This window comes from Pseudanabaena sp. FACHB-2040, from assembly GCF_014696715.1.
In the GTDB taxonomy this organism is placed as follows: Bacteria; Cyanobacteriota; Cyanobacteriia; order Phormidesmidales; family Phormidesmidaceae; genus JACVSF01.
This window is the reverse complement of the sequence record NZ_JACJQO010000021.1, coordinates 57,672-106,841: the sequence shown is the minus strand read 5'-3', so window position 1 is coordinate 106,841 and position 49,170 is coordinate 57,672. Positions and strand designations below refer to the sequence as shown.

43 protein-coding genes and 1 other RNA gene (1 of these 44 cut by a window edge) are annotated in these 49,170 nt (G+C 54.9%); 20 read left to right on the top strand and 24 right to left on the bottom strand.

What is annotated here, in order from left to right:
• The coding region (locus H6G13_RS23025; protein ID WP_242028487.1) for a glycosyltransferase family 39 protein at positions 1 to 1,211 on the bottom strand (1,211 nt) is incomplete at its 3' end.
• Positions 1,212 to 1,268: 57 nt separating this feature from the next.
• Between H6G13_RS23025 and H6G13_RS23020 the strand changes: the two genes are divergently transcribed.
• From H6G13_RS23020 to H6G13_RS22975, 10 genes are all read left to right on the top strand, one after another.
• Positions 1,269 to 2,546, top strand: a complete 1,278-nt coding sequence (locus H6G13_RS23020) for a competence/damage-inducible protein A (RefSeq protein ID WP_242028486.1) — start codon at positions 1,269 to 1,271, stop codon at positions 2,544 to 2,546.
• Positions 2,547 to 2,716: 170 nt separating this feature from the next.
• A complete protein-coding gene (locus tag H6G13_RS23015; RefSeq protein ID WP_190487255.1) occupies positions 2,717 to 2,854 on the top strand; it encodes a hypothetical protein in 138 nt (45 codons plus the stop codon).
• A 25-nt stretch (positions 2,855 to 2,879) separates the two neighbouring features.
• Positions 2,880 to 3,320 (top strand): type II 3-dehydroquinate dehydratase, encoded by a 441-nt coding sequence (gene aroQ, locus H6G13_RS23010; RefSeq protein ID WP_190487253.1) that lies wholly within the window; start codon positions 2,880 to 2,882, stop codon positions 3,318 to 3,320.
• Between the two features lie 121 nt (positions 3,321 to 3,441).
• Positions 3,442 to 4,038, top strand: coding sequence for a tRNA isopentenyl-2-thiomethyl-A-37 hydroxylase MiaE (gene miaE, locus H6G13_RS23005; RefSeq protein WP_190487251.1), 597 nt, complete (start codon positions 3,442 to 3,444; stop codon positions 4,036 to 4,038).
• A 3-nt stretch (positions 4,039 to 4,041) separates the two neighbouring features.
• Positions 4,042 to 4,530, top strand: a complete 489-nt coding sequence (locus H6G13_RS23000) for a GNAT family N-acetyltransferase (protein WP_190487249.1) — start codon at positions 4,042 to 4,044, stop codon at positions 4,528 to 4,530.
• Positions 4,531 to 4,570: 40 nt separating this feature from the next.
• Positions 4,571 to 5,140, top strand: coding sequence for a pantetheine-phosphate adenylyltransferase (coaD, locus tag H6G13_RS22995; protein WP_190487284.1), 570 nt, complete (start codon positions 4,571 to 4,573; stop codon positions 5,138 to 5,140).
• On the top strand, positions 5,032 to 5,781 hold the full coding sequence (locus H6G13_RS22990; RefSeq protein ID WP_199306533.1) for a hypothetical protein: 750 nt from the start codon (positions 5,032 to 5,034) through the stop codon (positions 5,779 to 5,781). Before coaD ends, H6G13_RS22990 begins: the two co-directional genes overlap by 109 nt.
• Before the next feature lie 19 nt (positions 5,782 to 5,800).
• Positions 5,801 to 6,427, top strand: a complete 627-nt coding sequence (gene ruvA, locus H6G13_RS22985; RefSeq protein ID WP_190487247.1) for a Holliday junction branch migration protein RuvA — start codon at positions 5,801 to 5,803, stop codon at positions 6,425 to 6,427.
• Positions 6,428 to 6,520: 93 nt separating this feature from the next.
• A complete protein-coding gene (rpsO, locus tag H6G13_RS22980) occupies positions 6,521 to 6,790 on the top strand; it encodes a 30S ribosomal protein S15 (RefSeq protein ID WP_190487245.1) in 270 nt (89 codons plus the stop codon).
• 53 nt (positions 6,791 to 6,843) lie between these two features.
• Positions 6,844 to 7,356, top strand: a complete 513-nt coding sequence (locus H6G13_RS22975; RefSeq protein WP_190487243.1) for a PAM68 family protein — start codon at positions 6,844 to 6,846, stop codon at positions 7,354 to 7,356.
• Positions 7,357 to 7,359: 3 nt separating this feature from the next.
• Here H6G13_RS22975 and H6G13_RS22970 read toward each other — a convergent pair whose 3' ends face one another.
• Positions 7,360 to 8,622, bottom strand: a complete 1,263-nt coding sequence (locus H6G13_RS22970) for a hypothetical protein (protein WP_190487241.1) — start codon at positions 8,620 to 8,622, stop codon at positions 7,360 to 7,362.
• 101 nt (positions 8,623 to 8,723) lie between these two features.
• Positions 8,724 to 9,857 (bottom strand): HetZ-related protein 2, encoded by a 1,134-nt coding sequence (locus tag H6G13_RS22965; protein ID WP_190487239.1) that lies wholly within the window; start codon positions 9,855 to 9,857, stop codon positions 8,724 to 8,726.
• A 554-nt stretch (positions 9,858 to 10,411) separates the two neighbouring features.
• Here H6G13_RS22965 and H6G13_RS22960 point away from each other — a divergent pair.
• Entirely contained in the window at positions 10,412 to 11,071 is a 660-nt protein-coding gene (locus H6G13_RS22960; protein ID WP_190487237.1) for a sugar transferase, read from the top strand.
• On the opposite strand, the gene proB is transcribed toward H6G13_RS22960, so the two are convergent.
• The 7 genes from proB to H6G13_RS22925 form a co-directional block, all read right to left on the bottom strand.
• Positions 11,049 to 12,179, bottom strand: coding sequence for a glutamate 5-kinase (gene proB, locus H6G13_RS22955; RefSeq protein ID WP_190487280.1), 1,131 nt, complete (start codon positions 12,177 to 12,179; stop codon positions 11,049 to 11,051). The genes H6G13_RS22960 and proB overlap by 23 nt on opposite strands.
• 396 nt (positions 12,180 to 12,575) lie before the next feature.
• Positions 12,576 to 13,097 carry a YqeG family HAD IIIA-type phosphatase gene (locus tag H6G13_RS22950; RefSeq protein ID WP_190487235.1) on the bottom strand — a complete coding sequence of 174 codons (522 nt, stop codon included), beginning with the start codon at positions 13,095 to 13,097 and terminating at the stop codon, positions 12,576 to 12,578.
• 56 nt (positions 13,098 to 13,153) lie between these two features.
• Positions 13,154 to 14,239: an endolytic transglycosylase MltG gene (gene mltG / locus H6G13_RS22945; protein ID WP_190487233.1), complete on the bottom strand. Its 1,086-nt coding sequence runs from the start codon at positions 14,237 to 14,239 to the stop codon at positions 13,154 to 13,156.
• Between the two features lie 52 nt (positions 14,240 to 14,291).
• Entirely contained in the window at positions 14,292 to 14,861 is a 570-nt protein-coding gene (locus H6G13_RS22940; RefSeq protein ID WP_190487231.1) for a DUF3727 domain-containing protein, read from the bottom strand.
• Between the two features lie 19 nt (positions 14,862 to 14,880).
• Positions 14,881 to 15,354: a Holliday junction resolvase RuvX gene (ruvX, locus tag H6G13_RS22935; RefSeq protein ID WP_190487229.1), complete on the bottom strand. Its 474-nt coding sequence runs from the start codon at positions 15,352 to 15,354 to the stop codon at positions 14,881 to 14,883.
• A 47-nt stretch (positions 15,355 to 15,401) separates the two neighbouring features.
• On the bottom strand, positions 15,402 to 16,706 hold the full coding sequence (locus tag H6G13_RS22930) for a GNAT family N-acetyltransferase (protein WP_190487227.1): 1,305 nt from the start codon (positions 16,704 to 16,706) through the stop codon (positions 15,402 to 15,404).
• A 130-nt stretch (positions 16,707 to 16,836) separates the two neighbouring features.
• Positions 16,837 to 18,018, bottom strand: coding sequence for a F420-0:Gamma-glutamyl ligase (locus H6G13_RS22925; protein ID WP_347277519.1), 1,182 nt, complete (start codon positions 18,016 to 18,018; stop codon positions 16,837 to 16,839).
• A 248-nt stretch (positions 18,019 to 18,266) separates the two neighbouring features.
• Here H6G13_RS22925 and cruF point away from each other — a divergent pair, with 248 nt between their 5' ends.
• Together cruF and cruG are read left to right on the top strand one after the other, a co-directional pair.
• Positions 18,267 to 19,211, top strand: a complete 945-nt coding sequence (gene cruF, locus H6G13_RS22920; protein ID WP_190487225.1) for a gamma-carotene 1'-hydroxylase CruF — start codon at positions 18,267 to 18,269, stop codon at positions 19,209 to 19,211.
• Positions 19,212 to 19,258: 47 nt separating this feature from the next.
• A complete protein-coding gene (gene cruG, locus H6G13_RS22915) occupies positions 19,259 to 20,482 on the top strand; it encodes a 2'-O-glycosyltransferase CruG (protein WP_190487223.1) in 1,224 nt (407 codons plus the stop codon).
• 24 nt (positions 20,483 to 20,506) lie between these two features.
• Here cruG and H6G13_RS22910 read toward each other — a convergent pair whose 3' ends face one another.
• The 6 genes from H6G13_RS22910 to H6G13_RS22885 all read right to left on the bottom strand — a co-directional run bounded on the left by H6G13_RS22910 (position 20,507) and on the right by H6G13_RS22885 (position 27,308).
• Positions 20,507 to 20,977, bottom strand: a complete 471-nt coding sequence (locus H6G13_RS22910; protein WP_190487221.1) for a CYTH domain-containing protein — start codon at positions 20,975 to 20,977, stop codon at positions 20,507 to 20,509.
• Positions 20,978 to 21,079: 102 nt separating this feature from the next.
• Entirely contained in the window at positions 21,080 to 22,108 is a 1,029-nt protein-coding gene (locus H6G13_RS22905; RefSeq protein ID WP_190487219.1) for a carbohydrate kinase, read from the bottom strand.
• An 82-nt stretch (positions 22,109 to 22,190) separates the two neighbouring features.
• Positions 22,191 to 23,162, bottom strand: a complete 972-nt coding sequence (gene sds / locus H6G13_RS22900) for a solanesyl diphosphate synthase (RefSeq protein WP_190487217.1) — start codon at positions 23,160 to 23,162, stop codon at positions 22,191 to 22,193.
• A 754-nt stretch (positions 23,163 to 23,916) separates the two neighbouring features.
• Positions 23,917 to 24,795 carry a glutamate racemase gene (gene murI, locus H6G13_RS22895; RefSeq protein ID WP_190487215.1) on the bottom strand — a complete coding sequence of 293 codons (879 nt, stop codon included), beginning with the start codon at positions 24,793 to 24,795 and terminating at the stop codon, positions 23,917 to 23,919.
• 125 nt (positions 24,796 to 24,920) lie between these two features.
• Positions 24,921 to 26,411, bottom strand: coding sequence for a cation:proton antiporter (locus H6G13_RS22890; protein ID WP_190487213.1), 1,491 nt, complete (start codon positions 26,409 to 26,411; stop codon positions 24,921 to 24,923).
• A gap of 84 nt (positions 26,412 to 26,495) precedes the next feature.
• A complete protein-coding gene (locus H6G13_RS22885; RefSeq protein ID WP_190487211.1) occupies positions 26,496 to 27,308 on the bottom strand; it encodes a carbon-nitrogen hydrolase family protein in 813 nt (270 codons plus the stop codon).
• Positions 27,309 to 27,517: 209 nt separating this feature from the next.
• Between H6G13_RS22885 and H6G13_RS22880 the strand changes: the two genes are divergently transcribed.
• From H6G13_RS22880 to H6G13_RS22860, 5 genes are all read left to right on the top strand, one after another.
• Positions 27,518 to 28,390, top strand: coding sequence for an AraC family transcriptional regulator (locus H6G13_RS22880; protein ID WP_190487209.1), 873 nt, complete (start codon positions 27,518 to 27,520; stop codon positions 28,388 to 28,390).
• A 148-nt stretch (positions 28,391 to 28,538) separates the two neighbouring features.
• A complete protein-coding gene (locus H6G13_RS22875) occupies positions 28,539 to 29,891 on the top strand; it encodes a Na+/H+ antiporter NhaC family protein (RefSeq protein ID WP_190487207.1) in 1,353 nt (450 codons plus the stop codon).
• A gap of 77 nt (positions 29,892 to 29,968) precedes the next feature.
• Positions 29,969 to 30,715 carry an AzlC family ABC transporter permease gene (locus tag H6G13_RS22870; protein ID WP_190487205.1) on the top strand — a complete coding sequence of 249 codons (747 nt, stop codon included), beginning with the start codon at positions 29,969 to 29,971 and terminating at the stop codon, positions 30,713 to 30,715.
• Complete coding sequence (locus tag H6G13_RS22865; protein WP_190487203.1) at positions 30,708 to 31,028, top strand: AzlD domain-containing protein; 321 nt, start codon at positions 30,708 to 30,710, stop codon at positions 31,026 to 31,028. The genes H6G13_RS22870 and H6G13_RS22865 overlap by 8 nt, the downstream gene beginning before the upstream one ends.
• 81 nt (positions 31,029 to 31,109) lie before the next feature.
• Positions 31,110 to 31,577: a carboxypeptidase regulatory-like domain-containing protein gene (locus H6G13_RS22860; protein WP_190487201.1), complete on the top strand. Its 468-nt coding sequence runs from the start codon at positions 31,110 to 31,112 to the stop codon at positions 31,575 to 31,577.
• Here H6G13_RS22860 and H6G13_RS22855 read toward each other — a convergent pair.
• Entirely contained in the window at positions 31,574 to 31,828 is a 255-nt protein-coding gene (locus tag H6G13_RS22855; RefSeq protein WP_190487199.1) for a hypothetical protein, read from the bottom strand. The genes H6G13_RS22860 and H6G13_RS22855 overlap by 4 nt on opposite strands.
• A gap of 267 nt (positions 31,829 to 32,095) precedes the next feature.
• Positions 32,096 to 34,270, bottom strand: coding sequence for a prolyl oligopeptidase family serine peptidase (locus tag H6G13_RS22850; RefSeq protein ID WP_242028485.1), 2,175 nt, complete (start codon positions 34,268 to 34,270; stop codon positions 32,096 to 32,098).
• Between the two features lie 248 nt (positions 34,271 to 34,518).
• Between H6G13_RS22850 and H6G13_RS22845 the strand changes: the two genes are divergently transcribed.
• Positions 34,519 to 37,185: a CHAT domain-containing protein gene (locus H6G13_RS22845; protein WP_206756541.1), complete on the top strand. Its 2,667-nt coding sequence runs from the start codon at positions 34,519 to 34,521 to the stop codon at positions 37,183 to 37,185.
• 805 nt (positions 37,186 to 37,990) lie between these two features.
• Here H6G13_RS22845 and ssrA read toward each other — a convergent pair.
• Positions 37,991 to 38,376: a transfer-messenger RNA gene (gene ssrA, locus H6G13_RS22840) on the bottom strand.
• Positions 38,377 to 38,658: 282 nt separating this feature from the next.
• Between ssrA and H6G13_RS22835 the strand changes: the two genes are divergently transcribed.
• The gene (locus H6G13_RS22835) at positions 38,659 to 39,183 is read left to right on the top strand and encodes a hypothetical protein (RefSeq protein ID WP_206756540.1); all 525 of its coding nucleotides are present in this window, start codon (positions 38,659 to 38,661) and stop codon (positions 39,181 to 39,183) included.
• A gap of 66 nt (positions 39,184 to 39,249) precedes the next feature.
• On the opposite strand, the gene H6G13_RS22830 is transcribed toward H6G13_RS22835, so the two are convergent.
• The 5 genes from H6G13_RS22830 to H6G13_RS22810 all read right to left on the bottom strand — a co-directional run.
• The gene (locus H6G13_RS22830) at positions 39,250 to 40,401 is read right to left on the bottom strand and encodes a serine hydrolase (RefSeq protein ID WP_190487194.1); all 1,152 of its coding nucleotides are present in this window, start codon (positions 40,399 to 40,401) and stop codon (positions 39,250 to 39,252) included.
• A 116-nt stretch (positions 40,402 to 40,517) separates the two neighbouring features.
• Positions 40,518 to 40,892, bottom strand: a complete 375-nt coding sequence (locus H6G13_RS22825) for a response regulator (protein ID WP_190487192.1) — start codon at positions 40,890 to 40,892, stop codon at positions 40,518 to 40,520.
• Complete coding sequence (locus H6G13_RS22820; protein WP_190487190.1) at positions 40,889 to 42,433, bottom strand: ATP-binding protein; 1,545 nt, start codon at positions 42,431 to 42,433, stop codon at positions 40,889 to 40,891. Before H6G13_RS22820 ends, H6G13_RS22825 begins: the two co-directional genes overlap by 4 nt.
• A complete protein-coding gene (locus H6G13_RS22815) occupies positions 42,426 to 46,805 on the bottom strand; it encodes a PAS domain S-box protein (RefSeq protein ID WP_190487188.1) in 4,380 nt (1,459 codons plus the stop codon). Before H6G13_RS22815 ends, H6G13_RS22820 begins: the two co-directional genes overlap by 8 nt.
• A gap of 107 nt (positions 46,806 to 46,912) precedes the next feature.
• On the bottom strand, positions 46,913 to 49,170 hold the 3' portion of the coding sequence (locus H6G13_RS22810) for a response regulator (protein WP_190487186.1). Its footprint extends 49 nt past the window's final position; 2,258 of the gene's 2,307 nt are visible here — the last part of the coding sequence; its start codon lies off the right edge, out of view; it ends in the stop codon at positions 46,913 to 46,915.

Here is a 49,170-nt window from a genome sequence, read left to right as displayed (position 1 = left end):
AGCGTACCAGTCGTGATGTGAAGCAGCGCCACACTGGCTAGCGTAGCCAGAAAAATGCCCGACCCCCAAAGCCAGCGTCTGACCAAACGCGGTTTTTGCCGCTGCCACTCCACCGCGTAGCAGGCCAAGAGAATAGTCATGCCCCAGAAGCCAGGAGCAGGCCAGGCTGGAAGAATTTGCCGTGAGCCACCCAAGTAGGTAAACAGCAGCAGAATCGGCAGAGAAATCCACAGCACCAGCCGTTGCTTTTGCCGGAGCCAGTAGGCAGCCGCATCTGCAGGGGGCGTGAAGATCTGTTGGACTTGTGAAATTAGCTGGCGGCCGCTCACCCACCACAGCGGCAGCCCAAAGCCAGGAAACAGATAGGCGATGATGATGAGCCAGTAGCTCAGCAGCTGCAGCAGGCTAAAGCTTGGAGCTTCAGCCCCCTCAAAGCGCATAGAGAGCTGAAACCGAAAGGAAATCCAGTCATGCTGCAGGTTCCAAAACCAAAGGGGAAACAGCGTCAGCCCAAAAATTCCCAAGGCCAGCAGGGTCCAGGGCGACCAAAAGACCCGACGGTAGCGAGGCGTTGCTAAGCAAAAGCCCACGAGGCTCAGCGCCAGCACGAACCCGTGGTACTTACCGAGGCAGGCCAGCCCGACCCATAGGCCAAACAGGGCAATGCGCCAGGTCGGTTGGTAGGGCTTCTCGACTCCAGCAGCGTGATCAGTATCGGCTGCTGGGAAAAACTCAACTGCGGCCCAGTACAGGGTCACCGTCCAAAAGAGAATCAGGGTGTTATCAGGGGAGGTGAGAATGCCAAAGGCGATCGCAAACAGCGGCACCAGAGTTGCGATTGCTAGCGCCATCCGCCCGACCTCGGCCGAGAATAACCGCACTGCTGTTTGATAGAGCAACCACAGGTTGAGCGTATGCAACAGCAGCGCCCCGAGGCGAATCGTGAAAGGGGAAATGATACCGCTTAGCCACCAGCCAATGCCTGTCGTCAGCGCCACTAGGGGCGGATGGTCAAAGTAGCTCAAGTTCAGATAGCGGCTGTAGAGATAGTAATAGGCCTCATCAAACCCCGGAAACAGAAAGGCAGCAATCACTGCCCGCACCAGCAACCCTCCCCCTAGCAGCCACAAGACTGTTTTGAGATGTTCTTTGGGCGGCAGGGTCCAGAGATTCATGAACTGTTCTCGCAAAATACCGATTAAGACGCACATCGCGCTGTGCAATGTTAATAATGACACTATCCATCCACTGCCCTCACAACCCACACAATGAATGAGGATCGAATGCTTGGCGGTGCCGAGATTATCTGTGTCGGCACAGAGCTACTGCTGGGAGACATCTTAAATAGCAATGCTCAGTTCCTAGCTCAGCAGTTGGCTGACTTGGGCATTCCCCACTATTACCAAACAGTGGTTGGCGACAACCCGATTCGCATTAAGCGCGCCATCGCAATTGCCTGTAAGCGATCGCGGCTTTTAATTTTTACAGGCGGTCTGGGTCCTACCCCTGACGATCTGACCACAGAAACCCTGGCAGACTTTTTTGATGCGCCGCTGGAGGAGCGCCCAGAGGTGTGGACCGACATTCAGGAAAAATTTCTACGGCGGGGTCGCCCTTTGGCCGAGAGCAACCGCAAACAGGCACTGCTGCCGCAGGGAGCCGAGGTTCTGCCCAACCGCACAGGGAGCGCCCCTGGCCTGATCTGGCAGCCGCGTTCTGGGTTGACCCTACTAACGTTTCCGGGGGTGCCGAGCGAAATGCAGGCCATGTGGCTCGAAACTGCTGTTCCCTATCTCAAAGACCAAGGCTGGGGCCAGGCTGCCATTACCAGCCGAATGCTGCGATTTTGGGGCATTGGAGAGGCGGCCCTAGCGGAAAAAGTTGCGCCGTATCTGGAGCAGGAAAACCCCACCGTAGCTCCCTACGCTGGAGCCGGGGAGGCCCGCCTGAGAATCAGCGCCCGAGCCGCCAATCAGGCCGCCGCGCTGGCCCTGATCGAACCTGTAGAAGCGGCCCTGCTGGCGCTCACCGGGCTCGATTGCTATGGCCGAGACGACGATACTCTAGCTTCGGTAGTGGGGGAGTTGTTGCGATCGCAACAGCAAACCCTGGCCGTTGCCGAATCTTGCACCGGCGGTGGCTTGGGGCAGATGATCACACAGGTATCGGGCAGCTCTATCTATTTTCAAGGCGGCGTGATTGCCTACGAGAACGCAGTCAAGATCAAGCTGCTAGGGGTTGAACCCACCGTGCTAGAAGAGCATGGAGCCGTCAGCGCCCTCGTCGCCGAGCAGATGGCGCTAGGCGTCCAGCGGCAGCTCCAGACCGATTGGGGACTGAGTATTACCGGCATCGCTGGCCCCGGCGGTGGCAGCCCAGACAAGCCCGTAGGATTGGTGTACATCGGGCTAGCAACCCCACCCGGCACGGTCTACAGCTACGCTCACCAGTTCGGTCATTTCCGGGGTCGCGATTGGATTCGACAGCTCAGCGCCTGTTCAGCCCTAGATCACCTAAGGCGAATTCTGCTGCAGCCCCACTGCTAAATCAAAAATGTCAAGACTCCCCAAATAGCGCCCTTGATCATTTGCCCCAATTGGTTATTATAGTTACATGCTATCTAAAGCAGTCCCGTCTTATTAGAGGGGGGATGTGCTCTCAAATTTGGGCATCCTGTACCTCGGGAGATGGTAAGCCAAAAGGGAGTTTATCGCTGATGGATTACATTGAAAAAGCTCTGGAAAAGCTGCGGGAATGGATCGACAAGGTGATCGATGCCGTCCTAGGTCCTGAAGCCCAGCCTGAGCATGAGCCGATCCCTATTCCGGTCGACGACCGCGAATACTACCGTTAAAACTCCTGAGCAAGGTTTCTAGGCTTTGTTAACCATCCAGGTACTGCATGGTCCTAACCTAAATCTCTTAGGTAAACGAGAGCCAGAGATTTATGGACAGCAAACGCTAGACACCATTAACCAAATGCTTGCTGAAGAGGCTCGACGGCTGCAGATAGCCATCGAGTTTTTTCAGTCTAATCATGAGGGTGCTCTAGTTGACCAGATCCAGGCGGCAATGGGCCAGGTTCAGGGAATTTTGATCAACCCCGGAGCCTACACTCACACCAGCGTAGCTATTCGTGATGCCATAGCAGCAGTTGCCATTCCCACAGTCGAGGTTCATCTCAGCAACATTCATCGACGAGAACCTTTTCGGCACCATTCCTACATTGCCCCAGTTGCAGTGGGTCAGATCTCTGGGTTTGGCGCTGAGAGCTATCGGCTGGGGCTACACGCTCTGGTAAACCATTTACAGTCTAGCTAAACCAAGCTGTTGGGCTGTACCCTGCCTGCCCTTAATCAGTGCAACGATTAGGGCAAGTAGAATCGGTACAATCGATTTTGACTAATTCAAATGCCCTGTTTATGCGGATGGGAACCCTGAGGTGAATGCCACTCTGCCCACGATCAAACTGCTAGAAACGCCCACTGCCCCAGCCTGGCTGGAGCAGGCCCTAGGCAACCTCAACACGATCTTGCTGGATCATTCCCACTGCGAGCGAAAGGCTGCCGGTGTTGCCCTCAATCTGATGTTCCGCTATCCCTCCAGCGAAAAGCTAGTGCGGACGCTGACCGGCATTGCCCAGGAAGAACTCACCCATTTTGAGCAGGTCAATCAGTGGCTAGAGCGGCGGGGCATTGCCCTACGGGCACTCGCACCATCACCCTATGGAGCTGGGCTCAAGGCTCAAATTCGCCGTCATGAGCCAGAGCGAATGTTAGACGGGCTGCTGGTTTCAGCCCTGATTGAAGCTCGCAGCCATGAACGACTGGGGCTGCTGGCTCAGCACTGCCCAGAGCCTGAGCTGGCGCGATTTTACCGGGGGCTAATGGCGTCGGAGGCTCGCCATTACGGTGCTTACTGGGTGCTGGCGACTCACTATTTCGAGCGCTCCGAGGTAGAATCTCGCCTGACGGCCTTGGCCGTGGTTGAAAGCGAGCTGCTGTCCACGCTTCACCCCGAGCCTCGCATTCACAGCTAATCTATGCGTCAGGCATTTAAAACAGTTTGGCTGCGAGACTGGCAGCCCTCAGATCGAGACCAAGCTTTTCAAGTTATTGCAGCAGTTTTAGCGGAGTATGGGCTGACCTGTGAACCCACAGGCAGCGACCAGGATGCCTACGCAGTCGAGGTACACTACCTGGAGAGGGGCGGCGAGTTTTGGGTAGTGGAGCAGCAGGGGCAGATTGTCGGCACGGCAGGATATTACCCCATCGAACGGGGTGAGCGGGCGGTTGAGATTCGCAAAATGTATCTTTTGCCTTCAGTTCGAGGGCAGGGCTTGGGTCGCTACCTGCTGAACTTGCTGGAGCAGGCCATTGCCCAGCGTGGGTTTAAGCAAATCTGGATCGAGACGGCATCGGTGCTAAAAGAAGCGGTGGTGCTGTACGAAACGTCGGGCTATCAGCCAATCTCTGGAGTAGAAACAGCTCGGTGCGATCGCGCCTATATAAAGCATCTGCCGACTTCCTAAGTTCGCTATAATCGCTTCAGCGAGACTGGTGCAGGCTGTTTTGATTGCCATTTACCCCGGTAGCTTTGACCCCATCACCTTCGGGCATTTAGATATTATTACCCGAGGCAGTCGGCTGTTTGACCGGGTGATTGTGGTCGTTTCCAGCAATCCTAACAAAACGCCTCTATTCTCAACCGAAAAACGAATTGAGCAGATTAAGCTATCTGTGCGCCATCTGCCCAACATTGAGGTTGACTGCTACGACGGATTGACCGTAACCTACGCCAGGATGTGCAACGCGCAGGTTTTGCTGCGGGGGCTGCGGGTGCTGTCGGACTTTGAAAAAGAGCTACAAATGGCCCACACCAACAAAACTCTGTCCGACGATATTGAAACCCTATTTATGTCGACCTCCACTGAGTACGGGTTTCTCAGCAGCAGCCTGGTCAAGGAAATTGCCCGATTTGGCGGGCCTGTCGATCATTTTGTCCCCCACCATGTCGCGAGAGATATCTACCAATGTTACGCCCAGACCCCACCCGCCCCCACTCCCGGCAAAACGGAGCCGCTGATCCCGCTGCCGATGCCACTGGACAGGCAGCCTTCTTCTCCACTGCCGGAGGGGTAGACATTCAGCAGGAGCTAAACCGGCTGGAGGAGCTGATTCTGGGCAGCCCTCGCGTTCCTTTGAGTGGGCGCACCCTAGTAGACGAGGATCAGATGCTAGATCAGCTTGACCTAGTCCGGCTGAATCTGCCAACCGCTTTCCGCGAAGCCAGCCAGATTACGCAGCAGCGGGATATCATTTTGGCCGAGGCTCAGCGCTACGCTCAGGAGTTGGTAGCAGCAGCCGAGCAGCAGGCCGCCCAAATGCTCGATGAGCAGGGCATCGTCAGGCAGGCTGAACAGATGGCGCAGCAGATTAAGACGCAGGCGCAGCAGGACTGTGATGCTTTGCGATCGCAAGTCGTCGCCGAAATTGACCAGATGCGCCTGCAGGCCCAGCGCGAATGGGAATCAATGCGCCAGCAGGCCCTCGCTGAAAAAAATACCATTCAAGATGATGCCGACAGCTATGCTGGAGACGTGTTAGGCCAGCTGGAGCGGAATCTAACAGATATGCTGCGCGTGATTCAAAATGGCCGACAGCAGCTACAGCGCTCTCCCAGCGATGCCGGTAGCCCAGCGGCCCCTACCAAGCGCAGTGCCGAGCCCACCAGCCCTACCCGCAGCAACCAGCCCTCCCGCCCCGATCGGCCTCGCCGCTGACGACTGCCCTTTAACTATCATGATTAGCTACCTCAAAGGTGTCCTGAGCGATATTCAAAGACCGGGCGGCAATAAAATCATCCTTACCCTAGAGGTCAACCAAATTGGCTATGACCTGCAGGTAGTGGCGCGACTGCTGTCTAGCCTGCCGCCGCTAGGAGAACAAGTTCAGCTATTTACGCATCTCCAGGTTAGAGAAGACCAGATGGTGCTGCTAGGCTTTGGCAGCCGTGAGGAGCGCGATCTGTTTCGTCAGCTGGTCAGCGTCAGCGGTATTGGCCCCCAGATGGCGATGGCTTTGATTGACACCCTGGGTACAGAGGAGCTAGTTCAGGCCGTTGTATCAGGCAATACTCGACTAATATCTCGCACCCCAGGCGTCGGCGGCAAAACCGCAGAACGCATCATCCTAGAGCTTAAAACGAAGCTAATGGAGTGGCGACAGCAAACTGGCTTGGTGTTAATGCCAACTGGAGGGCCAGCCGTCTCGATTCAAGAAGACGTTGAGGTGACTCTATTAGCGCTGGGGTACAGCAGCAGCGAAATTCTAGAGGCACTGCAAGCCGTCGGTCAAAATACGACCCTCAGCAAATCTGCCGATCCTGAAGCTTGGGTGCGCGAAGCGATCTCCTGGCTCAGCCGCTAAGCGCCTGACTAGGGTAAGGTAGGAAGGTTGAGAGGGCTGTGTTATGATAGCTAACTCTGGACTATTTGTTGAATTTGAAGACGTTGTCCGCTGATGGCACTGCTGCAAGAACGAAAACAAGAACTCATCTCTGATTTTCAGGTTCACGAAACTGACACCGGGTCGGTTGATGTTCAAATTGCTATGCTCACCGAGCGTATCAATAAACTGAGTGAGCACCTGCAAAAGAACAAAAAAGACTATTCCTCTCGGCGAGGCCTTCTGAAAATGATTGGCCACCGCAAACGCCTACTGGCTTACCTGCTGAAGCAAGACTCAACCCGTTACCGGGCCCTGATTCAACGTCTGGGCATTCGGGGTTAATGGGGACACTCACCTCCCACAGCTAGCGGCGAAATGTTTTTCAGCTGAGACCTATGCCTTCTGATTCTCCGCGTAATTCTCTGCCCTTTGAACCAAACCGTAAGCGCAAAAAGGCAGCTGGCGCTTCTGAAGGAAAGTCAGTTCAGAATTTAAACAAGGATCAGCGCCAATCAGCTCAGGCCCAAGCAGTTCAGAAGTCGGCGAAAACATCATCGTCTACGCGGACTTCTCGCACTGCTCGCTCAGAAGCTTCTATTCCGGAGGGAGTCAGCCGCCGGATGTTTCGCCGGATGGTGATTTTCTCAGGAGTGCCGACTTTTTTGGGGGTCGGCGTCTTCTTCCTGAGCTACTTTCTGCTAATTAATCAGATTTTAGACGTTCCCAAGTACGCTGTCTTTCTAACGACCCTAGGCTGCTTTGGCTTAGGCGTTGTTGGCCTTAGCTATGGGGCACTTTCCGCCTCTTGGGATGAAGATCGTCTGGGCGGGTGGTTTGGAGCCAGCGAGTTCAAAGTTAACTTCGGTCGCTTAACCGAAGCCTGGCGTACATCACGCAAAAGCTCCTAGTCCTTAATCCTCTCTGCTAACCTCCCTAGGGCCGCCTTGGGAGGTTTCGTTTTCAGCCAGCCGAATCAGCTCTTGGATCTGCGCTTCCATCTGCTTCAACATCTGAATGATCGTAGGCAGTGCCTCCTGACGGGAGGTTGTAAAGTTGAGCGTTTGACGAGCTCGCTCTCGAATTTCATGGAGGCGCTGCTGCAGGGTCTGGGCAATGCCTAAGGCATCGCGGCCTAGGTTGTCGATTTGCTGCCGTTGGTAAAACCTCAATGCGGTTCCCCGCAAAACCTGTAGAGTCGCTTCTTCGCCCTGGACATTGGGCATCACTCGCAGCCTTAGCAGAACTCGATCTCCCTGGTATAGCCGCTCAATTTCAACCTGCTTCGACGCGCTAAAACGAAGCAGGGGCAAGTGAGTCATGCGTTTGAATTCGTTGATTACGCCCTGAAACACCTCAAGCTTGATCAGATCTAGGGCTGACTGCACCACACCGTCTTTGCTCCAGAGGATGCGGCCATAGTGCCCATGATTTTCGAAGTACAGCCGACCGATGCCATCTTCTAAAACCCGGCTGAGGAGGGCTTCCATCAGGGCTGGGGAGGAAAGCTGTCTAAGCCCTTCTATGGGCAAATCTCGGTAGCGACTCTGAATAATGAGTTCTAAGGGGTCTTGAGCACCCGCTTCGGCAGCAGGCGAGACAGCGATGCCGCTGGGTGGCTTCGGCTGCGGCTTTGCGATCGCAGCAGCTAAAGGTTTAGGCAATTGAGCCGCTCTCAGCGCCAAACTTTCTGCTGCTGAAAACTCTCGCTCTAATTCGTCAGGAGTGTCTACAACAAGAGTTGCCTGGTAGTTGATCGGGTTCTCGGCATTGGCCTCATGGTGATTTAGACGGGTGGCGCTTTCTTCTGTACTCGCGGCCCGGTGCCTAAGCTGCTTAACCTTAGCTGAGTGGCTGAGATACCGAGATAAGCTGTCTCGGTGCCAATCTGAGGAGATTTGTAGGGTTACAACGGAGTAGTTGATATAAGAGGTTTGCCGCCGTACATAGTCAGCCGCTGCATAGTCGCTAGGATTAACCATACCTAGATTCAAACGACTCCCCTCGATCGACAGCGGCAAAACCTGATAGTAAAGGCAGGCTTCGAAGGGCAGAATGCCGTCAATTAGGGTAAACATCTCGTCGGCATTGACGCGGTCTTCCACCAACAGAGATTCCCTAGGAGTTTCGTGGGAAGCAGAGTGTGCCGCTGAGGAATCTTTAGGTGGTTGCGACATGAACTGACATTAAGTACGGGTCACTTCTATCCTATGAGCGAACCCTAGGCCGCGTCATGGCTGTTCTTAAAATTGTTACTTGGTTTACGTTAAATTTACGGTTATTCCCCTTTAGTTCGTAGAGCTTGAGCGTCTAAATAAAGCTGGGCCCAGTGAGTCTGCACCTGCTTAGGCTTGAGTTTTAGAGTTTGGGCAATTTCATCTATGCCTTGGCCCGCTTTAAAGGCTTCCAGCAACCGCCTTTCTTGGGCCGATCTGCCTGCTAAAAACTGAGCCCACTGAGAAGGCGTAAGGCCAAAGTTGTGCTCTTGAAGGGACGTTTTTAACCAGCTAAAGACTAAATCCGGCTGTTCTCGCAAAGTGAAAACCCGAATTGCGTGGTAGCTCACTTTCTCCCGTAGGCGGTAGACCTGCTGCACCGGCAAGTTCAAGCGCTCAGCGATCGCCTCTTGGGAGTAGCCTTTGAGATGAAGCTCTAGCCACTGTACTGCGGTCTCATCGAGGGAACGAGATAGGTATCCTAAAAAGTTGCGTTTGACCTGCTCTCGTAGGGTTTGCTGCTCGACCAGGTTAGCTTCCTCCTGGTAGTTGCTGATGGCTTCGGTATCGAGCAGGCTTAGGGTTGTATCTGAATTATCTCCGGCAATTTCATCGGAGACTAGCCGCACCAACTCCTTTGTGGGAACTTGAGTCATGCCGCCCTTCTGAGAACGCCGCAGATGATTGACAAAGCGATAGATAATCAGCGGCTGGTTGCGGATAGGGCGCAGGCTGTACTCTTCCAGACTGGCCAGCATCAGCAGATTGCGGAGCCGAGGGTTGCGGGTGCAGCGGCCAATCCAGGCAACTTGCTGGGCCAAGTGGCGGTCGCTCTGCAGCATCTCCTGAATCACTTCCTGCAGCACATCCACAACCGTGCGGTGACGATCTCGGCTGAGGGCAATCCAGGTTCGCACCTTACTGCGAATTAGAAATAGACTGCTCAGCCGTTTAATCAGCTGCTGGTAGGCTTTTTCAGGGCCAACCCCCCAATAGCGCTGCTGCAGGATACGATAGCGATACTCGATAGCCTGGCAGGCGATCTGAAGATCGTCAGTCGACATCTCATCGAACCGATTGGTTTCTTCTCCCAGCAGCCATTGAATAATGCTGTTTTGGACAGACTGCTCCTGATCGGGATAGTCTGACTGGAGCCGCAAGCGCCAATTTTCAACAATTTTTTTTGAAACGGACATGAGTGTACAGTCCCTCTCACCCATCTGCATGCTGCCGTAGGCTTTATATTAGTATCCGGTCTTTCCAAAAAGAAAAGAATCTTTGACGATGCGATCTCTCTATCCTGTCAGCCTAGAAAGGCAGAAGAGCGGCCATTGCTAGAGATAGCGCCTTTTCAGGCCGTACCGAGTTTACCGTTCACAGGGATTGACGGGTACGCACAAAAGCCTTTCGAGCTTTCAGACGTTCCCTGACTTGCCGTGGTTAAGTACCAGTAGTCTAAACTACTTCATCAAAAATTCATAACAGCAGCAGTTAGTTCAAAGATTTTAGAAATCATCAATTTCCTTCCCCAAAAATTCTCTATTTAGTGGTTATTTTGAGATAAAAAAAGGCAGTCCTGTGCAATCTAGGGTGTTTGTTTAATCTCTGTACCTGCTGTCTTTCTAAGGTACTTGTAGGATAGCAGCGCTGCGTGAAGAGAGGGGTGGAGGAGAGAGGCGGTCAGACAGCTTGGTGGGTTAGCATCTGAGGCCTACTCAAAATACGCCCAGTTTATTAAGCAGGATTTTCTATGCCAGTCTCCCAGGGTTTTCGAAAAGAGAATGGGGGATGTAGCCAGGATGCTCATCCCTCTACTACCTGTTTGATCAAGCGAAGCATTGATGTGTTTGGAGCGCTAGTAGGGCTGATTGTATTGGCAATTATTTTTTTGCCGATTGCGATCGCAATTAAGCTCGACAATCCCGGCCCCGTTTTTTACAGCCAGGAGCGCTATGGGCTGCGGGGCAAACCCTTCAAAATCTGGAAGTTCCGCTCTATGGTGCAGAACGCCGACCAGCTCAAAGCTTCCGTTACCAATGAGGCCCAGGGGCTAATTTTCAAGAACGCCAGCGATCCCCGCATTACCCGAGTTGGTCGGCTGCTTCGCAAAACCAGCCTAGATGAGTTTCCTCAGTTTTGGAATGTACTGGTAGGCGACATGAGCCTGGTAGGTACGCGCCCACCGACTGGAGACGAAGTTTCTCAGTATAGTGAGCATCACTGGCAGCGGCTGAACGTCAGGCCGGGCATGACCGGACAGTGGCAGGTAAACGGGCGATCTGCCGTTAAAGACTTTGAGGAGATTGTCAGACTCGATCTCCTCTACCAGTCAATTTGGACCCCTGCCTACGATCTCCGGATCATCTTGTTGACCATTCTCGTACTGTTTAACCGGAAGGGAGCGTTCTAGCGGCCAGTACCAGATTATCTCGGTGTACAACCGTCTCAGCTCCGGCATAGCCAAGGATCTGGGCAATCTCATCGGAACGTTTTCCCAGAATCTGCTGCAGTTCCTGATGGCTATAGTTAACAATCCCTCGGGCGATCTCATCACCAGTAGCGCTGCAAAGCTGCACTGCATCCTGCCGCTGAAACTCTCCCTCAATTTCTGTGATCCCAGCCGCTAAGAGAGATTTTCCGGCTTCGCAAATCGCTTTGACCGCGCCCGAGTCCAGGTACAGCCGTCCAACCGGCACTAGACTGTTGGCAATCCAGCGCTTACGGGCATTCACTGGGCCAGCGTGAGGGGCAAACTGGGTACCCAGAGGCTCACCCTGGAGAATTTTAAGAATGTTTTCTGGGCGACGTCCTTCTGTAATCACGGTCCTGATACCGGCACTGGTAGCAATGCGAGCAGCTGCGATCTTCGTAACCATGCCGCCGGTACCCCACTGAGACCCCCGCTCCCCGACAGCAATATTCAGGTCAGCCAGCTGATCAATTCGCTCCACCCATTGAATCGGCTTAGCATCGGGATGGTAGCGCGGATCAGCGGAATACAGCCGATCTACATCGGTTAGCAAAAATAGCCAGTCTGCTTCAATCAGGCTGGCGACCAGCGCAGAGAGGGTGTCATTATCACCAAACTTCAGCTCTTCAACCGCTACCGTATCGTTTTCGTTGACGATGGGAATCACGCCTAGCTGCAGCAGCTGTCGGAAGGTGCGATAGCTGTTAACGTACCTAGAGCGCTGCACCAAATCGCTGCGGGTTAGCAGCACCTGAGCAATAGGCTGGTTCAACGAAGTAAACAGATCGTCGTACACGCGCATCAGACGACCCTGACCTACGGCTGCTACCGCCTGCTTCATAGAAATGGTTTTAGGCCGCTCGGTTAAGCCTAGCCGCCGACAGCCCACGCCTACCGCCCCAGAAGACACCAGCACTACCCGATGGCCGTCTCTCCTTAGCTGACAGAGGGTTTCAACCAGGGTAGCGAGGGTTGAAAGGGCTAGATGCCCAGAGTCTAGAGCGGTCAGGCTAGAGGTGCCAATCTTGATAACAAGGGTGCTGGGTATCACAGACAGAAGTAAGGGGCTGAGGGCTTAAAAATAATACTATCGATGGGTTCTTAGAGGGCTGCTGGAGCAGCAAAAGCAGTGGGCAAAAAGCTTAGGCGCTCGCTTTTCGTTGCGGAAAAGCAAGCGCCTAATAATTTCGCGCGAAGTTATAAACTAGGATCTTTATTTGGGCTGATCCCATTGAATATCTGTATATATACTCTCAAACGTGGAAAGGAGAGGCCGTGTTCATAATGTTTTCTTTATATTTCAATAGAATAACTTAGCTCAAGGAGGATGTCGTTTCGTCTCAGACCGTTAGCATCTATTACTCAGCGAAAGTTAAGTTAACCAGCTAACCCACAACTTATGACGTTGGAGACAGCCGCCCTTAAAACCTATTTTAGAACTTGCCTAAGGCCGAGACTGGAACGGCACGCCTAACAGCTGGGTCAACCAGACTTCTAGGGTCCTAATCGGGTGGTCTTTTACCGACTCCCCCGGAATCAGCATGGGCTCTACCAGAATGGTAAACATGCCTAAGCGATTGCCAACAAGGACATCAGTAAAGAGACGATCGCCCACCATAGCAATCTGGTTGACCGGCAAGTTCATGGCCGCAATAGCCTGACGCAGCTTGCGACGGGAGGGCTTACCGGCTCCACTGATGTAGGGTACAGACAGAAAGGCAGCAATGCGCTGAATGCGGGGCTCGTTTAGGTTGTTGCTGACCAGCCAGATGTCGGTAGAGGATTTCAGCTGCTCCAGCCAGGCACACACTTCTGGTGTTGTTTCAGCCAGCCGCAGGGGCACTAGGGTTTCATCCACGTCTAGCACGATGCCTCTTAGGCCCTGTCGCTGAATCAGATCCGGCGTGATGCCTACAACGGTTTCACCCAAGATTAGGTCTGGCTGTAGTAGTTTTCCCCAAGTCATGCTTTTGGTACTCCCGCTGAACTGTCGAACGATGCTGGCACTGCACAGGCTAAGGGTCAGTTACCCCCAGCTGATGTTTCGGCATCAATAGTGTCTCGAATTTGGGCTTGGGCAGCTTCGTGCTCAGCTAGAGTGCGGCTAAAGACATGACTCCCGTCATAGCGGGCCACGAAGTACAGATAGTCTGTATCTTGGGGGTTTAAGCTAGCTTCCAAACTAGCCAGACCAGGGCTGGCAATGGGCGTTGGGGGTAGACCCGGATTGAGATAGGTGTTGTAGGGAGAGGGCGTTTCTACCTGAGCCCAGGTGAGCGGATTCTCTGGGGTTTGCTCAATACCCAAGCCATACTCAACGGTTGGGTCGGCCCCCAGCGTCATTCCCTGCTCTAGACGTTTGGCAAAGACTCCGGCGATGAGAGGGCGCTCTTCTGGGATCACCGCTTCTTTTTCGACAATGCTGGACAGGGTAACCCAGTCGAGGAGAGAGTCGGCGGCAGCGGTCTGCTGATAAAGCGGCAGCGCCACCTGCTCAAATCGGGTCAGCATTTGGTCGACCACAGAGCTGGCTGTAATCGAGGCGGCGGGCAGCTGGTAGGTGTCGGGGTAGAGAAAGCCTTCGAGGTGGGGCACAGTTTCGGGCAGCCAGGGGAAGCGATCTCGAGGCACGGTCTCAGTGGCCGCTAGAAAGTCGGCTGCTGGGAAAAATCCTTCAGCCTCAAAATACTGGGCCATTTGTTTACGGTTCCACCCTTCGGGCACCGTAAAGCTGGTTTGGACAACCTGGCCCTCCCAGATACTGTTTGCGATCGCAGGCAGAGGATCTACCGGAGAAAGGGCGTAGGTACCTGCCTGAAAACCGCCAGTTTCATCACGAAATGTCTTCCAGCGGGACCACAATTTCCAGGCAGTCGCAGAGCGAATTAACCCAGCTGCTTCCAAATCATGGCCAATCTGTTGACCGGGTGTGCCGGGCGGAATTTGAATTTGTACGGTGCGGTCTAACTCGCTACTTGAGCTGGCGGCAGCGGCTGGACCACTCGCCCAGTTCCACCAGCTCCATCCCTGCCAGGCGGCAATGCCCGCAGCGGCAGGGAGCAGTAAGACATAAAAAAGACCTTTTACCCAGGGTGATTTTTTTGTCATTGTTCCAAGCTACCGAGCAACAGCCTCTACCGATGATACGGATTGAAAGCAGTTATTCAAGCATGTCGAAGAGCTTTTCTTCAAGAGACGACCTGATCTGCTGAAATTCCTCGGGGCTCACCACTTCTAAATCGCCCTTATCATTGCGGTGAGCAAAGATAAGCAGCGGATCGAGAGGGGTGCAGAGAGTGTACTCCTCGTCCTCATAGAAGAAGGTGGCTAGAATCTGAAACTCCTCGGTCGCATCTTCTTCGCCTACACTGAGTTCGTCTAACTCCAGGGTTAGACAGTCATCTTCTTCGGGTTCAGGCAGTTCACCTTCAGCTGACAGGGTAATGGCTGTGCGCAGCAAGACCAGGTTTTGCTCTCCCAGCACGGCCTTAGCGGTGGGGAAAATAGCGTCAACTTCGTGGTCTTCTACATCCATTAAGACTTCTTCTTCGTCACCTTCATCGGCGCGCCAAACAAAAATCTCAATGGGAGCATTCACCGGCAACAGCAGGAGGTACTCGCGCTCGCCTAGATCAAACGTCTGCTCTACAACGCAGGGCAAAGTCAGCCCCTGATCATCAGTCAGGAGAACGGTCGGTTCATCGTGTTGCAGGTTGTCTTCATCGGCCATGCTGGCGTCTCCTCAGTTCCTAGGCTGGCTGTCCGGGATCAGGTGCTTCCCAAGAATAGCTCACAGGGGTCATTTCCCGTCGCCTATCTAACCATTGTTGCAGGATAATGGCCGCTGCTTTGCGGTCGATCATGCCTTTGTTGCGGGAAGGGGAGCGGTTTTCAGCCAGCAGTAGCTGTTCGGCTTCAAAAGAAGTCAAGCGCTCATCTACATAGTCCACTGGCAGCTCAAGGGCCTGAGACAGCCGCCTAGCAAACTTTTGCACCTGACGGGCCTGGGAGCCTAGCTCTCCATCCATAGTGTAGGGCAGGCCTACCACAAGCACCTGCACCTGACGCTCCTGAATCAGGTAGCGCAGATCTGCCAATATTTGGTCAAAGGAACGCCCTTCTAGGGTAGTGATACCCGAGGCAATCAGGCCGGTGCGATCGCAGCCCGCCACGCCAATACGCTTTTTGCCAATATCTAGGCCCAGTGCAGAAATATGAGTCACGCCAGTTTTCTCACGCTGAGTTCCCTTTGCCTCTGGCTCTAGCGGGTTCAGGTAGAGCCTTCTTCAGAAGAGCCATTCTCGCTCTTCTCAGGCGGATCTTCTGGTGCCGTTTCAAACCGCAGCCCACTATCGACAGCGTTAGGCGGCTGTGCGCCCTCAGTCCCTTTGCGAGGAGGGACTGGCGGAACGGTGCTTGAGTTGAGCAGTGTCTGCCAGCGATCAGCAGACCAAGACATCCGACCTGGAACTGGCTTACCAACCGGCTTTAGGCCAGAGAGCACGTCTGAGAGCTGCAGCCCTTCTAGGCTTAAAGGTCTAGACTCACGCACCTTGTGCCACACCGAGCGAGACATCAGCAAAGAGTGCTCTTCCGGGGCAGCCTGAATCTGGTTCAGGTACTCCTCTCGCTCCGGCTGATAGTCTAGCGAGGCCAGCCTCAGCGACTGGGCCGGGAAGGGCTGTAGAATCCGCGCCATCTGGGCCACCATCTCGGGGTAGAGCCAGGTGTAGGCGGGGTGAACCATCAGATCAGCTTGGTGAGGCTGCTTGCCGTCGCGGGCAATTGCCAGCTTAAAGTAGCCAATGGCGGCCTTACGCTGATGTTCAAAGACATAGGCGCTAACTACTTCGGTATGTTTGCGCCAGCGCTCTAACCCGGTTGAGAGAGCAGCTAGAGGCTGGGCCTTAAAGTCCTGAATTTGGTGGTCAAATACCTGCCGCACCAGCGGTGGCATAGAGGCCGTATCGAGCTGGTAGAGCAGCTGAGCATCGGCATTGCTGACCGGCAGCAGGTTGGGCAAGTCGGGTTCGCGCTCGGCTAGCGACTGCATCAGCTCTGAAGGTAGCGACCAGTAGGTCACTTGGGCCAAGGGCTGAAAGCCGTTGAAGCGGTAGAGCGCCAAGGCTGACCGATTGTTTACATCGGTTTCAATAATCCAGGTGCGCGCTTCCCAAACCTTGTCGAAACAGTGGCGCAGCAGGCGAGAGCCCACGTCCATAAATCCGGGCGGCAGCTTTTCAGTCAGGGCAATTCGGTTAACGGCAATATGGTCTACCTGCCAGGTGCTGCGGCCCCGGTTAAAGGGGGAAACCTGAATCAGGCCCACCAGCTGACCGCTGTGCTCGGCGACAAACACGGTCAGCGACTGCTGCACCGGCTTGGGCAGCAGGCTGAGCACCTTCAGCGGGCCGTACCAGCGGCAGAGCCGATCAATCTCTTGGATGGTCTTTTCGGTTGCGATCTCATCTCCCGCATCCAGCTCTTCTGTGCCCCAATGCTTGACCGTATCCAGGTCACGGTACTGGAGCGGGCGGATCGTGAGGGTAGGGCCGGAGGACACAGTGGAAGCCATGGAATTGAATACCGGTTGAAATGCGCTAGGGAAAGCAATGCTGGCGGCATCCGGATGGCTAGGCCGTCTCTGTGGGAGACATGCCTAAGTGACTTACCTAAGAAACTGGCCCCTCTGAACTAGAGGCCCATCAAGCCGGTGGCGTTGAGGGCCGAACCAAGACCAGCGGGGTTTGCTCATCGGCATTGCCAGCGGGGTTGTCCCGCAGCGCCTGGATCAAAATTTGAGTATCGACTTTGGGGGTCGCTGCCAATATCTTAACCGCTTTCAAATCGTTGACGTCGACGATGGCTGCTTCTAGGCCCGTAGCCTGACGAATTTGCAGGACAACCTCCTGGGGGTCGGCCGGTCCCAACACAATAAACTGGTCGTAGGGAGGCAGGGTACCTGTGACATCGTCAATGAGGCGGGCCTGTTCTCCAGCGAGCTGATAAAACATGCCGGGCTGGCCGAGGACTTTTGCGATCGCACCCCCTATAAACGCCAGCAGCACCCGAACCGGCCCCACCACATCTACCAGGGCCTGCATACCGCAGGCGGTCGCCAGACTGGAGGTGGGCAAGAAATAGTAGCACAGCCGCTTTGCCACCCAGCCCGGACGGATATCTTGAGGATGCCGCCAGCGGCCCTGCATAATGGCTACCGGCGTTTCTCCCAGGGTAATAATGTCGCCAGGCTGGGCATGGGGCGCGACATAGCGTTTGACCACGGAAACCGGATCGTCTAAATGGGTCAGCAGATGGGTAGGCACTGGCAAGACCTGGGCTACCGGCGTTGAACGCCAGTTCTGGTGCTCCTCAGGATTGGGAAACTTCAGGGGGACTACCACATGACCCATCTTAGGAATTCGGCCCCCAGGGCCATAGGTGACGTAAGGCACTCTCACCCAAAGGGCTTTGAGCGCTCTGAGGTCGCTGCCTTCTACGTCAATGCGAATCTCCAGGCAAGTTTTTTTTCTCAGCTTGACGATATAGGCAAACCAGTAGCCGTCGGGCCGCGCCTCAGCATCGGGATGGTGGGGAATGACCTCGGTTTTGACGGTCACCTCTTTGAGGGGTGAACCGGATAGCAGTGTCGTCTCAACCGTTAGCTCCGGCACCATAATCTCCGAGGCCGGAGTACGATTGATCAGCTCCGATTCCCCTACAATGCGGTAGTGATTGGACTCATAGACTTCTAAGTTCCACTTCCCCGCGTCAAAGGCCAGGTCGTTGCCCCGACGCTTGCGGTACTGCAACTCCAGCAGCAGCCACCCGGCTAGCACAAGGCCGACTGTGCCAGCTAGTAAAATCCCAATCACACCAGTAGTCACTGACTTTCCTCACGCCCTGAAAAACAACCGGCATTTAGCGCCTTCTTATAGAGTCTATAGAACTTTGTCTCCGTTTCAAGGGCGACCCGTGTCGTCCTGACCAAAGACTGATTCGTCCCTATACATTTACAAAACTTAGGATTTGCGGCACGATTTCATCAATGGGCGTAACCGTAAACCGCTAGAGCACCATAAGGTTTCCAAAAACTCTTTTCTGCTGTAACTTTGCACACCACCTAGGGAATGCCATGAGAGATCTCTTGACCATTGAGCGCGTCTGTCTGTTTGGCCATCTTGGCTCTATGGCCTTTGGTCTGGCTGGGCTGCTTTTGGTGATGCCCCACCCAGAGTTTCTGGCCTATGTACCTGCTGGGCAAACAATGTTCCAGTGGAGCATGGCCGGCGGGGGGGTTGTCTACATTTTGCTGGGCACGCTGACGGTAGCTCTACACGCTTACCGCACCTTAGGCTGGACGGCTCTCCTAGGGTTTTTGGTACCAGCAGTCGGCCTCTCCTTGGGCAGCGAGCTGCTAGGCACCAGCACCGGTTTTCCCTTTGGCCACTACAGCTACCTCAATGGACTGGGCTATAAAATTTCGGGCCTAGTACCGTTTACCATTCCCCTGTCTTGGTTCTACCTGGGCCTCTCTTCCTATCTGCTGGCCAGAAACGGCCTGCAGCGCTCAGGGCAAGATAGCAACAACGCTGCGCTCAAAATCATCGCCGCTATCTTCCTGGGAGCCACCCTGCTAACCTCTTGGGACTTTGTGCTAGATCCAGCGATGAGCCAAACGGCAATGCCCTTCTGGCACTGGCACCAGCCTGGCGCATTTTTCGGCATGCCCTACCAAAACTTTGCTGGCTGGCTGGGTACTGGGGCTATCTTTACTGCGATCGCAACCCTAATCTGGCAAAGCCGCTCTCAAAGCTGCAACCTCAGCCGTGAGGAACTCAACACTCCCCTGATTGTGTATCTCGGTAACTTCGCGTTCGCTACCATCATGAGCCTGGCCGCTGGGTTCTGGGTACCGATTCTGCTAGGTATTTTGGTAGGGGCATTACCCGCTGTGTGGTGCTGGTCGCGTGCGCTGTCTGCATCGGCTATGGAAACTTCAGTGGCAGTGGCAGTCAATAGTTCCCTAGGAGCCGCCGTTACCGCTCCCTCCGCCTCAGTTAGCGTCGTCACCAAATAACCTCAGGGCTCGACTTGTGGCTCAACCCGCTCTCACTCCTAGCCTGCATGTTCGCTGAACTCTCCACTCCAACCTGGTTAATGGCTTTGGCCGCTGTTTTGCTGGTACTACAGCTGCCCCCGCTGCTGGTACTGCTATCTCGTTTACTCCAGGGCCCAGGGCGACGACCACCGCTGCAGCCCCAGTCAGCCACCGTTGATCAGCTAGGCAGCGTCAGCATCGTAGTCCCCACGCTGAATGAAGCTCAACGCATCGGGCCTTGTTTAGCTGGGTTGAGCCGTCAGGGCTATGAGGTGAGAGAAGTCATTGTCGTAGACAGCCGCTCTACCGATGGCACCCCTGATCTGGTAAAACAGGCCGCCACCCGCGACCCCCGTTTTCGCCTGGTCACAGACGACCCGCTCCCCCCCGGCTGGGTAGGGCGGCCCTGGGCCCTGCACACAGGTTTTCTCCACAGCTCCGAACACAGCCAGTGGATTCTAGGCATTGACGCCGATACCCAGCCCCAGCCGGGACTAGTAGCCTCTCTACTGCAGTCTGCCACTGCCGAGCAGTACGATTTGGTGTCGTTAGCTCCCCAATTCATCCTCAAAACCCCCGGTGAACTGTGGCTACAGCCCGCCCTCCTGATGACGCTGGTCTATCGATTTGGGCCAGCCGGAGCAGCAGCGGCTGGAGCCGAACGGGTCATGGCAAACGGCCAGTGTTTTTTGTGCCGCCGTTCGTTGCTGCAGCAGTTAGACGGATACACCGCCGCCCGTGCCTCTTTCTGTGACGACGTGACGCTAGCCCGCTATGCCGCAGCCCAAGGAGCCAGAGTTGGCTTTTGGGACGGCTCTCAACTTCTGAAAGTCCGAATGTATGAAGGTATTGCAGAGACTTGGCGGGAGTGGGGCCGCTCCCTCGATCTCAAAGACGCGGCTTCTCCAGGACAGGTGTGGTGGGACCTCTGGTATCTAACGGCAGTCCAGGCGATGCCCTGGCTGGTGCTGCCGGTGCTGCTGGTATTGGCAGGGCTAGGGTTATCTCTCAGCGGTCCACTGCAGGGTTTACTCTGGCTTAACCTGGGGCTTATTGCCGTGCGCTTTGCCCTCCAAGCAGCTATCCAACCCTCCTACGACTTTGGACAAACTCAAAGCCGTTGGGCCTTTTGGCTTGCCCCCTTAGCCGATGTACCGGCAGTTTTTCGAATTGGCCTTTCTTCTATGCGGCAGCCTACTCAGTGGCGAGGTCGTCAATATGCCCCCAAGCTTTCAGTCGAGCCCCAGTAGCGTCTATCTCCCGATAACGTCCGTTTACAGAGCCCATTCAGAAAAGGGATGCTTAGCCAGATTAACGTTGAGATAGCGAGGGTCAGCCGTCACCTCTGTAGCCACCCATTCAGGTAACTGCAGCTCGTAGGTTGCATCGGGCAACTCCACCTCAGCCACAATCAGCCCCTGATTAGCCCCCAAAAACTCATCCACTTCCCACAGCAGCTCCGCTTGAGGAATACGGTGGCGTACTTTTTCAACCAATGGCGGGTCACAGAGGGTTTCTAAAATCTCAGTGGCATCGGCAGCGGGGATAGGATACTCGAACTCAGGGCGAACGATTCCCACTGCCGGACCTTTTAATGTCAAATATCCCTGATCGCCCACCAGCCGCACTCGCACCGTACGGCTATCTGGAGTTGGGATATAACCCTGGCGGTAGAGTGTGCCAGTACCGAGCGATCGCCAAGCATCGCCAGTCACGAGAAATTTTCGTTCGATTTCCTGGCCCATGAGCTTGCATCTTTTAAGCGAAGTATATTTGCCCAGCCTCCTGAGTCAGGCTGGCCTGTCATATTGCTTTCTACAAGCGTAGGTCAAAGGCTGCGATAGAGTCTACGGCAAAGGGTTGAGGTAAATAAAGGCTTCGACTTCATTAGCTCGTGGTTGGGCCGCCATCGCTCCCGGCCGCATCGTCGTTAGGGCTCCTACCGCGCTGGCGTAGCGCAGGATTTGCTCCATGGCTGAGGGGTCTTCCAGGCTCTCTAGGCCTTGGCTATCGAGTTGATGGATAAACCCAGCTAAAAAGGCATCGCCTGCTCCCGTTGTGTCTTCACTCTCAATATCGTGGGCGGGCAGCCTGCCCTGCCCCTGCGGAGTCGCATAGCAGCAGCCCTGGGCTCCAGCAGTCACCAAAACAGCTTTGAGCTGGGGAAGGTAGTCGAGAATAGCCAGCGGATCATCCGTTTGAAACAGCCAGTGAGCCTCCTCCTGCGACAGTTTGAGCAGATCCACCTGGGTCAAAAAGGATAGGATGCGCTGAGGCGCAAGAGCCCGGGCCGTGGCAGGAGCCGGGTGCGAGGGGCTATTCTTTGTAGCCGTCACCGCTTCCGGCCAAAAGGCAGGTCTCCAGTTGACATCTACAATCGTTGTCAAGCCGTACTGCTGTGCCCAGGTCAATGCTTGCGCCATCGCCGCCCCTGTATCGGGATAGGCCAAACCCAACGTTCCCATCACTAGATAGGCAGCTTCAGCAAACAGCGACTGATCCAGCGCCCCAGCCTGCAGGTAAGCATCAGCAAACCCAGCCGGATCAGGCAGGTGAAAGCCAACAAACTGCCGCTCTCCTTTAGCATCTCGCATCACCAACACAATCCGAGTAGGTGCGCTGCGATGTCTTTGAACGGCATCACAGCCAACCCCCGCTGCCTGCAGTGCCTGGATTAATCGCTGGCCAGGCGCATCAGACCCCAAACAGCCGATAAAATTAGTCGACGTGCCCAGCTTGGCTAAGGCCGAAGCCACGTTAGCCGGGGCTCCTCCCGGTAAATCCTGCCAACTAGCTAGAGGATTTTCAGCCGGATCAGGCTGGCCAAACAGCCGATCGATGAGCCCCTCACCCAGGCAAATAACTCGACCACTCATGCCTCTGTCCCTGCAGACGGTTTCAAACAGCCTACCGAAACCCTATGCGGTAAGCTAACGGCGGCAGATTTTGAACCCTGTATCAGTAAAGCCGGCGTAGCACATACTCAGACAGGTCAAGCAGAGCCTGACGAGACTCTGAGGGCGACAGCACCTGCAAACAGCCCAGGGCCTGGCGGGCATGCTGAGCAGCCAGTTCTCGTGAGCGCTCAATTCCTCGACTACTGTGAATCATAGCGAGAGCTTGGTCAAAATCACCTGATTCTGCAAACTCCCGCTCGATGAGCGTGGCTAGGAACGGATTTTCCTCCAGAGCATACAAGACAGGGGCCGTGAGATTACCGCTTTTAAGATCCGACCCAGCAGGCTTGCCCAACACCTCATCAGAGCTAGTGAAGTCTAAAATGTCGTCCACAATTTGGAAGGCTAGTCCCAGATTACGCCCATAGTCATAGAGCTGGTCACAAGCTGTCTCTGGCAGGTCACTGAGGACGCCTGCGGCTTTAGCACTGTTGGCAATCAACGAGGCTGTTTTGAAGTAGCTCTTCTCTAAATAAGCCTCTAACGATAGCTCAGCATCAAATCGATTGAGCCCTTGCTGAATCTCCCCTTCAGCCAAATCCATGATCACCTGAGACAGCAGCTTGACTACTGTCAGATTGTCCAGATTAGCCAGATACCAGGAGGATTGGGCAAACAAGAAATCTCCTGCCAGCACCGCCACTCGGTTGGTAAAGCTGCTGTGCACGGTAGGCACACCTCGCCTGACCTCGGCTTCATCTACTACATCGTCATGCACTAGGCTAGCTGTGTGAATCATCTCAGTGATTTCAGCAAGCCGCCGATGCTTGGCGGTGATGTCTTGACTGGGCAGTGTCGCCCGCGACAGCAGAAGCACAATAGCGGGGCGGATACGTTTTCCTCCAGCGTCAAACAGATGCTCTGCAGCAGCATAGAGAATTGGGTGTCGGGCACCAACCAGGTTCCTGAGATTCTTGGTTAGTAATTTTAGATCAGTCTCAACCGGCGCGAAAAGAGAGGTTGCTGAAGTCATGGGCTACCGGCAAGGGCGGCTTAAGTTACGAAATTTTACATAATCTGTCTTCATTCTAAGACAAGCCCACAGTAAGTGAAAGAAAACCCTGACGCTATCCTAACCTCGGAAGTTGAGTGCGATCGTTAAACCCCTTAAGCAGCAGTCTCTTTCAAGGACCAGTCGAGCTCAGAAATTTCCTTTAGATTTTTGTAAATATTGGCAATCATCCCCTCAGGTTCAAAGCTAGCCTGTGCTAGACTCTTATTAAGAATTTCCAAAAAACTAAATATTTGAAGGTGCTTATGTGATAAGTACTTTCGATCCGAGAAGGGCTCAAAGATGGAGTGCTGAATCAGAGCACCAGCGCTAGTTGGGTTCTGTAATTCGTGTTTTCTTGAGTCAGTTTCGGTTCCAAACAGTCTTTGGGGATCATTCAGCCTTTCTAGAGCCTTTTTTAAGGTTCCGAAAAGCTGCTTCAGAGCTGCTTGGCCTCTTTTCGTAACGGTTCCTCCGTCAGCTTAAAGACTGTTTAGCGGTCTTTGGGCTTTATTGCTTTTTCTACGCTCCTGCCCTCGCCATGACTTCCTCATCTGCCGTTTTCATCATTCCCGGACTGGCAATTGGCTACCTAGTGCTGGTTTATGGTCTGCTGCTCTTAGCAAGACTAGCCGAAAAGCGCAGTCACCCTGAGGCGTAGCATAGGAACTTTCAGCTTGTCTCTGCTGCTCTCTAGAGGTAGCCATCTGCTTAGCGGCCAGCCAACTTTGACTTGTCAACTGCTAGTGTCTAGCTGCCCGCTAGAGAGGTTGACGGTCGGTAGAGAGGTCGCTGCCGGGAGGCGAACTTGACGCACCGTTGGTAAATGACCTAACCATTGCACCGCAACTTGAGCAAACTGACTGGGAGCTCCACTGACGTAAAACTCGGTGGGCCAAGCTGGAACATTGCTGCGCAGTCCTAGCGCATCTAACTCTTGAGCTGCTGCCGCCACCATGTGAACTGCAGGATCAACAAAGGAGACGCGGCTGGGTAGGAGGGTTTGAAGGACGGGGGCAAGATGGGGATAGTGGGTACAGCCGTAGATCAGAGTGTCGATCTGAGCGGCTTTAAGAGGGGCCAGATACTGTTTAGCGACCTGATAGGTATAGGGGTCGTGAATGCGGTTTTGCTCGATCAGGGTGACGAATTCAGGGCAGCCCACCTGCCAGACCTGCCGATCTGGATGAACCTCTAAAATTGCCTGACGGTAGGCATCGCTCTTGACTGTGGCGGATGTGGCAATTAGTCCAATCCGTTGACCCTGCTGAGCAGCTGCTCGTGCCCCCGGCCAAATCAGGCCCAGAATAGGAAAGGGAAATTCCGCCTGCACCTGCTCTAGCGCCAAGGCAGAGCTAGTATTGCAGGCCATCATCACCATCTTCACGCCTTGGCTGGCCATCCAAGTGAGGATTTCTCGGACAAACTGCAGAATTTCCTCGGGAGAGCGGGAACCGTAGGGCAGCCGAGCCGTATCGCCAAAATACAAAATAGACTCGTTCGACAGCTGTCGGTACAGCTCACGCAGGACGGTTAAACCACCGACACCGCTATCAAAAATCCCAATGCGCGAAGGATTTGCAGTCACACCACCAGGAGCTAACCAGTTGCTCATCAGTACTTTGACTCAGGATGAAATATTGTTTTTAAGAGTTTAGTCGTATTTAGAAAAATTGCTGCAGGTTTAAGTGAACTATCTGAGCATAGCCCTTGCCTCTCAGCCCAACATTGCCTTTAACCCTACGCTGAGCTGCCGGGGGTCTCTATCGTCTCAGCTTGGGCCAGACCACCCTCTGCATCAAGGACTTCTGCCTGACCTTCGGGCAGCCCAGAAACGATGCCTGAAGCATCTTCTGGCTCGTCTTTGAAGACGACCCGCAGCATGGGGGGAGCCAGGAAGGTGGTCAGAATGACCATCACAATGATGGCAGCATCGAGGGACTCTGAGAGCACCCCACTGGCAGAGCCTACACCAGCAAAGACTAGGCCTACCTCACCCCGAGGAATCATACCGATGCCAATGGCCAGACGATTAATGCCTGGCTGACCAAATACAGCGAACCCAGTCACCACTTTCCCCACGATAGCGACCACGACGAGGAAGGAGGCAATCACTAGACCTTCCCGGTTGGCCGGATCGAGCGGGTTCAAAACGCTGATATCGGTGCGAGCCCCCACGGTGATGAAGAAGATTGGAACGAGCATATCTGCAATCGGGCTGATCTGCTCCTCTAGTTCTTTTCGCTTAGAGGTTTCGGCCAAGATCAGGCCAGCGGCGAAGGCTCCGAGAATGGCCTCTAGATGAATTGCTGCTGCCACGTAGGAAAGCACAAAGGCAAAGATCAGTGAGCTGATAATTACCTGCCCTCGCGTTCTTAGCTGATCAACTACTGCGACAAAATAGGGGCTGAGCAAACGGCCCAACAAGATAGACCCGACTAGGAAAACGGCTGCACTGACAATCAGGTAGACCACATTGAGGATCTGAATCTCCCCGGTTTTGGCTAGGCTGGCGACCACAGCCAGAACAATAATTCCTAATACATCGTCGAGAACGGCAGCCCCAATGATGATTTGACCTTCCCGTGAGCTAAGTCTCTGGAGTTCGGCCAGCACCTTGGCGGTGATGCCGATGCTGGTCGCTGTTAGAGCAGCCCCGGCAAACACAGCAGGAATCGTGGAAACCCCAAAAATGCCGATCAGTCCGGCGGTACCTGCAGCAAAGGGAACCACAACCCCGATGACTGCTACTACAGCTGCCTGAGGCCCAACTCGAATGAGTTCTTTGAGGTCTGACTCTAAACCGATCTCAAACAGGAGGATGACAACCCCCAGCTCAGCTAGGACAGAAATAACTTCGCTCTCTCCGCGAAATACGAAGAGGAGAGATTCGGGGTCGAGGCTGCTGGTCATGCCCACTAGCTTCATCAGCAGGGAGGAGGTTTCACCGCTGCCTTCTGGAAACACGACTAGATGCAGGGCTGACACCCCCACAATTACCCCGGCTAGCAATTCCCCTAGAACTGGAGGCAGGTTAATGCGGGCACAAATTTCGCCACCCAATTTGGCAGCAAGATAAATCACAACTAGGCTGAGCAGCACACTGGCTACGACCAGAGGCTCTAGTTCTGCTTCGGAAGAGGCTTCTGCCAGATAGAAGAGGGGGCTACCCAAAACTCCACCGGGAGTCGCGAGGCCGCTCCCGAGAAGTCCGCTGATCGAATCAATCATGCAGACTGCAACAACTCATCTAGTCCAATTTACATGACTTTACAGACTTGGAACTGTTTAGGGCAGTCTGCTTATTCAGTCAACCTAGATGAAAACTCGGTGAGTGAGGGAAGGCATCTGACGGCGCACTTGGGAAATGCGGGAGGGGGTGATCTCTGCGATCGCAATCCCCGGCTCGGTTCCAGCGTCCGCCAACACCACGCCCCAAGGGTCAACAATCAGGGCATGACCGTGGGACTGCCGCCGCGCGTTGTGAAAGCCGGTTTGCGCTGGAGCGATGACATAGCAGGTATTTTCAATAGCTCTGGCCTGCAGCAGCACCTGCCAGTGATCTTTGCCAGTAAAGGCAGTAAACGCGGCTGGAATTACCAGCACTTCTGCGCCCATTTGAGAGAGATGGCGATACAGCTCAGGGAAGCGCACGTCGTAGCAGACGGACATGCCCAGAATCCCCAAGTCTTTGGCGGGGTAGACATCCGGCAGGCGGTGGCCTGATAGGACAATGCTCGATTCTCGGTAAGTATTGCCGTCGGGCAGATTCACGTCGAACAGGTGGACCTTTTCGTAGCGCATCAGCTCTTCCCCGTCGGGAGAGACGAGCAGGGCTGTGTTGAGCACTTTGCCCTCTTTCGCCGGAACTGGATAGCCCCCACCCAGAAGCGTTACCTGGTAGCGCCGCGCCATCGTTTTGAGAAAGACTTCGCTGGCTTGGCAGAGGGTATCTGCCTGGGCGACTTTGGCTGCTTCATCCCCCAAGAAGGAGAAGTTTTCTGGCAGCGTCACCAATTCAGCGCCCTGGCGGACGGCCAAATCAATTAACTCTTCTGCCTGGGCCAAATTTTTGTCTAAATTTGGCACGCTCGTCATCTGCACTGCCGCCGCCAGGTAAGCCTTCATAGGGTTCTTGTGTGTTTCGTGTCAGTCTAAGACCTTCAATTTTAGTGGCTTACGCAGCCCCATTACTGCAATCCTTTTGGCAACAATGGACGTGATTTCGTCTGAGTCCATTCAAGCTGCAAAATCGTACAAGACACTGGGGAAGGATTGCTTTAGCCTCAGATTACCCCCCGAAAAGATAAAAATTACCAGGAGCAGCCAGGAGCCCTATGGAGCCGCAGCCAACACAGGAGCAGGTGAAGTTTTGGCAGGAACCGGCGCTGCAGGGGCTAGAGTTGCTGCGAGCCCATTACATCACCCATCGCTTTAGCCGCCACACCCATGAAGGTTATGCCATTGGCGTTATTGAGTCAGGGGTTGAGGCTTTTGCCTATCGGGGCAGCGCCTATCAGGCCCCGGCGGGTAGCCTGGTAGTGATTCATCCAGGGGAGGTTCATACTGGCCATGCGGGCACGCCTGGTGGCTGGGTTTATCGCATGGTGTATCCGCAAGCCGCCCTAGTGCAGCAGGTGGCTCAAGAACTGAGCCTGAGGACAGCGGCTGAACCTTTTTTTCCGCAGCCGGTGATTCAAGATCCGCCGCTGGCTGCGCAGTTTTGTCGGCTGCATCAGGTTTTAGAGCAGTCGCCCTGCCAACTTGAGCGCGAATCGGGGTTTTGGTGGATGGTGGCGCGGCTGATCCAGCGGCATGGAGAGATGCGATCGCTCCCTACACCCCCACTCGCCAATAGCAAGGTAGTGAACCAGCTTCAGATTTACCTGCAGGAGCGCTATAGCGAAAACATCGCACTGGAGGATCTGGCCCAGCTTGCCGATCTGCCGCCTCTGAAGCTGCTGCGAGTGTTTCGTCGAGTCACCGGCCTGCCACCCCATGCTTACCTGATTCAAGTTCGGGTGAACCAGGCCAAGCGGCGACTAGCAAAGGGGCAGCCAATTGTGGAAGTCGCAATGGAAACCGGATTTGCCGACCAGAGCCATCTAAATCGGCACTTTAAGCGGCTAGTCGGCGTTACGCCAGGACAATATGCTCGGGGGAGCACTGAGTTAATTAGGCTCAGACCTAGGGATTTTGCTCTGGTATAGCGGGAAGGTCTAGATTGATATTTTTTAGAGAGTTTTGAATCTAGACCGTATCGATTCAATTCATCGATAAAAGAAACAGTTTCGTTTGATCTGACTTGGGGCTCTTGATAGGGTACGAGTTTGTTGCCTGCGTTAGGTGCGCTAGACCGTGGATATCTTGTTGGCCCTGGGCCTTTCAGCCGCAGGTTTAGTGACGACTGTGCTGAGGGGCGGCTGGATTTTCTACCCGCTGCTTCTGACCCTAGGGCTGCTGGGGGGTCTCTACTGGCGGCGCGGCGTGGGGCTAAAGCCATTGCTGCAGATGATGCAGGCCGGAATTGGCAAATCCCTGGGCGTCCTGAGCATTTTGCTGCTGATTGGCGCGCTGATTGCTGCCTGGATGGCTGCTGGCACCGTGCCTGCCTTGGTTTACTATGGGCTGTTGCTGATTCAGCCCCGGCTGTTTATCCTATCGGCCTTTGTTTTAACAGCACTGGTGTCGATGCTGATTGGCACCTCCTTTGGGGCAGTTGGCACCTTGGGAGTGGCGCTGATGATCATGGCGCGGGGAAACGCAATTGACGATCATCTAGTGGCGGGAGCGATTATTGCCGGGGCCTATGTGGGCGATCGCTGCTCGCCCCTGTCTTCGAGCGCCCATCTGGTAGCTACGTTGACGGGCACTCCCCTGTACCGAAATCTGCGGGCCATGCTGGTAACCTCCCTGTCCCCCCTAGCCGCTTCGCTAGCGATCTACTTGGCGCTTTCCTGGCGCAATCCGCTACAGACGACTGACAGCCCAATTCAGGCGGCTCTGGCCGAGGCGTTTGATCTCAGTCCAAAGGTGTTGCTGCCTGCGATCGCAATTCTGCTCATGGTCGCCCTGCGGGTGCCGGTCAAACGCACACTGTTAGTCAGCTTAGGGCTGGCAGTGGTTTTGGCTCTGGGTCTGCAGGGCTATACTCCAGCTGAGCTGGCTCAGATGTTAGTGGTCGGTTTTCGGATAGACACGTCAGCGGTGTTAGCGCCTCTGCTGCAAGGAGGCGGGCTGCTGCCGATGGCGCGGGTCTGCCTGGTCGTGGTGGTGTCAACCGCGCTGGCTGGGCTGCTGGTAGGCATGCAAACCCTAGCATTGGTCGAGCGGTGGCTGGGAGGGTTGCGATCGCGCCGATCTCTCTTCATAGGCACCCTGCTGGTCAGCCTGCTCACTGCCGCCTACGGCTGCACCCAAACCATCGCTATTTTGCTGACCCACCAATTGATCGAACCTCACTACGGACGAGCCCAGCTTAAGGCTGAGCAGGCGGCCTTGGATCTCGAAAATACAGCAGTCGTGCTCTCTCCCCTAGTGCCGTGGAACCTTGCTGGTCTAGTGCCAGCCACACTGCTGATGACTGATGCCGGATTTATTCCCTATGCCGTCTACCTTTATCTGCTGCCGCTGTTCATGCTGATTGGCCACACTTTCCGGGGCGGCAGAGAGGGCTACTCGGCTGGCAATTTTGTTCAAGACCCGCTGTAAACAGCCTGACATGCTAGAGACAATATCACTTACCCGCGTTGCTGCCCTTCTCTCAAGGCTAGGACTCTCCTCACCCTATGACAGTGACCCCTTCAAACCACTCTTTAACTAACCCGGCCCGCGAGTTTTTGGCCGGGGCTAGGGACACGCTACCGTTAATTCTGGGGGCCATTCCCTTTGGCCTTATTTTTGGCACCCTGGCTCAGAGCAGCGGCGTGTCTGCTGCCGCCACGCTGGCCATGTCTGCTGTCGTCTTTGCCGGATCTTCGCAGTTCATTGCCATTGGTCTAATAGCGGCTGGCACCGCCCTACCGCTGATTCTGCTGACGACTTTTGTCGTCAATCTGCGGCACCTGCTCTATGCTGCCAGTCTGGTACCCCACGTGCGGCAGTTGCCCCAACGTTGGAAAATCCCGATTGCTTTTTGGCTGACGGATGAAACTTTTGCCGTGGCAATTCGCCGCTATATGGCTCCCCAGCCCGGCCCCTACCCCCACTGGTACTACCTAGGGTCAGCGCTGTTTATGTACGGCAACTGGTTTTTGTGCACCTGGTTGGGTCTAACAGTAGGGCAAATGATTCCCAATGCCGCCAGCTGGGGCCTAGATTTTGCCATGGTCGCCACCTTTATCGGCATGACTGTGCCCTACATCACCACACGACCGATGGTGGCAGCCGTGGCTGTGGCGGGATCATCTGCCCTGCTGACCCACGGCCTACCCCACCAACTGGGGCTAATGGTGGCAGTGCTGCTCGGGGCGGCCGCCGGAATGCTAGTAGAAAGATTTCAGCAAAAGCCTAAGGGAGGCATAGACCATGAATGAATGGCTATTGATCGGTGGTATGGCCCTTATCACTTTTTTAATCCGCTACAGCCTAATTGCGGTGAGCGGACGGCTGCGGCTCTCTCCCACGCTGCTGCAGGCGCTGCGGTTTGTGCCGCCCGCAGTGCTCACTGCCATCATTGTCCCGGCAGTGCTCATGCCGTCTGGGGCAATCTGGGTGGGCTGGGATAATGCGCGGCTAGTGGGTGCGATCGCAGCCCTACTGATCGGCTTTTGGCGGCAAAATCTACTGCTCACTATCGTTGGCGGCATGGGCGTGTTTTTGCTGTGGCAATGGCTGCTTCCGGCCTAATTTTTTTCCCGCAGGCAGGCTAATATAAGCCCTAATCCAGGTTGTACACTACCCGTGCACCCTATTTTTGAGGAGTCCCTTATGAAGCAGAAACTCATTGCCACCCTTGCACTTCTGGCTGCTGTGGGCATTCCCACCAGCGCCCTAGCCCACTCCGTTGAGACCGATTACAGCGTCAACGGCTCAACCCTTGACTTTCAATCGATCTACAGCACCGGAGAACCGTTGAATAGCGCCGATGTTCAAATCTTCGCCCCTAACAATCTCGAAACGCCCTGGACAGAGCTGACTGCTGATGCCGAAGGTCGCTTCACCTTCACCCCCGATGCCTCCATTCCCGGCAATTGGGAGGTCGTCATTCGCCAAGACGGTCACGGCGACATTTGGACTGTGCCCGTTAGCACCGCCGGCATTGAAGTTGACCAAATTGGCGATGGTCCTAAAACCGATGTTCACTACGCCTCATCGCACTGGATGATGGCTGGGACCAGTGCGATCGCACTGGTCGGTCTCGGCATGGGCTGGGCCAGGTACCGCCGCACCGCCTAGGCTAAAGCCGGTACAGCAGGTTGAGGAAGTTTGGCCGACGGCTGCAGACAGTCTTCTAACTGAGCCAGAATAGCGGCCACTTCCTCACACTGGAGCGCCAGGGGCTGCAGCGCAGCCTGAATCAATCCCAACTCTTCAGTCGAGGCGTAGCTCTGAAAGGGCGTGCTGAGCGGAATGGGAACGATCAGGTGATGGCGACGTGCGATCGCAATCAGCCGGGTAGTGATATCCACTGAAAAAGTCACAATCATGGCTCGACTCCTGAAGCAGAATAGGGGTCAGTCAACCGAAGATACTAAGCAAAAATACTGCCTATTTCTAGACAATGTCAGCCCTCAAAAGACAGTGGACAAAGTCTAAAGATTAAGCTAAGTAAATTTTTTACTGCCACCAAAGGTTTCTACCTATTACGGCTGCGAGTCGGGCATAGCTAGTCCTCAGCGCAAAACCTCATGCCTCAGGTCGGTTGACCAGGTATTGCTCAGCCAGTCGAAGCACCCTCCCCGCTGTTCCAACCGCTACTGCTGCCCCGCCAGATGCCGCCTAAAGAAATTGACCTGAAGCTGGGCCGCAATGCGCTGATAGCCCAAGTCCGCCAAGCTATGACCCATTCCCTCAAATTCATAGAGCATGACCGAGGTGTCGTTGGCGGCAATCACATCATGGAAGTTGCGAACCACATCAATATTGAGAAAGTCGTCAGACCCATGAAACAGCATCGTCGGCGTACGGATTCGCTGAGCATTGTAGAGCGGAGACATCTGCTGGTAGAGCCCAGGGTCTTCCATCGGCGTAGTTCCCGCCAGGTAAGACAGCAAGGAAGAATAGCCCAACTGCCACTCGACCAAGGTATCTAATAGGGAGCACTGAGGATTAGAGGCAGCAAAGGTATTGGGAAAGCGGGCAATCATCTGACTGGCATAATAGCCACCGTAGGAGCAGCCCGTCACCCCAACTTTACGCGCCGTCGTCCAGCCATTGCCAGTCAGCTGAGAAACGATATCAACCCCTTCTAAAATGTCAGCCCGACCAAAGTTTTGACCATCTGCCTGGAGCTGATAAAACTCAGAGCCAAATCCCTCCCGCCCTGACAGCGGCACCGACAGCACTGTCACGCCAAAGTTGGGCAGCAGATTCAGCGGCATCTCCACCTCAACGGCAAACTCATTCACCATCGAAAACCCAGGCCCACCCTGCTGCCAAAATACAATCGGCACAGCTTGGGGCGGAAAAGCCTGCCCCGCAGGCTGAATTAAGATCCCCTGTCGAGGGCCATTCCGAGTTGAAAAGCTCACCTCCTGCATCTGCACCCGATTGGCCTCGGCCACCGTCTGATTTAGGTCAGTGAGCTGCTGCGGTGACTCACTGCCGTCTAGAGAAAGGGTAAACAGTTCCGGAGGTTGGGTGACTGAGGAAAAAGAGTAAAGCAGCGTCTGGCCGTCAGAGGTCACCTGCCAAGACTCCAAATCTACTGCGCCTGGAGGCAGCGACAAGGGCTGCAGGGTCTGAGTTGCCAAGTCGTAGACGAAAAAAGGGCGGTTAAGGCCCACCGTAGCCAAAAACAGCACCCTCTGGTTATCAATAAACTTCCCCTGACTCTCAAAAGGACCACTCAAGCTGGGCTCTTCTAAAGTATTTAGGAGATTGCCCTGGAGATCGTAGAAGCGGTAGTAAGCCGTGTTGGGAAAAACATAGGTAGGATGCTCCCGGCCCTCGGGTTGAGAAGGCTTGTACATCTTCACCATCAAGGTCTTACCATCGGGGCTAAAGGCCGCATTGGCAAAAGCGTCGCCGCTGCCGTCAGTCGCCTTTAGCTCAAACTGAAGTGGCTGCTCCTGGGTAAAATCAAAGACTCTGACCTCATTGCGCTGGCGAAAAAGGTTTTCGTCAGGCGAGAGCCGCCCCAGGGCATCTTGCACCACTGGGTCACCAAAGTTGGGGCTGAAAGGAGTGCGCTCATAGAGATCTCGCTCCTCCTTAGCAGAGGTCACCAGCACGACCTGATCGCCGTCTGCCGACCAGCTGGGCGGTTGAATGTTAAAGCCTTCAGGCAAACGAGCCACCTCGACCCGGTCCAGCGACGGCAAAAAGACCATGTAAACGACGTCTTCTGCCTCCTCAAAAACCCGAATGACAAACTTAGAGAAATCGGGGGCCATTCCTAAAATCTCTCCCTCTTCCGTCTCCGTTGGATAGACAGAAGTATGAGAGACAATCTGGGTCTTACGGTTGATCGTGACAATTTCCCAAGGGCCTAAAAAGCCCTGTTGAACAAACCGCAGCACGTCATTGTTGACCCACTGAATCGGCAGATCGGGGCTAAGAACCTCCTGCCCTAGAGCAATAGAATCACTCAGCTCTCCGGTCGCCAAATCTAGGAACTGAACCTGCCAATCCTCTGAGTTAATGCGACCAGTGGTGGCAACTACAACAGTCTTGCCGTCTGGACTGACGTTACTCAATAAGAGCGGCATCCGCACTGACTGAAGGGTATCTAACCGAGCCTGTTCTGCTTCTGTCAGCGTCGGCAGGTCCTCGCTCTCGTAGCCGACTTTAACAATTTCAGCTTTGGCAGGAGGGTTCAGCCATGCCCCAGATCCTGTCAGGGCCATAGCAATGGAGAGCGATAGCGTCAGAACTGACTTACCAGTTTGCAACCATCGGGCTGCCGCTACCGAAATCCCCTGAGGCATAGCGATTTTCCTTTTGCTTGAGTTGCCAATTCTTAAAACCCGCCGGAGGGCGTTGCTGGCAGTGTAACTCTGCCTTGCAGGCTACCTGTCATCTCACCTAATGTAATTCTTTGATGGGGTTTTATTAATAAACTGCTTCAGGGGAAGCAGGGGGATTCCGGAATCTCAGTGTAGCTGGGGTTAGGGTGTGTTCGTCTTTGGCTCGGTGATTTACGCTGGAGGTAGAGACTGCTGCCTCAATTCCTTGTTTGGCTGTCTGCGCCCGCTTTGTAGAGTCAACCGCTGTGACCCAGGAATTCCATCTATCGATTACGCCCCTCGGACAGGATCGCTATCTGGTGCGAACAGAGGAAGTTGCGCCCGGCGTTCCCTTAGCCGAAGAGCAGGTCACCTGGCCCGTAGACAATTGGCTGCAGCAGGCTGCGGCCCAAACCCACGATCCGCTGCTGAGCCTGCTACAGGAGGGTTTCCATACCCCCACGGCTGAGGCAAGTACTCCAACCTCCCAACCCACCTCTGCGCCCCTTCCAGAAAATCTCGTGGCCGGCAGCCAGCTGATTGCTTTGGGACAGACTCTTTATGGTGCGCTGTTTCAGGGGCGTATTCGAGATAGCTGGCTGGCCGCCCAAGGAGTCGCCCAAAATCGCCGGCAGGCGCTGCGGCTTCGCCTAGGGTTCAAAGACAGCCGACTGCAGCGGCTACCGTGGGAATTGCTCTACGGCGATGAGCGGCCTCTGGCTGCTGGCACCGATATTGTTTTTGCCCGCTACTACGCCACATCGGGGCTGGTTGATCTTGCGGCCATGCCCACCCTGCCGACAGAAAATCAGCCGCTCCAGGTCTTGATGGTGGTTTCAGCCCCCGATGACCGAGAGCGGCTGGCCCTACGCCAAGAGGTGCAAAAGCTCAAGGAGGAACTGCACCCCCCTACGCCTGCTGGGATTTCCTCTGCTAGCGAAGCTCTGGCCAGACCTCGCGCTCTTGATATTCAGCTGACCATTCTGGAGCAGCCAGGCCGAGCTGAACTGGTGCAGGCCCTAGAACAGGGACGCTATCAAATCTTGCACTACGCTGGCCACAGCGATGTCAGCAAAACGGGCGGCGACTTGTATCTGGTCAGCCGTCAGACGGGGTTGACAGAGCGCCTCAGCGGGGAAGACTTGGCCGGGCTGCTGGTCAATAACGGCATTCGAGTAGCTGTGTTTAACTCCTGCCGGGGAGCCTATACTGCTGCCGATGATGCCGAGTCGGGTTGGCGAGAGCAAAACCTGGTGCAGGCCCTCGTAAACCGGGGGGTTCTGGGGGTGATTGCCATGGCTGAGCGCATTCCCGACGACGTAGCAATCACCTTTACCCAGCTGTTTTACCGCAATCTGAGGCAGGCTTATGCCATAGATCTCAGCCTCAGCCGCACCCGACAGGGGCTGATCTCGACCTACGGCTCAGACCAGAGCTACTGGATGCTGCCGATTCTCTATCTGCACCCAGAATTTGACGGCTATCTGTTTACCTGCGAGGGTCAAAGCCCGGCCCTAAGAGGCGATCGCAACAAGGATTGGCCCTTGGTAGAGCCCAGCCCCCTAGATGGCTGGTTGCTCAACGGCAACGGTAGTAGTGAAGATTTGACCGATACGCTGCCTCCTTTATCGGAAGAAACCCCCATCGATAGTTTGCTGGCAGAAATCACTCCAGACTCCGCCGACCTCGGTACACCGGAACCCAGTCTTGAGCAGCCCGGAATTGCCGATTTGATCGGCACTGTCGAGCAAGATGGCCCTAGCTACGATGAAGATGCGGCCATTGTCACTGATTTAATTCAGCAGCTGTCTACGGGCGCTACCCCGGCTGAAGCGCCTTTAGAGGCATCGCAGGAGGAAGATCTGCTGCCCGACTGGAACTCCAACGTTTCCCCACTGCACGGCAAACTGCCCGAACGGCCAAAATCAGCCCTACCGGAAACAGCTCCCACACCTCTCGGACAGGGCTTCCAAGGCGCGGGCGCAGCAAAGCCCGGCTCTTCCTATTCGGAACACCCTGCTCAAACCCAAACCACTTCTTGGCGGAAATGGCTGCCTGCTCGTCCGCTCATGCTCTGGGTAAGTCTTGGTTTGGCAGGTGCGATCGCAACCCTTCTACTGGCCCTAGCCCTAATCCCTCGCTTTAGCACCCGACAGGCGGCGCTGCCGCCGATCAGCCCTGAGAGCCCTACAGAAACTACTTCAAACAGCAGCCCACTAGTAACCGGGGCTATTGAGGCAGTAACGACCGGCAATTTAGAATCGGCCCGCCAGCTGTTGGGCCGGCTGCTTGACCAGGGCGACCTTCAAAACGTACGGACAGTCCTGGACCTAGCGGCCCCATCCCAACTAGCCAGCGCCGATTTGTCCTTCATCATGGGCCGTCTGGTGTGGCAGCAGATTGCTCAAGGCACCTTTGACGCCAGTGTTGATGACGCGCGGCGATCCTGGCAGAGAGCTGTAGAGGCAGATCCTCAGTTTGTGGAGGCCTGGATTGCTTTAGGGTTTGCTTACTACAGCCAGAGTGATTTTCAGGCAGCCATTGATGCCTGGAGCCGAGCGGTGGAGCTAGACCGACGCCAGGTTAGAGATGTAGAGCCAGGACAAGATGCGATCGCAGACCCCCAAATTCTGCAAGCTCATATAGGGCTAGCAATGGCCTACAACCAACTCAGTCAAATCGCCGCCGATCCCATCGAACAATCTGGGCTGCAGATCCAGGCCCTCGATCGATATGAATTCATTGCTAATGCCGACCCGACCCTGCTCAGCCCAAACCAGCTAAGCACCTCTTGGCTCTGGCAAACAGAGCTGTTGGCAGACTGGAAAGACACCGTTGAGAATTTGGCCCTGGCTAGTTCTGAGGATGCGCCCACCGATGCGTCCCCTGAGCCTTGATGCATCGCTCGCTTAGCTGCGCCTACTTCTTCTTCACTAAAAAACTGCCTTGAATTGGCATATTCACAACATAGGCCAATTCTGGATCATCCAAAGGGGGTGTTTGAGTTAATCTCAAACACCCCCTTTGGTAGAACACAGGTTTAGGCTTGTCGGCTTAAACTTGCCTTACAGATAAAGAAAACTGCTAGAAACGTAGCAACAGCAACAGACAAGACCACTGAATTAGAAATGAACAGATTCTCATTTCGATTCAGCATAAGTCTTCAGTTTTTTTGTTACTTTCAAGCAGTTTTGAGTGAATCCGTAAAAAAACGAACTCGATCTTGAAATAACCGATACTTTTTCTAGATTTTGTTCAATAGTTGAGCTTGACATTCGTTAAGCAAACCATTAGTAGAAGCAAAAAATAGCTTCACTAATTGTCAGGATTTAGAAACAAAGCGGGTTTGCTAACCGTTCAAACTCAAGGGTTGTAGCGCTCCTCAGACTTAAACTCTTTTGTCAGACACCGCTCTAAATAATAAATTTGTTGCGATTGCTGGAATCTCCAGGGATTCAAGATTGTTCTGTACGCACGGCTGAACACGGGTTGGTTGAGATACTGCCAGATAGGAAACTGCATTTGTCGCTTCTGAGGTAAACGAGTGTGGGACAACGCATTGAACTGGCTTGATTAAACGTCCAGCCCATTGTGTTGCTTTAGAGTACCCAAAGGTAACCTCAGTATACGCAGTCCATAATCTGGAACCAGCAAAGTGGGCAACAGATAGAACGATACTTAATGATCACAAGGATTTGATGAAAATGGAGCTGACGGGAGTCGAACCCGTGTCCGCTCTGAGTATTAACATCCCACTCATTCACAGGCTTAGCCTATCTAACCCTCTAGGCGGGGTTCGCTAATTATTCCTAGCGACAAGAGTCTCTGATTAAGTCTTAGCCAACCGGTTAACCAGAGAAAACCAGAAGGAGCATCCGTTGGGGGTTGGTCCACAGCCCTTAACGGAGTCAAGCTGCGGACGCTCGCATTTTGTTAAATTAAGCGGCTACGGGAGCTGCTTTACGAGCGAAAGGAACGATGTTGTTCGCATTTACTTTTTGTTTGAGCCTAGATTTACGAGAGTGGACTCCCTCTCGGCCTGTATCACAGGGTGACTTTCGTCAAAACGTCGAAACCGTTACAGCCCCTCATGATTCGTGCCGTAGCACTAAACCTAGTATAGACGAATCACTGAGGAGTGGTATACGGATTCTCTCACCCAAAGGCTGATTTTTAGGAAGATTCCTGTACTTCAGCTCGATTGATAGATTGCTGATGACCGCTCAAGTTCAGCCCGGCCGGCTAAGTTCGATTATGAAGCCGCGAGGGTGAGTACGAAGAGAGTTATAGCAGCGATAAACTTTTACAAACTAAATCGGGGGATCGCCCAAGTATAATAATTACTTAAACATTTAGGCTTTCTCGACCCTGTGCGTCTCTTTAGAAAGCGGCAAGACAACTCCCAGATTGATACCAACGCTAGCGCCTTAATGCTGGCCAGTACTGCAAGCAGTGAGAGGGATTTAAGCATGACCACCACCAACGGCACCAGTAACGCAGACTCCGATACTCCTGAACAGCCAGAAGCCAAGACTACAAGCCGGTCAAAGCGCCAGTCCGCCAAAAATAGCGGCTTAGTTAAAGCTCGGGCTGAAGATGACGTCATCGTTCTAGCCAACAACGTTCGCTTGATTCCAACTGAATATCTTCCCAACCATCGCCCGATCCAGGTCAGCGATTTTGAAATCGTTGCGACGCTAGACTCTGCTGGTCAGCGCCCGATTATGGCCAATACCTTTGAAATCGCCAACACCGACGTTTTGCCTGGACATCGCCCCATTGAGGTTAGCCACTTTCCAACTGACGATCTGCACATGCTGCTCGGCAACCGCCCCATTTCCCCCAACGACGTAGTCGATCCTCCCTCCTTTTTGCTGATGGGCTACCTCGATTAGGCCGTTTGCCTTAACCCTCAATTTTCATCATCGCTGCTCCCTAGGGGCAGCGATTTTGTTTAGCGCTCAGGGACGTTCCCCTAAACTCTTGAGCAGCAGGTTGGGGAGAACGGCATCATCCCAGGCAGTGGGCAGCTCTCCGATTCGCACAATAACTAGCTCTTGCGAAGGAATTACATAAACTCGCTGATGGCCTCTGCCGTCTAAGTAAATCGTATCGGTAGCCAAAAATGAAGCTGAGGCCGCCTGATCAACATTGGGGTAGTCTGCGGTGCGGGCCTTGATCCAAATGTGATAGCCAAAGGTGGGTTCAATGGGCGATTCCTGCAGCATCTGATTGATCCAGTGCTCAGGCACCACCTGCCTAGAGCCGACCCTACCCCGATTCAACAGCAGCTGGCCAACCCGCACCCAGTCTGAAGGCGTGGCAAACAAGCAGCAGAAGGTTTTGGCATGGCCCCTAGGTCGATCTAGCCAGACAAAGGCATCGCTAGCTTGAAGCGGCTGCCAAAGGCGACTAGAGAGATAGTCGGCGTAGGTTTCCCCAGTGGCCCGCTCTAGTACGATACTGAGCACCTGGGAGTTGACGTTGTTGTAGTCGTAGACCTGGCGCGGCGGCATGACTTGGGGAATATGAAGCGCCTTTTTCTCCACGTTTGAGCTGAGATAGAGATTGACCAGATCAGATGCAGGGGTGTTGGTGCGGTCGTCATTTCTCAAGCCGGACTGCATGTAGAGCAAATCTGCGAGGGTTAGATCCCCTCGGCTGTCGTTGGCCCACTCTGGAATGTAGTCGGCGACCCGATCTTCTACGGATCCAATATGGCCTTCTTCTATGGCAATTCCGATCAGCAGGGCCAGGATACTCTTAGCCATCGACATGGAGTTGGATAGGGAGGTGGGAGAGAAGCCCTGCCAGTATTCCTCCAGCACTACCTCGCCGCGATGCAGCACAATCAGCGCCGTTGAATTTTGGGCCTGGGCAAAACGGCTGGCCTCGCGCAGAGCAGCAGCGGGAATGCTGGAGGTTTGGGCCTGGGGCAGGGGCGCTCCACTTTGCCCAGGCACAGGGTATTGGGGCCGGTACCAGGCCGTAGAGGTAATCTCGGATTTAGGGTAAGTTGCAGCTCGACTCCAGAACCGCCAGTCGGTCATTAGAGCCGCGCCTACCAGCAGCAGCAGGGAAGCTGAAATAGGTACTCTCAGGCTAGGTTTCATGCCTTTGGGTAGGGTAATAGCGGCAGGTCGCGTCGCCTGAACTATTCTCGCAAATAGGACTTACAGACAAGGAGGCAATATGACTGCGCTGCCACAGAGAAAACCTAGCCATCGCGTTAGCTCCAGCCCAGGATAGTAATTATTTCTCCTGCCAGCTTTAAGGGGCGAAAGGGCTTGGCTAGAACGGCAGCCACCTCTAAATCTTCGAGGCCAGACAGGTTGTTGGGCTGAGCTTTGGCCGTGACCATGATGACGGGAATAAGCTGGGTGGCGGCGTTGGCTTTAAGCTGCTTGAGAGTGGCGCGTCCGTCCATTCCAGGCATCATCATATCGAGCAGGATGGTGTCAGGGCGGTTAGTCGCGGCAACTTCAAGAGCCTCAAGGCCAGAGCTGGCGGTCAGGATGGTCCAGTCGGTGCCCATTTCTAGGGCCATTTTGGTAATGGAGCGAATATCTTCCTCGTCATCGACGATCAAAATGCACTTAGTCATCGAATTTGCTCTGGCTGAAGGTCTTGGGCTAATGGGGCTGACAGAGGCAGGGTGACGTGGAATGTGCTGCCTTGGCCCAGCTCGCTTTCGGCCCAGATGCGGCCCCCGTGCTGCTGGACGATCTGGCGGCAAATGGCCAGCCCTAGACCAGTGCCGCTTTGCCTACGCGCATCGGAAGCATCGACCTGCTGGAAACGCTCAAAGATCAGGTGCAGTTTTTCGGTGGGAATGCCTCGGCCTTGATCTTTGACACAAATGTGGAGGGCGGCGGGCGGCTCTATGGCTTGGTGCTCTGCGCTTGCACTCAACCAAATTAGGTTACCCGGCTCGGAGAATTTGATGGCGTTGCTGAGCAGGTTGGTGAGGAGTTGGAGGATGCGATCGCAATCTACCCACACCTCCAGTTCCACGGCATCTACCTCGATCTGAACCTGAGCTGGTTCAGCCAACCCCTGCATCGCAGCTTGCGCTTGGTGCAGCAGGTCAGCCACCCTGCACTGCTGCAGCTGTAGGGTAAGCTGGCCTGACTTCATTCGCTCTAGATCGAGAATGTCGTTGACCAGGCGAATCAGGCGCTCGGCATTGGTGATGGCAATTTGAATCAGCGTCTCCCCTTTCTCAGTTAGGGTGCCCAGGTGCCCAGTAGCCAGCAGGTCCAGAGCTCCAATGACCGAGTTCATCGGGGTGCGCAGTTCGTGGCTGACCAGGGAAATAAACTCGTTTTCCAGGCGTTTGCGCTCAGTGATATCGTTGGCTACGGATAGGGCACAGGGGCTGCCTGCTAGGTCAATCAGCTCAACGGAGATCAGCAGCGTTCTGATCTCTCCTGACTTGGTGCGAAGGTCTACTTCACGGTTGTGCAGTACGCCTGCTGCCGACAGTTCCACTGCGCCCTCGGCAGCAGCCGTTGGGTTTAGCCCCAGCGGCAAATCGCTAATCCGCTGACCAACAACCTCCTCTCGGGTATAGCCGCTTAAGCGCAGGAAACTGGGATTGACCTCAATGAATTCGCAGTCGGGCAGACTGGTCAGGGTAATGGGGTTGGGGCTGGAGCGAAAGGCTTTGGCGAACTTCTCCTCGGCCAGCTTGCGATCGCGGATTTCCTGCTGGAGCTGAGTATTTTGCTGCTGCAGCTGATGCTGTAGCGATCGCAACTGCAGGTGCGTCTCTATTCGGGCCAGCACCTCTTCCACCTGAAAAGGCTTGGTGACATAATCGACCCCGCCCACCTGAAACGCTTTGACCTTATCAAGGGTTTCACCCAGAGCGCTGACAAAAATCACCGGAATGTCGCGGGTACGCTTGTCTGCCTTGAGCTGCTGGCAAACCTCATAGCCGTTCATCTGCGGCATGTTCACATCCAGCAAGATCAGGTCAGGTGGAGCCGCCTGGGCCGCTCGTAGAGCCGTGCTGCCTTTAGTCACGCTGCGAACTTTGTAGTGGCGCTCCGTCAGCAGTTGGGAGAGCAGCTGCAAATTTTCGGGTGTGTCGTCAATTGCTAGGATATCTGCCTGGTAGGTTCTAGCGGCTGGTTCAGTCATCTGTAGGGCTCTCCGTCAACTCCAGCATGGCATCAAAATCAAACTGGTTGGCTAGGGCCATCAGCCGCTTTGCTAGGTCCGCTTGGCCTGGGGGGACTTGATCAATCAGATGCTTCACCCAGTCAGCATCAGCCTGAATAGCCGCCTGGTTCAACTGCTCGATCCAAGTAGGGGGCATAACCTGCAGATCCTGCGGCCGAACTGGGGTCAGCGCACAACTGGCAGATCTGAATGGCTGATCCGTATAGCAGTCTTTTGTCTCTTGCTGACCAGCTTGGCCTCGACAAGGCACAGCCGTGGTAGCTGCATCGGTCACGGTCACATCAATGTCAAATCGGAAGGTGGTGCCCTGACCTAGGTTAGTCTCAACATCAATGGTGCCGCCCATGAGCTGGACAAACTGCCGAGTAATGGCCAGCCCTAGGCCCGTACCGCCTTCTCCCGGCACGTGATTGCAGGCCTGCACAAAGGGCTGGAATAAAATGGGCAGCACATCTGTGGCAATGCCGGGGCCTGTATCGGCTACCTCAAACTGGAGCGTTTGACTGCCGTGTAAAGCGGCTAGATCGGGAGGCACAGGCTCTAAATGCACCGCTAAAGACACCGTTCCCACGTCAGTGAACTTAATTGCGTTGCCCAGCAGGTTAATCAGAACTTGGCGCAGTTTGCCCTCATCTCCCACAATGTACCGAGGCACTTCAGACGCAATTTCAGCGATTAGGGTCAGGTTTTTAGCGGCAGCCAAGACCTGAAACATTTCCTGCAGACCCTGCAGCAGGCTATAGAGATCAAAGGGCGCTAGGTTGAGCACTACCCGGCCCGCTTCAATTTTGGACATCTCTAGCACGTCGTTGATCAGGCTAAGCAGGTGTTTGCCGCTCTGATTGATTACGCCCAGAGAATCATGCTGCTGGCTTGAAAGGGTAGTATCTCGCGCCATTAGCTGGGTAAAGCCCAGAATGGCGTTCATAGGAGTGCGCAGTTCGTGGCTCATGTTAGCCAGAAACTGGCTCTTGGCTCGGTTGGCGGCTTCGGCAGCTTCCTTGGCCCGGTAGAGTTCTTCCTCCGTGCGCTTGCGCTCAATGGCGATGCCCGCCAGGTGGGCTGCCGTTTCTAGCAGCTGCCAATCCTCCTGAGTAGGGCTGTGGGGCTTGCTGTAGTAAAAGGCCAGGGTGCCAAGAATTTGCCCGTGAGCCCCCAAGATCGGCACAGCCCAACAGCTGCGTAAGTGGTGTAGACGAGCCAGTTCCCGTTTAGCAGCCCAGAGCGGATCCGTGAGGGTGTCGGAGACGATCACTGGCGCTTTGCGATAAACGGCTGTGCCGCAGCTACCGGCACAGGGCCCGACTTCCAGCCCGTCGGCTACCTGCTTGTACGCCTCGGGCAGGCGCGGGCTAATACCGTGGTGCAGGCGCTTGCCAGCAGCGTCTAAAAACAAAATCGACCCGGCTTTGCAGCGGGCCAGAGGTTCAAAGGTGTCGATCAGCAGGGTTAGCGTCTCGACGAGAGGTGCCCCGGCAGCAATTCGCTCTAGCACCTGCTTTTGGCTATTGAGCAGGGTTTCGGCCTGTTTGCGATCGCTAATGTCAAACATTACCCCGTCTAACCACAGCAGCTGGCCTGCGGCATCAAAAATACCCTGGCCCTTTTCATATATCCAGCGGATGCTGCCATCGGCATGGGCAATGGGGTACTCCAGAATATAGGGCTGGCGCTCGGCCAAGGCAGTCTGGATTGCGGCTCTGACTTGAGCAGCATCGGCCAGGGAAATGTCATTAATATTGCGAGTTCGGTTATGGACGAAGTCTGAGACGGGATAGCCCGTAATTTGCTCAAAGGACTCACTGAGGAAGGTCAGCGTCCAGTTTTCATCGTCGTGGCAGCGGTAAGCCGCTCCAGGCAGGTTGGCAATTAGAGTTCTAAAGCGCTCCTCGCTGTCCCGCAGCTCTTTTTCGGCCTGCATCCGCTTCAGCTCGGCTCCCGCTCTAGCAGCAAAAATGCGCAGAATCGACTCTCGGCCAGTATCTTCAGACATGGGCTTGTCGTCCAATACGGCTAGATGGCCCAGCATTTGACCAGCAGCATCAAGCAGCGGTGCGCCCAAATAGCTCTCAGCCGTCATGCTCTGCAGCCGGGGAGAGTTGGGGAACTGTAGCTTTACCTCTTGGGGGTAGCAAAGCAGCTGGCCCGGCACCATCTCTGAACAGGGGGTTCCGGCAATCGCGTAGTCAAAGTTTTCAGCAATGTCTCCATCGGCCCAATAGGCCAGCGTTTGGGCGTGGCCTGCCTCAGTGAACTGGGCAATGAAGGCATAGCGCACCCGCAGTACCCGAGCCAGGTAGCTGACGCAGGTGCGAAAAAACTCTTCTCCAGTGGCAGATGCTGTGCCCTCTACAATCAGGCGTAAGGCTTCTTCCCGCTGCTGTCGTTCAGTAAAGTCTTCGGAGATGCCCAGCAGATAAGAAGGGTTGCCGTGACGGTCAAACAGCGGCAGTTTGACGCTGCGCAGAAAAACCTTTTCCCCACTGCGAGGCAAGATCACCTCTTCTGAGGTTTCCATTGCAGTGCCTTGAGCCACTACCGCTAAATCCTGGACCCGATAGTGATCGGCTAGGGGCTGGGGCAGCAGGTCATAATCAGTCTTACCCATGCCCTCTTGCCGGGTAAAGCCTAAGATACGTTCGCAGTTTTGGTTGATCAGCTCGTAGCGAAACCCCGCCCGAATGTTCTTGGTAAAGACGGTGATGGGAATGTTTTCCACAATCATGTTGAAAAACTGTTGAGACTGGCGCAGATTTTCTTCTAAACGTCTGCGCTCGGTCACATCGGCCCCTACCGAGAGAATGCCTGTCAGCTGGCCCTGCTCATTGTAAATGGGCTTGTTGGCCCAAGCGATCCAGACGCGGCGACCGTCTTTACAGCAGTTTTCGTTCTCATTGAACGTGTAGCGTTCGGGGTGCTCACAGAGGTTAACCATCAGGTCTTCCAGATCGCGCCCAGTGGTTTCAGTTTCGGGCACAATCGTACCCACCACACTGTGCCCCACAATCTCTTCTAACTCATAGCCAAAGAATTTTTGGCCGTAGTCATTGAGATACAGCACGCTGCCCCGGGTATCCCATTTCAAAATGACGGAGTTGGCCGTTTCTACCAGCAGGCGGTACTCGGCTTCCCGCTGGCGCAGAGCGGCTTCGGCTCGCTGGCGATCTGCTTCGACACGTTTGCGATCGCTAATATCCGTAATCACAAACTCTAGGCAGTCTTCGGCCAGATTTGTCCGCAGAGACAGCAGCCCCCAGATGAGAGAGCCATCCCGGCGCAGCAGCTGCACCTCAAAGTCATGAACGCCGCCTTGGCGCTGCAGTGCCGCCACCAGCTCATGCCGATCTTGAGGGTTGGCATAGAAATCTTGGGTATGAACCTGACCGATTAGCTCGGTGGGCGAGGCATAGCCCATAATCTGGGCAAAGCGCTGGTTGGCCTCTAAGATCAGCCCGTCCCAGATGCGAGTGCGGCCAATGCCCACCTGGGAGTTTTCAAAAATAGCCCGATATTTCTCTTCTCGCTGCTGCAGGGCAATCTCTGCCTGCTGGCGTTTGGTGATGTCCCGATAGCTCCAGATTCGGCCTACAATGCGGCCCTCTAACCATTGAGGCTGAGAATAGCGCTCAAAGATGCGGCCATCTTTCATCGTTAGCCGATCAAAAACTGCTGCTTCGGGAGTTTGGTCAAACAGATACAAGACCCTGGCCTTAAACTCCTCTGGATCGGTTGTCTGCTCCGCCAAGTACTGAAACCGCTCAGGGGGGTTGGTATCAGCAGCCAGCAGATGCTTGGGCACACCCCACATCCGCACGAACTTTTGATTGTAGGCCAACACCTGACCGTTACGGGCCACCACGAACACGCCGTCTGCAGTGGATTCCAGGGCCGCCTGGAGCAGCGATAGGGTTTCAGCTCGCGTTTGAGCAGCCGCCCTAGTGCGGGTAAGATCTCGGATTGTCAAAAGTGCGACGGGCTCACCGCTGCTATCGACCCGATTGCCAGAGACCTCCAAAATTAAGCGCTGGTCGCTCAGCTGCAGCTCGTATTCACACGGGGTGTAACAGCCCTGCAAAATTTGGTACGAGGGATAATTTTGTGGCTCTACAAGCTGGTGCTGCTGCCGTAAGGGTAAAAGCTGCCACAGCGGTAGCTGCTGCGCCTGACCGCTGCTCTGCCCTACTAACCTCTCAAAGGCAGCATTGCAGCCCAAAACCTGTCCCTGGCAGTCAGTCCAGACCAGGGCATCGGCAACGCTGTTGAGCGCTACTGTCAGAATATCGAGAGGGCCGGAAAGGGGTTTGACCAGTTCTTCCGGGTTGACGCTCATGGGGGTTAGCGTAAGTCGGCCTGCAGTCAAGACTAATCCAAGCCTAACTGTAATGGCTAATCGGGAAAATTTGGGGAGGCCCGAGGAGGGGAGACGCGGGGAGGGGGCTAAGGGGTGATGCTTTTGACGAGCGATTGGTAGAGGGTGAACAGATCGGTGCTGTTTTCGGGGTATGAGGTAAGCGCGATCGCAAGTTCGGGCTGGAGGCGTTCTCCAGTGGGTAGGGTTACGATGTGCTGCCGCAGGCGTTGGCAGAGGGGGGCTAGCATATCGGTGGCCTCGGGTTGATTGAGGCCTGCCATACCTACAATGATTTCTCCGTTGCCCCAGTAGCCCGCAATGTCTGAGTTGCGAAGCCCTGACTGGATCTGGGAACCCCAGTGCTGCAGGATTTGGTAAACGGTTTCGGGGCCGCAGCGGGTCTGGAGGTTGCCTAGATCGACTAGCTTTAGCAGGGCTAGGGAACCGGCGTTGGTTTGCTGAAGCAGATCGGTCAGTGCTTGCCGGGACTGAGTGTAGTTTAAGAGGCCGGTTAGGGGGTCGCGTCGAGACACTGTCTGCAGAAGCTGATTGCGCTCTAGCCGGTTGAGAATGCGGGTCAGCAGCTCCGGCCCCACAATCGGTTTGGTGATAAAGTCATCTGCGCCTGCTGTAAACACCTGCTGCACAGTATCGCGGTCTTGGTGGGCGGTTAGAAACAGGATGGGCAGGTTTTGCCAGTGGGGGTCAACGCGCACTGCCTGGCAGAGGTCAATGCCGCTAAATTGGGGCATCTCTACGTCTAGGATCAGCAGGTCGGGGGCAACTCTGTTGAGCACGTCCCAAAACTGCTGGGGAGAGGCTAGCCCGACTACGCCCAGGCCCCATGGTTCTAGCAGGGGGCGCAGGGCAGCAGGAATGAGGGGGTCGTCGTCTACTACCAGCACCTGGGCGCGAGTGAGGGGGCTGAGCCGCCAGCCTGGGATGAGCTGGCTCCACACTTGGGTGGCGGTGACGGGCTTGACAAGTAGCCGTTGGCTGCTGGTTTGGCCGAGCTGTCCGGTCAGAGCCCGTGCGATCGCAACTCGATCTACCAAACTATCTAGCGTGGTCAGCGCTAGGGCAGATACGGGGGGCGTCTGGGTGGTGAGGCTGTGGAGAAAGGTCAGGCTCTCCGTCCACTGACTGGCCGAGGCAATTTCTAGAACCACTCGCTCTGGCTTGCGCTGCTGCACTAGGGCCTGGGCCTCGGCTAGGGTGGTGGCTTCGACCCAGCTCAGCTCTGCCGCTGCCGCTAATGCCTGTAGTTCTGCACTTAGCTCAGGGTCTAGGGTAACCAGCAGCAGGGCAACAGGTTCGCTGGGAGCCGCTGCTGGCTGAGCCGATAGCGCCATCTGCGCCGCTAGCTGCTGCACCAGATCGACTACGGTTTGGGCTGCAGGAGCGGGTGAAGACTCTAGTAGGGTTTCTAGCTGACGTGCGATCGCAGTGCCCTCATCGCACTCAAACATGCCCAGCACCCCGGCCAGCTTATGGGCCGCCTGCATCCCGGACTGCCGCAGAGCCTCACTCAAAGTTCCTGCCTGAATAGCTTGGGCAGCTGCCTGCAAGCTGCCTAACCGCTCTGCCATCAGCCCCTGGTACTGCTGCCACAGCCCTCCCATCGCCTGCCGAAAATCCTGCTCTAGCGGCCCCATAGGGGCAGGCAGTGCAGCCGCGTGGGCAGCTTGATCCACAGCAGCTTGGGCCTCGTCAAGGTTCAACACATCTGGATTCAGCCGGTAGCCTAGGCCGTAAACATTTTCAATCCACTCCAGCGAATCGGCCTGCTTGAGCTTGCGGCGGAGCCCCTTGACGTGAGCCTTAACGCTATCTTCCAGGGGCGGGTCATCAAAATTCCAGAGATGCTCAATGATTTGCCCCCGGCTAAATACCCGCGCCGGATTGCGTAGAAACAGCTCCAGCAGGTTGTACTCTTTAGGCGTCAATTTCAAAAGCTGGTCGGCATAGGTGACCTGGCAGCTCACCGGATTGAGCCGCAGCGGTCCCAATGACAGCACCGCCGTTGCAGCCACTTCCCCCCGACGCAGCAACGCCCGCAGCCGAGCATGGAGTTCATCTAGGTTAAGCGGCTTGATCAGGTGATCGTCAGCTCCGGCATCGAGTCCTCGAACCCGCTCATCTGGAGCATCGCGAGCCGTCATTAGCAGAATTGGGGTAGAGCAGCCCGCAGCCCGCAGCCGCTGACACAGGGTAATGCCATCTAGGTGGGGCAATCCGACATCGGTCAAAATTAGGTCGTAGTCAGTCCCCTGGGCATATTCGAGACCCAGCTGACCGTCGGCAACGGCATCGACTACATAGTTTTGACTGGCGAGAGATTCTG

Excerpts from the sequence above, each read along its gene's own strand:
- H6G13_RS22820 (WP_190487190.1), bottom strand. The coding sequence starts at position 42,433 with ATGACTGAACCAGCCGCTAGAACCTACCAGGCAGATATCCTAGCAATT.
- H6G13_RS22910 (WP_190487221.1), bottom strand. The coding sequence starts at position 20,977 with ATGGGCCAGGAAATCGAACGAAAATTTCTCGTGACTGGCGATGCTTGG.
- H6G13_RS22825 (WP_190487192.1), bottom strand. The coding sequence starts at position 40,892 with ATGACTAAGTGCATTTTGATCGTCGATGACGAGGAAGATATTCGCTCC.
- H6G13_RS22880 (WP_190487209.1), top strand. The coding sequence starts at position 27,518 with ATGGAGCCGCAGCCAACACAGGAGCAGGTGAAGTTTTGGCAGGAACCG.
- H6G13_RS22965 (WP_190487239.1), bottom strand. The coding sequence starts at position 9,857 with ATGTCCGTTTCAAAAAAAATTGTTGAAAATTGGCGCTTGCGGCTCCAG.
- mltG (WP_190487233.1), bottom strand. The coding sequence starts at position 14,239 with ATGACAAAAAAATCACCCTGGGTAAAAGGTCTTTTTTATGTCTTACTG.
- H6G13_RS22975 (WP_190487243.1), top strand. The coding sequence starts at position 6,844 with ATGCCTTCTGATTCTCCGCGTAATTCTCTGCCCTTTGAACCAAACCGT.
- H6G13_RS22850 (WP_242028485.1), bottom strand. The coding sequence starts at position 34,270 with ATGCCTCAGGGGATTTCGGTAGCGGCAGCCCGATGGTTGCAAACTGGT.
- H6G13_RS23020 (WP_242028486.1), top strand. The coding sequence starts at position 1,269 with ATGAATGAGGATCGAATGCTTGGCGGTGCCGAGATTATCTGTGTCGGC.
- H6G13_RS22860 (WP_190487201.1), top strand. The coding sequence starts at position 31,110 with ATGAAGCAGAAACTCATTGCCACCCTTGCACTTCTGGCTGCTGTGGGC.
- H6G13_RS22960 (WP_190487237.1), top strand. The coding sequence starts at position 10,412 with ATGCCAGTCTCCCAGGGTTTTCGAAAAGAGAATGGGGGATGTAGCCAG.
- cruF (WP_190487225.1), top strand. The coding sequence starts at position 18,267 with ATGAGAGATCTCTTGACCATTGAGCGCGTCTGTCTGTTTGGCCATCTT.
- ruvA (WP_190487247.1), top strand. The coding sequence starts at position 5,801 with ATGATTAGCTACCTCAAAGGTGTCCTGAGCGATATTCAAAGACCGGGC.
- H6G13_RS22885 (WP_190487211.1), bottom strand. The coding sequence starts at position 27,308 with ATGAAGGCTTACCTGGCGGCGGCAGTGCAGATGACGAGCGTGCCAAAT.
- H6G13_RS22865 (WP_190487203.1), top strand. The coding sequence starts at position 30,708 with ATGAATGAATGGCTATTGATCGGTGGTATGGCCCTTATCACTTTTTTA.
- rpsO (WP_190487245.1), top strand. The coding sequence starts at position 6,521 with ATGGCACTGCTGCAAGAACGAAAACAAGAACTCATCTCTGATTTTCAG.
- H6G13_RS22855 (WP_190487199.1), bottom strand. The coding sequence starts at position 31,828 with ATGATTGTGACTTTTTCAGTGGATATCACTACCCGGCTGATTGCGATC.
- sds (WP_190487217.1), bottom strand. The coding sequence starts at position 23,162 with ATGACTTCAGCAACCTCTCTTTTCGCGCCGGTTGAGACTGATCTAAAA.
- H6G13_RS23015 (WP_190487255.1), top strand. The coding sequence starts at position 2,717 with ATGGATTACATTGAAAAAGCTCTGGAAAAGCTGCGGGAATGGATCGAC.
- murI (WP_190487215.1), bottom strand. The coding sequence starts at position 24,795 with ATGAGCAACTGGTTAGCTCCTGGTGGTGTGACTGCAAATCCTTCGCGC.
- H6G13_RS23000 (WP_190487249.1), top strand. The coding sequence starts at position 4,042 with ATGCGTCAGGCATTTAAAACAGTTTGGCTGCGAGACTGGCAGCCCTCA.
- H6G13_RS22940 (WP_190487231.1), bottom strand. The coding sequence starts at position 14,861 with ATGGCCGATGAAGACAACCTGCAACACGATGAACCGACCGTTCTCCTG.
- cruG (WP_190487223.1), top strand. The coding sequence starts at position 19,259 with ATGTTCGCTGAACTCTCCACTCCAACCTGGTTAATGGCTTTGGCCGCT.
- H6G13_RS22905 (WP_190487219.1), bottom strand. The coding sequence starts at position 22,108 with ATGAGTGGTCGAGTTATTTGCCTGGGTGAGGGGCTCATCGATCGGCTG.
- H6G13_RS22890 (WP_190487213.1), bottom strand. The coding sequence starts at position 26,411 with ATGATTGATTCGATCAGCGGACTTCTCGGGAGCGGCCTCGCGACTCCC.
- H6G13_RS22870 (WP_190487205.1), top strand. The coding sequence starts at position 29,969 with ATGACAGTGACCCCTTCAAACCACTCTTTAACTAACCCGGCCCGCGAG.
- H6G13_RS22830 (WP_190487194.1), bottom strand. The coding sequence starts at position 40,401 with ATGAAACCTAGCCTGAGAGTACCTATTTCAGCTTCCCTGCTGCTGCTG.
- H6G13_RS22815 (WP_190487188.1), bottom strand. The coding sequence starts at position 46,805 with ATGAGCGTCAACCCGGAAGAACTGGTCAAACCCCTTTCCGGCCCTCTC.
- H6G13_RS22950 (WP_190487235.1), bottom strand. The coding sequence starts at position 13,097 with ATGACTTGGGGAAAACTACTACAGCCAGACCTAATCTTGGGTGAAACC.
- H6G13_RS22930 (WP_190487227.1), bottom strand. The coding sequence starts at position 16,706 with ATGGCTTCCACTGTGTCCTCCGGCCCTACCCTCACGATCCGCCCGCTC.
- H6G13_RS22990 (WP_199306533.1), top strand. The coding sequence starts at position 5,032 with ATGTTACGCCCAGACCCCACCCGCCCCCACTCCCGGCAAAACGGAGCC.
- H6G13_RS22970 (WP_190487241.1), bottom strand. The coding sequence starts at position 8,622 with ATGTCGCAACCACCTAAAGATTCCTCAGCGGCACACTCTGCTTCCCAC.